This window comes from Alicyclobacillus shizuokensis NBRC 103103, assembly GCF_001552255.1.
GTDB classification, from domain to species: domain Bacteria; phylum Bacillota; class Bacilli; order Alicyclobacillales; family Alicyclobacillaceae; genus Alicyclobacillus_G; species Alicyclobacillus_G shizuokensis.
In genome coordinates, this window is the sequence record NZ_BCQV01000030.1 from 1 (window position 1) to 57,503 (window position 57,503).

Below are 57,503 nucleotides of genomic sequence, written 5' to 3' on the forward strand. Positions count from 1 at the left end.
GGGCTCACGATGGACACTCTTGCTTTTGGCTTGCGGTAGATATGTCTCCAACCCCCGTTCGGGGCTTTCACCCTGTAGAGACCGCTAGAGACCGCCCATGGTGGGCGTACACGAAAAGGCCGATTCGGTGGATCGGCCGTTTTAACGAATTTCTGGTTACTTGCCTAGCGTTGCGACGCCAATTTTTGAATCGGCCATGCCGTAATATAGATACCAGACGTTATTGTGATGAACAAGGCCTTCGGCAAATACCACGTTGTCCACCTGACCCTTCAGCTCGTCTTCAAAACCTGGAAGCATGAAGGGCTCGGCCGTACGCGCCAAGACTCGAGTGGGATCCTCCCGTGAAAAGAGTGCTTGTCCAACGGCATAGCGCAGTCCACCATACCTCAGGGAGTCCGCTGACGATGCTCCGACAGGATCCATGCGTCTAGCTGCATTATATATAAGAAGGATACCATCGCTGGTGAGTATGGGCTGGGGCCCAGGTTCAACAAGCGCACTATCAAAGGCCTCCGGATGATCGGAGGGGCACAAAACCGGATTGGCGTCGGGTGTCCAATGGATAAGGTCTTCCGAATAGGCTATCCAAATGTTTGTATCTCCGAAATACATCACGTATCGCCCTGCAATCGGATCGCTAAGAATGGCACCAGATTTTGACCATACCCGACGCGAGCTACCGCCCGCCCACTCAGGAAACAGGATGCCGTGCTTCGTCCAATTGTACAAATCGGTGGATGTGGCCAGGCACAGTCGGGCACTGCGCCCATCAAACGCCGAATAGGTGAGATAATAGGTATCCCCAATTTGCGTCACCCGCGGATCCTCACAGCCACCCGGAAGCTCGTAGGGCTCCGTGGGAACCAACACGGGATCGGCGTGTCGCTCAAAATGAATTCCATCGTCGCTGATGGCCAGTCCGATGCGGGAAGTGCCATTCCACCGCCCGATACCCGAATGATCTTCTGCTCGATATAACAAGTACACTTTATTATCTTTACACACGGCCGTCGGATTGAATAAGTCTTTGGCCTGCCACGTATCTCCGATTGGGCCAAGTATCGGATTGCCGAGGTGCTTTTCAAAGGGACCCAATGGAAAAGTGACTGTTTGCATGACTGAACTCAATGCGCAGCTCTCCTCATTCTGTCAGATACGAAAAAATCACTTGCACCGGGCAGGCCCAGGCCATATCCGCGCCCTATCGAGACTATCCCTTCAAACCTGTCATTGTGATACCCTCGATAAAGTAACGTTGGGCTGCGAAGAAAATGACCAGCATCGGCAACATGACGACTACAGTTGCTGCCATAATCAGGTTCCATTCAGTGTGATAGGTACCTTGAAATTGAGCAAGCCCCAATTGCAGCGTGAATTTCGTTGGATCATTCAAATAGATTAAAGGCGAGAGAAAGTCGTTCCAAGCGCCCTGAAAAGAGAAGATGGCGACGGCTGTCAAAGCCGGTTTCACTTGTGGCAACACGATAGTGAGGAATGTGCGGAAGCTCCCGGCTCCATCTATCTTTGCGGCTTCTTCAAGTTCTAACGGCAATGTCATGAAGAACTGACGCAGTAAAAACACGTAAAAAGCTGACCCAAAAAAGGCTGGCACCGTCAGGGGGAGAAACGTATTTGTCCACCCCAACTCGTGAAACAGGACGAACTGCGGGACAAGCAGCACTTGACTGGGTACCATCATGGTCGCCAGCAACACCATGAAGAGGATACGACGCCCTGGAAACCGAAAGCGCGCAAATCCATAAGCAACCAGCGAACAAGACACCACATTGCCGACGACATTCACGACGGCAATCAAGATAGAGTTCAGTGCATACCGTCCAAATGGAAGAGTCGTCAACGCTTGCACGAAGTTCTCCCAGCGCCAGTGCGCCGGCCACCAAATGGGCGGATAGACAAAGATCTCATCACTGGTCTTAAAGGCGCTCACAATCAACCAGGCAAAAGGAATCAGGAAACAGACGGAGGTGCCTACCAGGAGAAGATACGTGACAAGCCGTGACAGGCGACGCGACAGCCGCACGGACGCGCCCGTGGCATACGAGGTATCGGCTGTCAGCGATGTACGAGCACTCATTCTCTCTCACCCCCGTAATACACCCATAAGGCAGAACTCTTAAAGATGAGCAACGTCAAGAGCAGGACAATGAGAAACAGTACCCAGGCGAGAGCGGAGGCATAACCCATGTTCAGATCGGAGAACCCCTGAATATAAATGTTCAGAGCGTAAAACAAGCCAGCATTGTTGACGCCCGCTCCTTGGCCTCCGTATCCGGAACCCATGACGAACGCTTGTGTGAAGAAACTAAATGCACCGATTACACCCATGACCAGGTTGAAAAACAGCACAGGAGAAATCATGGGCAATGTGACGTACCAAAACTTTTTCCACACGGACGCACCATCTATAATGGCGGCCTCATACAGGCTCACAGGCACATCTTGCAAGCCAGCCAAAAACGTGATCATCCAGGTGCCGACTCCCCAAACACTCATGACGATGAAGGACGGGACCGTCCACTGTGGGGTCACCAGCCACTGGGGCTGCGGCAAATGCAATATAGCAAGGAAGCGATTTAGTATCCCATATTTGGGATTTAGTATCCAGTTCCATAAAATTGCTACGGCCACCGGAGGCAACACCGCAGGCAAGTAAAATATGGTGCGAAACCAACGCATGAATCGCACCTTTTGGTTCAGGAGAATCGCCATGCCCAAGGCCACCAACAAATCCAATGGAACCGAGAAGATGGCGTAATAGAAAGTAACATATAGAGACTGCCAGAAGTCTGGATCATATAGAAGGTGTATATAATTCTGTAGTCCAATGAATTTCGGTGCATTCAACAGGTTGTATTGAGTAAACCCAAAATACAGGGACGCAAGCAAAGGTCCCAGCGTCAAGCAGACAAAACCTATCAACCAGGGACTGATGTAAAGATACCCTAATAGCGCCTCACGGTGTTTCGTGTTCAATCCAGCCCCCCCTGTTCCCATAGACCCGCGGCCCCTGGTTTCACCGCCAGGAGCCGCGTGACTTGCACAACGTGCCAGAAGGAATACAACAGACCGCTCCTGGTATGCCTGCGGCTTGTCGTGTCAACGACCACTCATTTGTTCAGCAGATTATTCAAGTCATCTTGAGTCTTCTTTGCGATCTGTTCTGGCGTCTCTTTGCCCAACAGCAACGGCTCATAGACATCGTTGGCCAGCACGTTCCAGAAGTTCTGCTGTGCTGTCGGATTCGGAAGCGCTTGCAAAAGGCGCGCGTGTTCCATCGACGTCAAGATGGGCTGAATCCTGTCCTTGGGCGTGTGTCCCCCCGGAGCATCAGGCACATCCAACTGTTCCAAGTTGGCCGCGTATTGTTTAATGGGCGGAACAACCTTCCAGTGGTCGATCCCGTCGAGCAGTGCCACAAACGCCTTGAATACTGTCTCCTTATCCACCTTCGTGTGGGCATTGATGGCCATGTCATCAATACCCAAGTCCGTCACTTGGACAGCGCCTTTTGGCAGTGGAGCCACCTTGGCCTGAAATCCTTTCGCTGCATAGTTGCCATCGGCAGCTCCTCCCGCGAACATCGCCACCTTCCCTTGTCGGAACAAGTCTTCAATATCCACGTTAGCCAACTCCGCCTGGCTCGGGACGAGCTTTTCCTGTACCAGAGTGTGCAGCATATTTAGAGCGTCCACAGTCTGTGGTGAATCGAAGGTACTCTTGGTCATGTCTTTGTTCCAAAAGTCTCCGCCGTAGGACCAAATAAAGTCGTACACCGGAGGCCAACCGTTAGACAAGAGAAATCCATAAATCCCAGTCTTTTGCTTGATTTGACGGCAGTCATTCAGAAAATCTTGCCACGTCCAACCGTTCTTGGGCTCTTGTAAACCGGCCTGTTTAAAAAGTTTCGGATTGTAATACATCACGGTCGGCTGTCCAATCCACGGCAAAGCGTAGTAGTCTCCATTGTACTTGTCGTTTTTCAGTGTATTCGGATAGTAATTATCTATATTGGCTACTACATACTTGTCTTTGTATTTATCTAGATACGGCTGCAAATCGAGAATGGCGCCGCTCTGCGCATAGGTGGCGGCCTCCCCATCCGACAGATAGAAAATATCCGGAGCCGATCCGGCCGCAATCTCGGTCTTCAACTTTTGATCATAGTTACTTGGTGTATTGATCTCGCGAATCTGGAATTCATTCTTATGTTCCTGGTTGATTTTGTTGATGATCTTGTGCAGTTGGGCATCTTCCTCTGCACCGCCCCACGTTCCAAACGTAATGGTAACCGGCCCTGTCGAGGTGCCTTTGCCGGAACTGTTACCGTTGCCAGTTCCCCCTCCACTACCACAAGCTGTTACAGACAAGAGTACTGTTCCTGCCATGACTACACTTACGGTCCACTTAGTCGCGGCGTTCAACATCATGCATTGTCCCCCTTTACTTATGATCCAAGTGAATCCAATATGGTCTGCAGTGGAATTTCCACGCATGCCATCGAAGTATCCGCCACGCCGTAATAGACTTGTACAGTATCTCCTTGGAGCAGAGCACCACAAGGGAACACAACATTTCCAAAGAATCCGTTTGTCTCGTAGTCAGCCTCTGGTACCAAAATGGGATGCCGGGAGCGAACAAGAACCTGAGAAGGATCCTCAAGATCGAGTAGGACCGCCCCCACACAGTAGCGTGCATCCTCGTCGGCGGCGTGATAAAGTTCCAACCACCCGTGCTCCGTCCTCAGTGGAGGCGCGCCTGCTCCCAGCCTTCTGCTGTCCCAAGCTTCTGGGCGGCAACCCATCAAATGGTGATGATTTCCCCAATGATTGAGGTCTGACGACTCGGCCAACCATATGTCTGGTGAACCGTTGCCGCTCGGCACCGGGCGATGCAGGCAGTAGTATTTCCCCCCTATCGGTTCAGGAAAGAGAACCACGTCCTTGTTCTCGGGTGGCAAGATCATGCCATGGCGCTGTACGTCGTGAAAATTCTTTGTGGAAGCCAATACAACGCCTACTCCGCGCGCAGAGACTGCGCTGTACGTGATGTAATAGGTATCGCCGATTTGCGTAACCCGAGCGTCCTCCACGCCAAATGTCTCCAACTCCGTCTGCGGGTAAAGAAACGGTCGCTCGTCAACGCGAAAGTGGCGTCCATCAACACTCCGGGCAATCCGCAGGTGGGAGATGGACGTCAGGTACGTAAAGTCCCCTTTTCTTCTTTCAACAGGCGCGATACTGCGCGGATCCGAAAAGTCATAACGCTGATCGTTCCGATGGAATGTCTCGATTCGAAGACCTTTAGCGCTTACATCGAAGATGGCAGCCTTCACGATCCGCTCATCTTCCGCAACCGGTCGCTCGGCCACACGCAGTAACAGAATGATTTCATCATGGTATTTGGCCACTCCGGCATTAAACACACCAATAACTTCGAAGTCGTCGCGGTGTGGCGGTACGTCTGCCGGGGTCAATATGGGATTTTCAGGGTAACGGTATACCCCCACTGTCGTCATCCTCTCTGTATCAGCTGTCTACCGCCACAAGTGGCTTGACGTCGTAGATTCCCTGAAGAGCCAAGGTGGCCCCGCCGATAGCCACCGCCTGCAACCCAAACCGGGTCTCGACGATGGTACAGCTACTGCGTATGAGCCTCTGCAGTTCGTGGATCACGGAATCACTGACAAACTTGTCCACCAATAACATAGACCCCCCTAGAATCACCAAGTCAGGATCAAATGTGTACGCCATATTGGCAATCCCCACGCTCAGATACAGAATCGCCGACTGCACTACGGATACGTCCGGCTCCATCCCCCCCTTCGCGCGCCGAATAATTTCTTCAAAGGGTTCATTTTCCTCACGCTCGCGAGAACGTCGCACATTCCACTCGATCGCATGCCGTGAGGCCACACTGTTGACACAGCCACGTCGCCCACAGGTGCACCACTCGCCGTCTATATTGACAGTCATGTGGCTAAACTCCCCTGCCATATTATGTGCCCCAGCATAAACAGAACCGTCAATGACTACGCCGGCACCGACGCCGGCATCGGCTAGCACAAACAATGCATGGCGCACATCTCCTCGGTCACCAAACCAGGTCTCACCGAGCGCGGCTGCATTTGCGTCATTTTCAAGGTACACAGGCACAGAAAACTGCTCCTCAAACAAACTGGCTATGGAGGCTCCGTGCCAAACTTCTGGCATGTCTTCCGGCTGCAAAAGACGGCCGTTTTGTGTATCCAATGGACCGGGCGCAGCGACACCAATGCCCACCAGCAAGTCTTGCGGGCAGCCACAGGTCTCCATGAAATCGCCGAGGTACTCAGCCAATCCCTCAGGGCCCCCCAAGTCGACCAGTCGTAATGTGCTGGTATACTTGGGCTTGGCAAAGAGATCGGTTATCACTGTGGTAACCGTATCTCGGCCCAGATCGACCCCTAAGGCAAACCCACCATCTGGATTGACCTCCACTAACTCCGGTGGACGTCCTCCCGTCGAATCTCCGCTGCCCACTGAGCGAATCCACCCACGCTCTACCAGTCTGTCAACCCCGCGTGAAACCGTGGGCAGTGCCAATCCGAGTTCTCGCTGCAATTCACTTCGAGAAATGGGCCCTTTTAGACGAATTGAGTTTAATATCCGTCGCTCGTTCAACCGTCGCAGTAGTACCGCATCGCCTCGCAATCAAGAATTTCCACCTTTCTAACTAACTGTGTGAAAGTATAGTCTGCCAGAGAATAATAGTCAAGCGCTTTCATGATCTTTTCTTATTGGAAAAACATTCGAATTTTAGGTCTCTGGAAGAGGCTATCGCTCAAGTCCGCTGTACATGCCAGACGTCCAGCTCCCTCCAGGTCATCTGCCGGGAAATCGAGCAGACATGACAGACATCTCCGCGGCCAGCCGAGCATGCAGTTGCATGGCAATTTGTTCAACGGGAAAGGCTCCACTGTCGTCTTTTACGTAGACCAATCGAAGCATGACCGTTGGATACTGTCTTCCCAAACGAATCATGTGAAATGGAAGTTGTTGTTCGAGAAGATGAAACAATTGGCTGACCATGACGAATGAATAACCGGCACCTTGGGCCACGATGTCCAACAGAACTTGGATGTTGTCCACAATGTGATAACGGCTTGGTACCACACCATACATGTTGAGAAACGCCTGGCCAACGACCTCGCGAAAGTTGATGAGTGGTGAGCCGCTTAACAACACAAACGGCCTATCCCTTAGTTCCGCGACATTGCTCAAGTCTTCGCGAATTTGCACGTACCCATGCTTCGGATAGATCAGGGCCATCTCATCGTCCAACAGCGGCAACGCTTCGATTCCGGGGACCAGTTCATTAGAAAAACAGATACAGATCTGGAGCTCCTGGTGTTCTATCAGATCAAGCATGAGGTCGGAATACTCCGTGATGAATGTATAGTCAATGTCAGAATTGAGCTTGTGGATACCGCGAATGATGGTATGGACCAGCGCCGGGCACAGTGTCTTGTCGATGCCAATCTTCAATCCGTTGGATCTTGTCATGGCGTTAAATGGGCGCGTCAGTTCACTGCTCTCCTGCCTGCGGATCAGCGTCGCGGCTTCTTCCATGTTCTGAAGCACCTTGACCGAATACCATAAGAAAAATTGGCCGTGTTTCGTGAGATGGACACCATCCCACTTGCGCTCCAACAGTTTGACTCCGAGCCGGTATTCCAACCTTTGCAGGCGCATACTCAAGGTAGGTTGAGTGACATGCAGAATGCGAGCGGCTTTGGAAATACTCTTCTTCCTGGCAACGACCATGAAAGACTGGAGTTCCTCGAAGTCCAACTGATCTCACCTTCCCCGCGTTCGTGAAACCATGTGCTTTTTGCCCGATGGTAGACTGCATGCCGCAAACGGGTGCTGATGACGTGGCCACTCCGTAAAGCTCAAAACCACGGATACGCATCCGTGGTTTTCGCGAGCAGCTATAAGCGGCGTGCACCCGCCGCCCGCAGGAACTCTGCGCTGTTGTACCGCATTGTTATATGGTCACTGTATTTTCCCAATACTGTACGACATCGGATGTGCGCAAGACCTTGCCAAAGTAAGTCCTGATATTTTCACAGGTTGTATGGTGCAACTCGGTGTTGTAGGCAGCGCAGGCATCTTCGACCAGTGTCACATGGTAATCCATCATAAACCCGTCCCTTGCTGTCGATTCGACACAGACGTTGGTTGCAACCCCAGTGATGACAAGAGACTTTCGCTTCAGGCTGCGTAAAATCATGTCCAGTTCGGTGCCGATAAATGCGCTGTACCGATGTTTCTCCACCACAATGTCTCCGCTCTGAGGGGCAATCTTATAGAACTGGGTGCCCCAGCTACCTTTCGCACAGACTGCGACCGGATCGTCCATTCGGGCGGACCAAGCATCGGAAACGGTGCGCTCGTCCAGCGTCATTTGGACGAAGATAATCGGAACGCTGCGTGTTCTGGCCGCCTCAATCAATGCCTGAAGTGGGGGAATGATGGCCTGGGCCGCCGTGACGTCGTCCCCCCGCTTCGCGCAGGCTCCTTCCTCGTGGCAGAAATCGTTCTGGACATCGACGATAATCAGGGCCGTCTCGGCCGGATCGAGATACTCTCTCATTCTGTCGCCTCCTGAATTATCGAATACGCAAAACAGTATTCAAAGTCTGAACAGAAGATTCACGGTGAATAGGCGCCGTAACTGCCCGGTTCATCGTCGGGGATGACCGCAGCGCGACTCACCTTGCATGCGTCATGGCATGAACTTTCCAGGCTGCAGCACAGGGAACAAATCGGTCCACCATGAAAGGGGCAAAAGGCGATATCGTGAGACTCAAACGGATTTTTGCAGACCGAGCAGGTTACTACGCCCGACCTCTCAAACCAGGATTCCATTGGGCTGGTCCTGGCCAGATAATATTTGCCCTTTGTTATCACGGCAATCGTGGGCGCCAACACCATGGCCAACAGCAGCGACAGGAAAGGCGAATAGGCCTGCAGCACCGGGCCAAAGACACCAAAGTACGCAATGATGGAGGCCACCGAAGCGATGATCATGGAGCCAAATCCCACGGGATTAAAGTTGTAGAGATGCGCGCGTTTAAACTCGATGTACGGAGGACTGAGCTTCAAAATCCGTTTGTTGATGACAATATCAGCCACGATGGCGCCAATCCAGGCGACGGCAACGTTGGAATAGAAGCCGAGAATGCGGTCGATGGTCTCAAATACGCCCAACTCCATAATGAGCACCCCGACCGCGACTTGAAACAACAGCCAGACCACTCGCCCCGGATGTCGGTGAAGCGTCCGTGAGAAGAAATTGGACCAGGATAACGAACCCGAGTAGGCATTCGACACGTTGATTTTCAATTGGGACAGGACCACGAGCAGCGTCGCCATCACCAGACCCAGATACGGATTCCCAAAAATCGCGCGAAAGGCGTAATGGAACATGGTCATGGGAACGTCGGCCTCGGCCGGTCCGGCGACCGACGAAACATAAGATGCTAGAAAGGTCCCGATGAGCATTTGAATAATCCCAATCAGCGCGAATCCCGGTCCTCCGATGACCACAGCCCACGCCCACGTCCGCTGGTTCTTCTCGGTCCGATCCGGCATGAACCGCAGATAATCAGCCTGCTCCCCAATCTGCGCAATCCCGGATAGACATACCCCGCCAACCAGCCCGAACATCAACGGCGAAAATCCCTCACCCGATGACGACTGTCCAGCAAAGTGGGCCCATTGGTGAATGGAACTTGGATTGCGAACGATGAGGCCCACAATCGCCAGAACCAGGAGCGCAATCCAAATCAGTTGGGTGAATTTCTGGAATTTCGTCAGAACCGTCATCCCATAGAGGACGAGAGGAATGATCACAATACCACAGATCAAGTAGCTGACCCAAATCGGGATGTGGAAGAAATCCGTAATGGCCTGGGCCATGATGGCCCCTTCCAAGGCGAAGAAGATCAATGTGAAGGTAGAATAGATGAGAGACGTCAATGTCGACCCCAAGTATCCGAACCCCGCCCCTCGGGTGAGCAGGTCCATATCAATGTTGTACTTGGCGATTTGAAAGGCGATGGGGGTACTGGTCAGAAAGCTGATGAGAGACGTGACCAAAATCCCCAGCAGCGCATTCGTCACACCGTACTCAATGGCTAGCGAGCCACCAATGGCATAGCTGGCCATGGCGGCCACGCCTCCAATCCCCGACAGACACACGGCCCAGGGCGACCATTTCCGATACGAACTTGGAGCGTAGCGCAAAGAGTAGTCTTCCAGGACCGGATTATTAACGAGGTTGTTAAACGTGCGCCTTCTGTTTCCTTGGGTGATTGCCGACATCCCTTCTCCCTCCCAGCGTGTCTGTCAGTGTCAACTTTTGAGTCATCCATTACATCACAGGGTTGGGTGATGATGGTGCCAATCCGTTGCCTGCTCATAGGCGTATCCAAAGCGCAGAACGGCAGATTCATCAAAGGGAGCCCCAATGACCTGTAAACCAATCGGCAAACCATCCGATGAAAATCCGCACGGCAGGGACAGACTGGGCAGTCCGGTCACATCCGTCGGAAAGGTGAACCTTGCGATGCTCAGGGAGGTATCCTTATTGCCGATGCGCGGAGCGACAAACGGTAAGGTGGGCGTGATGAGGACATCCGCCTTCGCCAAGGCAGCCATGAAATCGTCACGGATAAGGTGGCGAACCCTCTGCGCCTGCAAGTAGCGGGTGGCAGGGATGAATTTCCCAGCCTCTATCATCAGGCGAACGTCGTCTGAGTAATCGTCTGGGCGCGATTGAATCCAGGCGTCATGAATGGCGGCTGATTCACTCAGACAGATGGCCCACTCCGCTCCTGGAGCGTAGCGAATCATCGGGATATGGACCTCCGTCACGTCGGCGCCGAGATCGCGGAAGACCTCGATGGCCGACTCCACAGCCACTGCCACCTCACTGTCGAGGCCGTCAAAATAGTACTCGCTCGGTATTCCAACGGTCTTGCCCCGGATACTCTGCTGCAGTTCCTCGGCATAATTCGGAACAGGCAGGTCCACGGTCGAATCGTCTTTCGGATCATAACCGGCCATGACCTGCAGACACAGAGCCGCATCCAAGACGCTGCGTGCGAGGGGGCCGGCGTGATCGAGGGACCATGCCAACGGGAAAATGCCATAGCGGCTGACGCGCCCGTAAGTCGGCTTCATGCCCACCACACCGCAGCATGACGCCGGAATGCGAACGGATCCCCCCGTGTCCGATCCGGTCCCAGCAAAGGCGAGGCCGGCTGCCACACACGCAGCCGTTCCTCCGCTCGATCCGCCCGGGACCCGGTCCACGTCCCAGGGATTGTGACACGGACCAAAGTGCGGGCTGTCCGTTGTGCCCCCGGCGGCAAACTCGTGAGTTTGGACCTTGCCGAGCAAAATGGAGCCCGCGTCGGCCAGTTTCTCTACCACCGTCGCATCATAGTCGGGGATGAAATCTTCCAGGATCTTCGAACTGGCTGTCGTGCGAATCCCCTTGGTATAATAGAGGTCCTTGTGGACAATGGGGATGCCGTGCAACGGACCTCTGTAGTTGCCCTTGAGTATCTCGCCTTCGGCCCGCCGCGCCTGCTCCATGGCAAGTTCCGGTGTCATGGTCACAAACGCGTTCAGTTTCGGATTGATGGCCTCAATCCGCTCCAGCATCTGTTCCGTCACTTCGACCGGGGACACCTCCCGGCTCTGAATCCGTGGCGCCGTCTCACTTATCGTCGCGAACGCCAACGTCTGTGTGCTCGTCATTGGAATCGAGCCTCCTTCCACTCGAATGGCACCGTCTTGAATGGCACCGTCGGTTCCGTGTCGACCGCTTCAATCTCGTCCAACAACCGGATATCCTGCATGTAGGTCTCCAATATGGTGGCCAAGGTCTGAGCGCGTTGGTCGCTCAATGTCAGACCTGTAAACATGGAACCCATGGATTTGAGGACAGGCGGCGCATAATTGTTAGACAACATAACTCATCCTCCCCGAATTCATTACAAAATGATGTTGTCGAAGATTGGCTGTAGCGAAAGCAAAAAAGTGAGTTAACACTGTATGCACAAAGTACCAGGTCGTATTTCAGCACTCAATCGGATATGTAACAATACATTACAAATAAGGTCATAAAGATTCTTAATATCCCCCCGAATCAACGCCCAATAAAAAAGCACCCAAGATCGCTGGAGCGAAATTTGGGTGCCATAGTTGGCGATTCTCAATCGGCGACGGTGGTACAGACGAGCCAAATTAGTCCGCAGGCTTCAAATGCATCAAGACAATCTCCGGCCCTGGCCACTCGTACGGGGCAGGATTGGCATAGGGATTGTCGGCCGTTGGCCATCCCTTGAATTGCTTGTCATTGTACTCCGACCAATGAACCCCATAGAAAAGCGGAATCGCAGGCAATTTTTGAACCATCGTGTGTTCCAAGGAATAAATGTCTGCTTCCTGCCGGTCTTTGTTCGTGGTTGTAGCAAAATCCTGTAATACCTTATCCGTACCGGGATCGTGCCATTGCTCAATGTTCCATCCTCCATTGGAACCCAATAAATTTTCATACAGGTAGTAGGGGCTTGGCCCCGCCACCGTCCACGACAGCGCCAGCTGGTACTTGTGGCTGGTCAGATTCGAGGTGTAGGCAGCTGCCTGTTCACCCTGTACCTGAACGTCAATTCCAATGTTCTTCAGCTGGGATGCAATCAGAGAACAGGCCGTGTTCCAGTCCGACCAACCGGGGACAATCTGCAATGTGAAGGACAGTTCCTGACCGCTTGGCGATACAAAAATCCCCTTGCTGTTCTTCTTGAAGCCGGCCTGCTCCAGGATCTGTACAGCCGTTTTTGGATCATAGGTAAACTTGGTGTTCTTCAGCTTCGGGTCCACCCAGCCCTGATTGTTCGGCAGCACCAATCCAGTCGGACTCGCGACATCCACATACCCGTCCTCCGCTTTTTGCACCAACTCTTTACGGTTGATTCCAAGACTGATGGCCTCACGAACCGGCAATTGTTTCAGCAGCGGATCCTTCAAATTGGCGTACAGCATGACGACATCATTGGGCGGAAACCAGTAGCGATTGTTGGCGTCCTTGGAGGTGTAAACGCTATCAATGTTAGGGATAAAAATCCCGGACCAATCTACTTCATGTTTGACCAACCCCATGGTCTCGGCGTCGTTGCTTGCGTACGCCTGCATTTCCACTGTCTTGACAGGCGGTTTGCCCAGGTAATAATCATCGTTGGCCTGATACTTAATGATTTGCGGACTGAAGCTGGAGAGTTTGTACGGGCCCGTGCCCACCGGGTTCTGAACCACCGCCTTGGTAGGACTGCCGAGACCAGCCCAAATGTGCTCAGGCACAATGATGGTGCTGAGGATGTACCAGGCAAACGGCACGTTCGGTTTCTTGAAGTCAAAAGTGACTTCATAATCTCCCTTCGCGGATATGGATGACAGCTGGTTCCAGATCCCATTGGTATCTGTCGCGGGATATTTCTTCAGCAGGCCAAAGGTAAAAGTCACATCCTTTGCCGTGAAGCGCTTTCCATCTGTCCAGGTGACATTCTTCCTTAACTCGACGGTCAGAGTCTTGTTCCCGTGGCTCCATTTATAGGACGACGCGAGCAGGCCGTACTGCTGCGGCCCAACCGGATTGAAATAAAACAGCGACTCATAGATAAATCCGTTTGTCCCTGGAGCCGCACTGCCACCTTGAAAGGGATTGAACACATGCTGGAAATCTCCACTAACACCCGGTCCGATTTTTAGAACCGACGGAGTCGATGCCGCGCTGCCCTGGGATTGCGGCGTGACGGCCGAGTTCTTGGAACCGTTGGTATTCCCGCCAGAGCCCGACCCGCAGCCAGCGACGGTTATAGCGGTTCCCAATGACACGGCGATGAGCCATTGCCACTTTGACATTTTCACAGACCCCCCACCTTCATTCCGTTTGGCGTACCAGCTGTTCTATCAGCATGGATGCCCGTCCACGGATGGACCAAGTTGCAGCTTTACATATGTGTGCCCATTGGACCGTAAGCGCGACAACATCCCTCTGAGGAGAGCTACGCCCTAGGAGGCGCGCAACTTTCTCGGACCACCAGCCTGGGTGTCAGTCGTATGAATTCGGTTTCCTGGTCGGGCCCGTCTTCCATCAACCGCAACAACCTTTCGGCAGCCCGTTCTCCCTTTTGAACGACATCCTGGTGCACCGTGGTCAACGCCGGGATGGCATAAGGTGATTGACGCAAATCGTCAAATCCGATAACCGAAACATCCCTCGGCACCTGCAGGCTGCATTCGTAAAATCCCCTAAGGAGTCCCAACGCCAAGGCGTCCCCAGTCGTGACGACGGCCGTGTAGTCGCTCCTGTCGGACAAACGATGCGCCAATTGCCGGCCCGCCTCAAACGAAATGTCCGTTTCAATCAGGCAATCTGGTTCCACAATCAGACCGCTTGCCTTCATGGCTTCTTTGTATCCATAAAACCGTTCATTCTCGACGCCACCTGGAATCAGCTTCGATGAAGCAAACAACACTTTGCGATGCCCCAGAGCCAATACGTGCTGGGTGGCCAAATACGTGCCGTACCTATCATCCAGATTGACCAGATTGACAGCCTTGTCCTCCAGGTAGCTGTCCACAAAAACTACCGGTATACCGAGTTCAATAATCGGATCCACGAATTCCATGAAGCCAAACGCACCAATGATCAGGATGCCGTCAATGTTCCGCTCATCAACCAGATGGATGTCGTCCAGTGATGAGATGCCTTTGAGGATGACGTCGAACCCCTTATCGTCAACCACATTGGAGACGCCGCTGACGAACTCCCAATAATACGGGTTGCTGTTGGTTCCCATTACGAACCCGGGAACCAAAATGGCAATTAAACGTGAGGTCTTCTGTCTCAGCGTCCTGGCCGAGGCATTCACCTTGAAATTCGTGTCTTCCACGATGGACAAAACGGTTTCTATGGTGCTCTTGGCGACTCGCCCGGTCCCGTTTAGCACGTTGGATACGGTGGCCGTCGAAACCCCAGCCATCCTCGCGATATCTCTTATTGTTAAGGGACGATCCGCACGACCTTCCGGCACCATGCATCCCTCCAGAGCGAACTGCTTATTCGTTTTATCTACTTCTTTGCTTTATTCAATAGCGTATCCCCCTTCACTATTAGCAAGATTTGATTAAACGTTTAATCACTCACACATTATCATGAATTTTGCGCAGATGCAATCCTGAGATGCTATTAGACTGAAATATCAGCAATAAAGTACCCTCAGAGCTGTCTGCGCCGAAATCCCATGTTGTGTTATCATTCAGGCAAACAACCAACGTACCGTCAAAACCGGGGTGATCCCGTTCCAAGTCACGCAAGCAACGCTTACGTCTTGGGACACCCCGGCCGACAAAATCAAGATTATGAGTGAGATCCGTCCGTATGGATTTGCCAAGTCACCCCGAACTTGTCCGTCAACACGGCGTATGCGGGGCTAAAAAACGTCTCTTGCAGGGGCATGCTGACTTTCCCATCTTCTTTCAGGGCATCAAAGAACCGTTTGGACTGCTCTTTATCGTTGGTCGAAATACAGATGGTAACTTGATTTCCTGATTGATGAGGTTGACCCGGAAACGTATCGGAAAACATGAGGACATCTTCTCCGATTTGTATCGTCGCGTGCGATACGCGGTCCTTAGCATCCGCTGGCAAAGGAAAGTCCGGGTTTTCCGGCATCTCGCCAAAAGTTTGCTTAAAGACAACTTTGGCATCCAACGCCCTTTCGTAAAACGCGATAGCCTCATTTGCATTACCGTTCATGACCAGATAGGGGGTTACTTTTACTGGCACGATGGCACAACTCCTTTGTCAGGATTCATGGCTGAGTGCTCAAATCACCCCCCTATTATGACATATGACTCGGGAGTTTACCCGCAAGAGGAGCGGAAATTAGAATTCTCCAACGGACAAGCTCGGGAGTCGCGTGTTGAACTATCGGAGACGTTCATTCAACAGCGACACCCGCTCAATCCTGCATTTGTTATACCACAACGCGGTCTATCGCACTTCGTGTGTTTCTCTAAATTTTTCTGCTGAAAGGCATCCTCCGACTCATGAACCGTCAGTCGGACTTATGCACGTTGAGGGCGTAGTACTCCACGTACTCGGCCAGGCCGACAGGAGAGTTCTCTCGTCCTATACCACTTTGCTTGATACCGCCGAATGGCATCATTTCGTGCCCCAAAATCGATTGTCCAGCCCCATTGACGAAGGTCATTCCTGCCTCTATCTGCCCTGCCAGCTGTGTGGCCCGCTCTTCGTCTGATGTCCATATCGATGACCCAAGGCCATATTCCGTGGCATTGACCCAGTGTATGACCTCGTCCTCCTTATGGTAGCGCACAATGGGAATCAGCGGACCGAATTGCTCACAGGTGACAACCTCGTGCTCCGGTCGAGCGTCCCGAACCACCATCGGTCTCAGATAATAGCCGTTGTTCCAGTTCTCGGACTGGAGGATTTGCCCTAATTCGACCAGCCTAGCGTTGGTCTGTCGGACCCTCTCCGCAAGCTCCTTCACGAACCGATACTGATTGGCGTTGTTCATCGGCCCAAATGTGGCCCTGTCGTCCAATTGATGACCAATTTGGTATTGATCCACCACGCTGCAGAATTGGTCGTAGAATTGTTCGTAAAGTGAATCCGGGACATATATGCGCTTGATGGCAAAGCACACCTGGCCAGAGCGCCGAAACACCCCAGCGGCTATTTTGGGCACCACCGTGTCTAGTTCAGCGTCATTGAGCACGATGGCTGGATCATTACCCCCGAGTTCGAAGTGCACTCCGGTTAGCGACTCGGCGGCATCCTTCATGATGGACTTTGCGATCCGCCCCCCGCCGGTAAAAGACACCTTCCGTACCAAGGGGTGCTTCACCAATGCCGTGCCCACGTCCCCCTCGCCATGAATAACACTGAGCAATCCAGCAGGAAACAGATCCGCAACCGACATCAGTGCTGTGGTTACCGCCATGGGCGCAAACGGTGACGGCTTGATGACAATCGCGTTTCCTGCTGCCAAGGCCGGCGCCACCTTTTGCATGGTTAAAACCATGGGTGCGTTCCATGGCAATCCCGGCCACGACTCCAATGGGGCGTTTTTCCACCCGAACCCAACTGTCCTTGTCCTCCGCGTAATCTGCCGTCAAGAACCGCTCGGCATGCCGGATGGTCGTCCGTATCGCGCAAACTGCCATAGCCAGCTCGCCGCGGGTGACGGCTAACAACATCCCACTCTCCCGCGACAATTGCACCGCGAGCTGCTCCGCTGTCGGGTTCCTGTGCGTGGATGGTCAATGCGGCATCAACGCACTAGCAGCTGCCCTCTATTCAACATCGGCCCGTTCCACTGGCGTTGGTTGGGCGCTTGGCGCCGGTCGAGTCGGTAGCATCATTGGCCCTCTAATAGGCGGTGTTATCATTGCCAGGCAGTGGACGCTGCAACAAATCTATTTGTTGGCTGCGATACCTGCTCTAATCGCCGCGGTGGTGATTCTGTGCATGCGACTCAAGGGGGTACCTGCGGATGTAACAACGACATATTCCCACACGGAAGTGCAAGGCTGACATCGCGGCGGTAACGAATTGGTGTGGAAAAACAAATGTGCTTGAGGAGAGATTCAAATGCGATATATCGATGCTTTCAATCACTTTTTCCACCCGGATTGTGGCACCGGTTGCTAGAGATTCATCAGTCGGGCAAGGATATCGTGAAGAGAATGAGAAGCATTCCAGCCATTTACGATCTCAATGTGAGGTTAAAGGTCATCGAACAGTTTGATAATTATTCTCAGATTATTTCATTAGGCATGCCACCCTTGGAGGCGATTGGAGAACCCCCACTCTCCGTGGAGTTAGCCCGAATGGCTAATGATGGGATGGCTGAACTGGTAAGTCGGTACCCCCGTCATTTCGCAGGTTTTTTGGCAGCACTCCCCATGAATGCTCCGGCTGCGGCAGAAAAGGAGGCCGAGCGTGCCTTTACAGAGCTCAGGGCGAACGGACTGCAGATCCATACTAACGTAAACGGTAAGCCCTTAGATTCCGAGGAATTTTATCCCATATTCGAAGTGGCCCACAAGTATAACCGTCCAATCCTCTTACATCCAGCCCGTACAGCAGGGATGGCCGACTACGCAACCGAAACCAAATCAAAGTACGAAATTTGGTGGGCCTTGGGTTGGCCTTATGAGACTAACGCGGCGTTGGCGCGCCTAGTGTTTTCGGGAATTCTCGACCGTCTCCCCAATCTGAAAGTTGTGGCCCATCATATGGGTGGTCTGATTCCGTACCTCGAAGGACGTGTGGGTCCGGGATGGGATCAGTTGGGCTCCAGGACATCCGACGAGGATCTGAACTCGGTACTGCAAGGGTTGCGGCGCAGGCCGTTTGAATACTTCAAGGACTTCTACGCGGACACCGCCTTGTTTGGGGCACGTGCGGCTACAGTATGTGGCCTTGAATTTTTCGGAGCTAACAGGTTGGTTTTTGCCAGCGATTGTCCGTTTGACCCGGAGAAAGGACCCGGTTACATCAAGAGCACCATTGAAATTCTGCACTCCTTAGACATTCCGCAAGATGATTTAGAAAAAATTTGCTTTTGGAATGCGGAACAGTTATTTGGGCTGGTGCCTGCTGGCCGATAAGGGGATAGGGACACGCCATTTCCCGCGAGTTCGACAGTTGGTAGTCATACAAAGTCCCACGAACCCAGTTCTGGTGCTGGTTCGTGGGACCTGTGGATAACTCGTGTCGTGTCTACAGCTCGTATACGACTTTGGAGATCTTTGGCTTCGGACTCTGAGTCGATCTTGCATAGTATGCAGCCGATTGTCGATTAGGAGGAAACGTTTGACAAGTGGATGCAGATCAACGCGGTGTTTCCTCGGGTCGAAACATGTGTTGCCAGTCATGATGGAACAAAGACATCTCCGGAATCAAAAACAAATTATACTGAATATAATATATTCATCCAATCGTGCGTAACGTGCAGAGTGCTGGATTTTCACATATGAAGCGAAGGAGATGAGTGGAATGAAGGCAGCGCGTGTCGTTGAATTTCGTAAACCGTTGATCATTGAGCAGCTTCCAGACCCAAGTCCGAGTCCTCAGGATGCCGTCGTCCGTGTGGAGGCAAGCGGCATTTGCCGGAGCGATTGGCATGGATGGATGGGAGATTTGTCCTGGCTGGGGCTGTCGCCCCAATTGCCTATCACGCCAGGGCACGAATTTGGTGGAGAAATTGTAGCACTGGGCAAAGATGTACAAGGATTCAAGCTGGGAGACAAGGTGACGGTTCCCTTTCACTATGCCTGCGGGCACTGCGAGTATTGCCGCAATGGTGTGCCCAACCGATGCGATAACACCGGGGTTTACGGATTCAGTTGGGATGGAAGCTTTGCGGAATACGTCGTTGTCCGCAATGCCGAATTCAATATGATAGGGCTTCCAGACAACGTCGACGCCTTGACGGCGGCTGCCATCGGATGCCGGTACATGACCGGCTACCACGGAGTCATGCGCGGCCTTGTGCAGCCGGGCCAATGGGTGGCCGTCCAAGGAGCGGGTGGCGTTGGTCTCTCCGCCATTCAAACGGCTTATGCGGTAGGTGCTCATGTCATCGCCGTCGACGTGGACGATGAGAAACTGCAAAAAGCCAAACAGGAGGGGGCAACTGCAGTCGTTCATGCGCGCAGGGAGAATGTGCCCGAAGCCATTCGTGAGATCACGAAGGGTGGGGCGCACGTGGGCATTGACGCGCTAGGAATCCAAGAAACCGTGCTCAACTCGGTCTTGTCCCTGCGCAAAGGCGGCCGACATGTTCAGATTGGTCTGACCACCTCCGAAGAGACAGGCCATGTTTCCCTTCCCATGGACTTCATTACCACTTCCGAGATCGAAATCGTCGGCAGCCTTGGGATTCCACATCCCGATTATCGCGGATTATTGTCTCTGGTGGCGGAAGGCCGCCTGAATCCCAAGGCGCTCGTGGAACGGGAAGTCGGTTTGGAAGATGTCAATGAGGTGCTTGACAATATGACCAACTTTCGAACCAAAGGGTTTAATGTCATAACCAGATTCTAACGGCCCGGCATTGTGGCGAATATGGCCCTCACCACACGTACCGGTGAGGGCCGTGTAATCGCGTGATGGTCAGCCGTGTGCCCTTCATGGGACCCTTCACTCGCTGAACGACGACTTCATATCCACCACGACATCCGCGCTGGTTTGCTTCACAAACCGTGATGTCCGAATGCGTTCCTGAATTAACGCTTCGTATTCGTCACCGTCAAACGGGACGCTTACCATCTCGCCCTTCCACGACGACAGCATGATCCCGTTGGCCAACGTCAGGCCGCGGATCCCCTCTGGCCCGTGGGCCACCAACTCGGACGATGCGGTACGTATAGCATCCACAAATCGCTGTGTGACGACGGCGTGCCCGGAGGGCTGCTCGAAGTCAATCGGCACCTCGGTCTCAACGCTTTCGACGTTGGCGAATGCCTCTTTCGTCTCCTTCAGAAACTGAAGCGTGGACACACGATTCTTCTGCAGGATGATTCGAGACCTTTCACACACGATCTTTCCGTTCTCACCGACCACCTCCAGCCGATTGGTTCCGGGAGATTCGGCTGTGCTCACGATGAAATGGCCAATCATGCCGTTGTCATGCTCGAAGTAAGCGGTCACCTCATCTTCCACCTCAATGTTGTGATACTTGCCGATGTTCGCATGGCCGCTGATGCGACTGGGGAGACCAAACAGCCATTGATACATGTCGAGGTTGTGCGGGCATTGGTTGGTCAGGATACCCCCGCCCTCCCCGGCCCAGGTCGCTCGCCAACCACCGCTGTCATAGTACGCCTGGGATCGAAACCAGGCCGTGTTGATCCAGGTCACGCGCATCAGCCGTCCCAGTTCGCCGCTGTCGAGAATCTCCTTCAACTTGCGGTACAGAGGAAGGGTTCTCTCCTGGAACATGATGCCAAAGACCAGATGCGGGTAACGCTGTTTGGCTTGTTCATACGCCGCTATCATTTTCTGAGCCGCGTTCACATGGACCGCCAATGGCTTTTCGCACAGCGTATGAATGCCATTGTGCAAAGCTTCGATGGTGATGGGGGTGTGGTCATAGTGAGGCACGGCCACAATCACGGCGTCGACTCCCGCCTGTTGTATCAGATCCGTATGATTCACGAAATACCTTTTCGCGTGAAACCGATCCGCGTACGCTTTGGCTTTCTCTCCATCCACGTCGCACACGGCCGTCAGTTCGACGTCGGGCATGGATTGCAGGTACTGCACGTGCGTCGTGCCGATGTTGCCCAAGCCAATCACGCCCATTTTCACCTTGTCCGGTGTCGCCATCTACATCGCTCCTCACATGAATGAAATCACGTCGGGGAACGCTAGCCAATTCCTCAACGCGTACGCATCTTTTCGTAAGCTTGAAAATATCCCTCCAGCACTTCCCGGTGTTTAGGCAACGCCACGTGGGCGTCGGCAATTTCGGGATGCCACTTTCGTTCCCACTCCACGCAAAACCAGCCATCATAGCCGTCATTCAGGACTTGATGGACAATCTCTTGCACAGGCACCTCCCCCTCGCCAAACAGGACGAACTCCCAATCGTCCCCTTTTCTTCGCGCATCTTTCAGGTGGACGTGGTGCAACCACTCACGGAGGTTGTTGAGTGTGGTCTCCACTGTTTCCCCCATTCGGTAGGGATGATGGGTATCCCACAACGCTTTCACGTAGGGGCTATCAACCGCGCGCAAAACTTCGGCCACCCGAAATGAGGGCGAAAAGTCATCATGGGTTTCCAGCAGCACATATACCCCCAACTCCTGTGCCCTGCGGCTCACTTGGCGCAGCGACTCCGCCACCCGTTGGTTGACCTCCCGCGTCGAGGACGCATCGGCCGATGCCGGGGCCGTTCCGCCGAACGTGCGGACCATCGGCGCTCCGATTCGATCCGCCAGCTCTAAGTACCGCAGCAGTTCTGCCACGTTCTGCATCCGCTCCTCCTCGTCCTCCATGGCAAAGCGCGTGGACGCGCCGATGCCGACAATCTCAATCCCCCTCGTCCGGGCGGCAGCAGCGATAAGCTTCGTTTGCGCTGGATCGAGAGCCGCCGGAATGACGTCACCGTGCAGGAGCCTCAGTTCCACGCCTTGATACCCGTAACGCACCGCGTTTTCAAAGACTTCGTCCACCGACCATTCCGGGCAGGCCAGATTGGAATACGCCACTTTCATGTCCAACACCTCGTCTTGTGTGGAGTGACCCAAGAGTCTCCCTCAGTTCCATTAAGAATCCATCTCTGCCAGCAGCGATTTGAGGGCCAAAGGCTGAAATCGTAACCATGGCGCCACCTCCCAGGTCAGCCTTCATGACTGACCTGGCCAGGCGCAGTTTACCCCTTTACAGCCCCATTGGCTAATCCACCGATGATATACTTCTGGAATATCAGAAAGATAACCATGATCGGTAACCCACTGGTCAGACTGGCCGCCATGAGCTGTCCCCAATACACATCACCTCCCGACTCTCCAGATGACACATAAGTCTGTAAGCTCACGGCCACCGTGTGTGTCTCGGCAGAGGTCAACACGCTAGCGAACAGGACATCACCCCACGCGAGCAAAAAGGAAAAGACAAATGTGACGACCATCCCCGGCAACAATAGCGGAATGACAACGTATCTCACGACCTGGAGACGAGTGCATCCATCCACAGATCCTGCTTCTTCCAAGTCCACCGGTATCCCCGACATATACGAATACAGCAGCCAACAGGCAAAAGGCAGAGCAAACGTCATGTACGTAAGAATGATTGTGAAGTATCGTCCGACAAGGTGAATGGATATGGCGTCTTGGATGACCACAATGATCACAAACAGCGGCAGCAACAGCATCACGGACGGGATCGTCTGAATGGTAATCAACGATAGCATAAAGGTCTTGCGCCCGCGGAACTGAAACCTGGCGAGAACATAGGCGGAACCGAGCGCGACCAACGTAGCCAGGAGACCAGCCAGGCCTGAGATGATGACGCTGTTGCGGATTCCCTGCGCCAAGTGCACGGTTGACCACATCTTTGCATAGTTTTCAAACGCCCAGTGACTGGGCCACAGAGATCCACCGCCCACTTGGGTATCTGGGGTCAGCGAAATCAGGACGATGTAGGCAAGGGGTATCACGATGAACAAGGCTATGAGGGCGATGCCGACAGCTCTCATCCCGTTCCAAAACCTGTGTTGGGCGGAAATGCTACGGATCATGATGTGGCCTCCCCAAGGCGCAGCATTCGAATGTAGAACACTGCTGGAATCATCATCAGAATCAAGGTCATCAAGGACATCGCCGCCCCAAGGCCGAAGTTGAACGTCTGGAAAGATGTGATATAGACGTTCAATGGCAACACATCCGCCTGCGGTGACGGAGGGGTCCCGAACATGATAAACGGCAGGGTAAAATTGTTGAAGTGATTCAGTGTAGACAGCAACAGGGCGAGTCCGAGCACAGGCCGCAACATCGGCAGGGTGATGGAAAAGAAGCCACGGACTGGCGACGCCCCGTCCATATTGGCGGATTCGTACAAATCGCTGGATATCCCCTGCAGCCCAGCCAAGACCATGAGGTACACAAAGGGCCATGAGGACCACACATCAGCCACCACCATGGCCCAGAAACTCCTGGGGCCGATAAGCCAGAACGTGTCTTTGCTGGCCAGGTGCAACGTGGCCAGGACTTGGTCAATCAGTCCCCAGCCGTTCATGAACAACATTCTCCAGACGATCGCGTTGACAAAGACCGGCATCACATAGGGAACCAGAAACAGAGTTCTGACCCACCGCCGGCCACGAAACGGCTTGTTGACAAGCAGAGCGGCGATGATCCCGATGGGTGTGATGAGAATGGTCGTGACCACGGAGAACGAGACACTCACCCAAACGCTCTGTAGTGCGGAAGCTCCCAGCGCATTCCCCTGGCGAAAAGCGTCCGCGTAATTCTCCAATCCGACGAACGGGGCGCTGGTCCAGTGGGCTATCGTATACTGATTGAGCTTCGTCAGACTTGCGTATACACTCACGGCAAAAGGCGCAACCACGATAATCAGCAGCAGCGCCACACTGGGAAGCATCATCCAGTATGGGGGCCTCTGCCACGAGGACATGCGCTTTCGACGCACGGCACCGGGGGGTGCCGTCGTATACGCCGTACCAACGGTGTCAAGCGGCACCTGTGGACTAGACATGGTCTCCATCCCTCCTCACCCATGACGAAATTCAGCCAAGACAACCGGAGCCTCATTGCTGCAGCGAAGATTGGGCTTGTTGATTAGCAGCTTTCAGGGCAGCCGAAATGTCGCCGTCATGGTACGAATGGGTCGCGATTGCATTGGCGATTTTGTTAGACACGCCGCCGTAAACCACCTCAATGTTGCCCCACGCCGGTGTAAAAGGAATGGGGTACGCGTGGTTCTCCGCTTCAACGAAAGCCTTGATGACCGGGGTGTTGAGTTCAGGGTTGTTTTTGTACGCGTTTACATTCACGGGCATTTGGCCATATACCTTGTACATCTCGTTTTGCTGCGGCACATCGGTGAAGAACTTAATCCATTTCAGCGCAGCCTGATACCGCTCTCCAGTCACGTACTTGGGAATGACGAAATCGTTGCCAGACACGAAAGTCTGGACAGGTACTCCGCCTTGAGGCAACGCATTCATGCCGTAGGGAATCGTCGGCATGGGAGCGAATGCATAATCATCCTTCACGGCGGACGACTCCAAGGATGGGATGAGTGAGGTCCCCTGCATCACGAGCATGGCAGCATGACCATTCTCAAAGGCGCGAAGTTCATCGGTACCCTTGTTGGTCATATCGTTGGGCGAGGCTATCTTGTACTTTTGCACCCAGTCAAACCAAAAAGTTAAACCCTTCACGGCCGCTTCCGAATCGAGTGTCGCCCGTTTCAAATCCGGACTGACAAAGTCGCCACCGAACTGCTTGGTCAAGACCCAGCCGACATGCCAAGGATCGAAGGAATCGGCCGGGTCTATCGCTGTGCCCCATTGATTCTTCGCTGGGTTTGTCAGCTTTTGTGCGTCTTTCACAAACTCCGTCCATGTCTTGGGAGGCGACTGAATGCCCGCCTCCTTGAAGAGCTTCTTATTATAAACAAGCCCAAACGGAACCATTTCCCAGGGAACGGCGATGTAATGACCTGAACCAGGACCCGACATTTTCAACTGAGCAGGAAAGAACTTCTGCAAACCACCAATCTTGTCCCAATCTTGTTTGCTCAATACGTGGAACCCGTTCATTGCGTAAGCCGTGGGCACAAACGTGGTCCCAATGTCGAAGATGTCAGGGCCCTGTTGGGTGGCCAACGAGGTTTGCAGGGTCGTGTTCTCCTGAGAGGCTGAATCGTAATACGTGAATTGAATTTTGATGCCTGGGTTCTTCTGCTCGAATTGACTAGCCAACTTGTTCAGGAATTGTTCCTGGGCCTGCGGATTCGCCGTGTATTTGGACGTAAATATGGTCAGCGTCATGGAAGTTGCATGGCCCGCTGTATTCTCTTGCGTGCTGCTGGTATTGGACTGGGAGCCACATGCCGACACGGTCGTCCCGAGGGTCACTACCGCGAGTGCACCCAAGAGTTTTGTTCTGTTCGATGCTTTGCTCATCTTCCGTCCCCCTTAAACAACAGTTAATTTCAATTATTTAGAATTAAAAGGTTGCAAAAGCAGTCCTGGATCCCTATAGTCGGGTCCATCATCCAAAAGCCTCCCTTCCACAGTCGCAGATTGGTGGGCTATTGCCATGGTGTCTTCCCTGCCCTTTGCACGCCAAAGCTAGCGGGTGATCTGCTCCATGAATCCGTCTATTCCCAGAGATGCAGCTCCTATGACCACGGTATTCTCCCCGTTGTCGGACACAATGAGGTTCAGTTGGTCCACCAGTTTGGCCGAGCATCGAGTCTGCAAAGCTGTCTCCACCATAGGGCGGATCCACTTGGCCAGCGGTGTAATCTTGTTGCCAATGATGATGGCCTCGGGATTGAATATATTTACAATATTTGATATGCCGATTCCCAAGTAGTACGCGATGTAATACAGGCCTTCAAGGGCCCAGGTGTTGTCTGCTTGCGCGGCCTGAACCACCGCATGGAGGACATCCGGGTGGTACTCTGGCATGACGTCTTGTACGTGGTCCGCCACCTGTCTATACAGTGCTTTGAGCGATCCGTACATTTCCCAACACCCTGTCCCTCCACACGAGCACTTGAGTCCACGCGGCTCCACGACCATGTGTCCCAGTTCTCCGGCGAAGCCTGCGGCCCCCCGCTGCAACTGGCCGTTCATGAAGATGCCCACGCCGATGCCAGTGGAAACGCTGACATAGACAAAGTGTCGAAACCGCTTGGCGACGCCGAATAACTTTTCTCCAAATGCGGCCACGTTGGCGGAATTGTCCACGAAGACAGGGATCGAAAACTCCATTTCCAAGTACTGCTTCAGATTGATAGAACTCAGCTGCAGGTTGGGGCTGTGCACGATGGTACCGCTTTCAAAATCGACCAAGGCCGGCACTCCTACCCCGATGGCCACCACGCCCAACGAAGAACCTGCATTATGACCCAGGGCCTCGTGGATACAACCCACCATGCTGGTCAAGACCTCGTCCGTACTGGTGTTATTCAATTCCCGTTTGAGCTCCCAGACGATTTGCCCTTCTAGGTTGGTCAAGGCCACATGGATATAGTCCACGTAAACCACGAGACCAATGACATAGGCGCTGTCGGGCACAAATCCCAGCAGGATTGGGCGCCGCCCCACAGCGGAAGTGGCATTTCCAATCTCCGCCACCACGCCTTTTGATATAAATTCATTTACGATGGTAGAGATCGTCGCCTTGTTTAAGTGTGTGATCTCGGCAATCTGGGTTCTTGAAATCGGGTACCGAGTCCGAATCAAGTCCAGCACAACCCGTTTATTGTATTCTCTGGTCGGTATGACTTCCCAGCCTTGCCTGACGAGCATGGATATCAGTCCTCGGGTCTCTCGATTGGTTTTCGCAAACCGTTGAATTGGTTTACATGGTAATACAAATAGGTTGGCACCCACAATTCCAGTGAGCCCCAACAACGAATGCTGACCAATATGCTTGCGTTATGTTCAGAAAATACGACCTTCCATCTCGATGGGGAGTTTGTTTTCTCAAGTTAGCGCCAAGTGGGGACTTGGTACCGAAAGACCAGACAAGCAGGACATCACCGGATGCCCCGCCGTTCATTCTTCGGCAAGTTGAAAACCCCGCCGTCTGGCGGGGCTTTTAACGTTTCAGGGATTCAGATGGTCTTGAAGACGATTGTTGTAATTATTATTAGAGAATCCCCGTCCAGTCTTGCGCCCCAAAAATCCAGCCTGAACCATCTTTCGGAGTAATGGACATGGCCTGTACTTTGGATCCCCAAAATTCTTATGCAATACTTCCATGACTCCCAAGACCGTATCCAGCCCCGCGAAATCTGCAAGTTCCAACGGACCCATTGGCAGGTTGGCTCCGAGCTTCATGGCGGTATCCACATCTTGAGGATCCTCTCCTTCCATGACCATAAACATCGCCTCGTTCCACATCGGGACAAAAATCCGGTTCACCGTAAATCCGGGCGAGTCAGGAGCCTTTATCGGGGTCTTGTTAAACATCCTCGCGAGCTCGACGACAGTATTGAACGTCGCTTGCGAAGTTCGCAGTCCCTTGATCACCTCCACCAAATTCATAACCGGCGCAGGAATGAAGAAGTGCATCCCTATCACCTGCTCAGGACGCTTCGTCCCACTTGCCAAATTTTGTCCACCATCATTCAATCTTCTCCCGAAAGATGCCTTCATCCATCAATTTCAGACTCGGCGAAATGACAGGTCTAAACTCCATCTGTTCAAGGATGTCCTTCTCCAGGTCAACCCCGGGTGCGATTTCGGTCAGAACCATGCCCTCCTTGCCTAATTCGAAAACAGCCCGCTCTGTTACGTACAAAACTGGTTTTTGAAGCCGAGACGCGTAACTTCCGCTGAACGTAATCTGAGCCACGCGGTTAACAAATTTTTTGTTTCTCCCTTCATGGACTATCTTGAGGTTTCCATTGTCCACAGTCACATGAAGCCCCCCGTTTGTGAAAGTCGTACAAAATACGACCTTTTTTGCGGGTTGGGTCACATCGATGAATCCTCCGCAGCCGACCTTGCGGCCTGCGAATTTGCTTACATTCACATTTCCAACCTGATCGATCTCCGCTGCGCCCATAAATGTGACGTCCACACCGCAGCCATGATAATGATCAAACTGGCTGGCGTGATCCAGGATGGCATCGGCGTTCACGGTGATTCCAAACTCGTTTTTCCCAGCGGGAACACCGCCGACCACTCCCGACTCGACGGTCAAAATCATATCGTCGAGGAGGCCCTCCTCGGCGCTAACCGGACCAATCACGTCCCCAGGAATGCCGATGCCCACATTGACAATTGAGTTCTTTCCCAACTCCTTTACCGCCCGTCGGCCAATAATTTTGCGTATATCGAGTGGAAGCTTAGCTATATCCCCAACCGGAACGCGTATATCTCCAGAATACTTTGGATCATACACTGCATTCGGGACCTGGCGGTGATCCAGTTCGGGATTGTCCGCTATGACGACATAATCTACGAGATATCCAGGAATCACGACGTCCTTCGGATGAATAGTTCCATACTGCACAAGATGCTTTACCTGCACAATGACCTTTCCACCGCCTGCCCTTGCCGCTTGGGCAGCGGACAAGAGCTCAAGTTTGAGCGGTTCTTCCTTCGTGCTCACATTGCCTCTTTCATCAATCGCTGTCCCTCGAATCAAGACGTAATCGAACGAGAGGCCTTTGTAAAAAAGGTACTCTTCCCCGAATATCGAGATGAGTTCCACGGGGCTATAACCACTTTGTTTGGCCCTTTCGTTAAATTTCCCACCCTCAATTCTCGGATCCACAAACGTCCCGATGCCAATTTGCGAAAAGTGCCCAGGGAGTCCGTTGGCAATGGTTCGAAATAAGTGAGTGAGCTGGCCCTGTGGCAGACAGTACGCTTCCACAAGGTTGTTTTCAATCAAGGTCCGAGTCTTGGGCAACAATCCCCAATGGCCGCCGATGATGCGAGAGATTAACCCTTCCAACGCGATATGCTCAAGCCCATTTGTGCTATCCGATTGTCCTGCCGCATGGAAAATAGTCAGGTTGCGTGGATGTCCTGACTGTAAAAACGAGTCACGAATGGCCTTTACAACCGCGTCACATTGCCCCATACCGCCAAACCCTGCGAATGCAATCGTGGCATCGTCTGGGATGATACGCGCCAAATCCATTGGATTCACGAACTCCAATTCAGTCACCCCTTATTGCCGAAGCCGTGGTGCGCGTGAGTAGGCAACCAAAATTAGGAGCAAGGTCAAGCCCTGCACAAGTTCGCGAACGCCCTGCGGGAGGCCGACGGCCACCAGGACGCTTGTCAGCATCGTCAAAACGATTGCCCCCAATGCTGCACCCACCAGCGTCCCCTCGCCGCCGGCCAACTTTGTCCCACCAATCACGACGGCCGCAATCGACAGCAGCGTGTAGTCGCTCGCCATTTGCAATTGGGCGTTTCCCGTGTATCCGACGAGGATCAAGCCAGCCAAGGCACCGATAACCCCGGAAATCATATAGGTCACGGTGACAGTACCGCGCACGGAAATTCCCGAGAGCAAGGCTGCATTTCTATTGCTGCCGATAAGGAACAACCGCTTTCCGTACGACGTTTTGTTCATGATGATCCCGAAAGCGACCAGGATGGCAATTGCCAGGACCAACAGCCAGCGAATCGGCCCCACTATCGGCTGTCCGACGGCCAAAAGAACCTTCGGAATGGCACCCGATGGCTGCCCCTTCGTGTAGGCCACCGTAAACCCATTGACGACCGAGGTCATAATGAGCGTCATGACAAGCGGAGGTATCCCAACCCATTGAATTCCAAATCCATTGATATAACCAATGGCTGCGCCAATCAGGACAAGTAAGACGACAGCGATTGGCAAACGGCTGGCTTCGCCATGAATGAAACTGGCTCCAAGCAGAGCGCCCATGGACATGACCGCACCCACAGAGAGGTCAATTCCCTCGCCGCCCGATACGATGACCATTGTTTGGCCCACCGCAGCAATGGCTAAAATACTCGCTACCGCCAGGATATTGCCGATATTGTTGAAATCGGCGAAACCTGGGCTGATCACTTGACCTAAACCAAGCAACACGAGACTGGCGATGACGGACGGGAGGTATACGTTGTTTCGCACTATCGACCAACGAAGACGCTTGTTGGGAACACTTATGATCCGTTTGACCTGCTGTTCTACCAGTTTGAACACCTCCTAAGAAACCAATTTTGGTTTTCGCGAGAGGGAAACAGATCCTATGACGCCAAGCAGGACGATGACACCCGAAACGAGATCCTGGTAAAACGGCGGTACATGCGCAGCCAACACCGTAGTCGAAACCAGGCCGAGGAATAATGCCCCTAAAATTGCGCCGAAAGAATCGCCACGGCCACCCATGAGAGAAATGCCCCCAATGACACACGCGGCAATCGCGTTGAGTGAAATTGGCAGCCCAACCAACGGATCTCCGCTCCCAACGCTTCCCGTAAGTGCGATAGCGCCGATTCCGGTCGCCAATGCAGCAAACACGTAGGTAAAAAACTGGAGCCATGCAACCGAAATGGCCGAGGCAAATGCCTTTCGCTCGTCGCATCCGAGAGCGTAGAGCCAGATGCCAATGGGCGTCTTGGACAGAAACAGCCAGAGAAGCCACACAACGGCGATGAAGTAGACAGGCGTCGGAATGCCTAGCCAATTTCCGTTGTACCAGGTGACAAAATCCATCGATGCTTGGCCACCGGGGGTTGGCATGATCCACAGTGCGACACCTGCAGCGACCGACGATGTTGAAAATGTCGTCAACAATGGATTCACTCTCAGGAACCCGATTACGAATCCGTTTAATGCACCCACTCCCACGCCAACCAACACGGCGAGCGCCGCTGAAGTTAAGACGTTCCATCCGTACCCCTGCATCGTGATGAATACAACATTTACTAGACAGACGATGGAGCCCAAAGAAATGTCAATTCCCCCGCCGAACAGGACCACGGCTGAGCCAACCGCAGCACACACCAAGGGAGCATAAGATCCAAGAAATCCAGACAATGAGGACATTGTCAGAAATCCCGGTGTAAGGACGGAGTTGATCACGGCCATCACAATCACTAGCACCAATACGGGGAATGTTGTCCATTTTAAAATGTTCATTTAAATCGCGCTCCTCTTGGCACCGAAGCTGATATGATGTTTTCTGTTGTGATATCTAAGCCTGTCAAGACTCGCACGATTTTCCCTTCATACATGACCAGAATTCGCGCCGACGGCGCCATGTGGGCCAGTTGTACAAGTTCTTCATCATCACTGGAGACGAAAACGACGCTCGAACCTTTCTCGATTAAACGGCACAGCATGTGGTGCACGTCCAACCTGGCTTGAACATCGATGCCTTTGGTAGGATCGTCAGCCAATAAAATTTTGGGATTTGTAACCAACCATCGACCAATCACGACCTTTTGTTGGTTGCCCCCACTGAGTGTGCGAATCGGTTGTTTTGCACTCGCGAACTTCACTCCCTGTTCACGCAGGACCGCATCCGCGGCAAGTCCCGTTTGCCCCATCACAAGCTCCTTGACAGCGGCGAGGTTTTCGGAAAGGGAGCGAACTGAAAAGACACCTTCTTTTTCCCGATCCCCTGAAATAAACGCCATGCGTGCGGCAACAGCCTTGCGAGGACTCGACACATGCAAATCCTGTCCCTCAAGTTTCAAGTGCACCGAACCTCTCATGCCGAACAAGGTACGCACCAAGTCGGATTGACCGTGCCCCTGCAACCCTGCTATACCTACAAATTCTCCTGGTTGAACACGGAAATCAAATTGGGTCCCAAACCGGGATAGTCGAAGTTGCGGTGCCATCAACAGTGGAGGGCCATCCGCAGTTGCCACTGAACCCGTATGGGAATGGATGACGTCAGTTACGTCACGACCACTCATCATGGACAGCAGCTCGTTTTCGTTTTTCTCCTGAATCCCCACGGTAGCGACCGTCTCTCCATTGCGCATGATGGTCACCGAGTCACAGATGGAATAAATTTCAGCCATTCTATGCGAAATAAACAAGACTGCCGTGCCGTTTTCTTTCAAACGAAAAAGCATCTGTTTCACCAATTCGACCTCTTCGCGATACAATGCCGAAGTGATTTCATCAACAATTAAAATCTTGGGTTTTTGGATCAACGCCTTTGCAAACTCCACCATGTACTGCTCATTCGCAGCCAATTCGGCGACGGTCTTCCCGATGAGATGTGACAGGTTCAGCTCGTCCATCACTTGACGGCCAACATGTTTGACTCTCGCCCTGTTTGTAAAAACACCTATGCTACGCGGAATGTCGCACATCAACAAATTCGTTTCGACAGTATGATTTGTAAATAAACTTAATTCCTGTGATGTAATGACAATCCCCAGTCGCTTGGAATGGCGAGGTGAACGGATGGAACACGTCTTATCAAACAATTTGATTTCACCTTGGTTGGGTCGAACAACACCGCCAAGGATTTTTGCCAGGGTGCTCTTTCCAGATCCATTGCCTCCCAGAATGGCTCGAATCTCTCCCGGCCGAACGGAGAGGCTCGCATCACAGAGTGCGTTTACGGATCCGAAAGATTTTTGAATGCGTCTACACTCAAGAGCATTCACGCTTGGCCCTCCTGTTCACTGGCTGTGCAGGCTACCCAAGGAGCCTGCACCCGCCATGGTGTCCTATTTATTGGAAGAACGAATCCACCTGCTTCTGCGTGAGGAAAGCATCGAGTGCGGCACCGTCGGATTTGCCTTGGCCAAGCTTCACAGCTTCCTCCAGACTGATCGACTTTGTAAATTTCAAGTTCTTCATCCACGGTGCATTAGGATTCGCATCTTTGGTGACCACATAGGGCGGATCAATCAGAATCGTATTTTTCAGATTCGGATTTAACGGGTTTGCTTGGAGTGAGTCGGACTTCAACTTTTTCCCCTTCAAAAGGTCAATCGTGAATTCAAGAGCGTCCGCACCAACGCCGGGTGCATACGATACAGCGATGGAATTCAGATTTGGCATAGACTTCCATTTGCGCAAGAATCCGAAAGTATAGTCCCCTGTCATCACTGGCGGCGTTGCATTCGCATCCTCATAGGCCCTGAGAACGCCTTCAGCCATAACGTCCTGCTCCAAAATTCCGTCGATATTTTTGTACGTTGACAGCAACGTGGACATGGAGGACTGAGCAGTCGCTTCATCCCACTTGCCGGGCACAGAGGCAAGAACTTTGATATTCGGGTATTTGCTCAAAACGTCTTTGGCAGCATTCTGACGAATGGTGTCCGCAGTGTTCCCAGAGAGTCCCGTAATTTCAACGATTTGTCCTTTCCCCTTCAATTGCTTGGCAATCCATTCGGCTTGAATCCTCCAGAACGCATCATTGTTGCCGACGACGGCATACGTACCGGAATAGGCCGCCGGGTCATTCGTGATGACAACAAGGATTCCTTTCGCCTTCGCCTTCGCAATGATTGGACCGAGAGACGTTGCCGACACCGGATCGATCATCAAAGCGTCGACACCGGAGTTGATCATTGTATTGAGTTGATTGATTTGTTGAGAAACGTCCGCATTGGAGTTGGCAACTTGTAGGCTCTTGATTGTACCATCCGCTTCGAGCGGCTTGGCGGCGTTTTTGACATCCTGCACAAATTGTGATCGCCACGTATTGCCGAAATAACCGTTGGCGAAGCCAATGACGAACCCGCTTTTTTTACCGTGACCCCAGGTCGGCGTAGACCCGGATCCTGCCGTCGAGACATTCTCGGAATTTCCTGCTTGCGACGATGTTCCCTGGTTTGAAGAAGCTCCACAAGCTGACACAGAGAGAGCGGCCAATACAGCGCTTACAGCAGACAGAAAGATTTTCTTTTTCATGCGTGTGTACCCCCTAAATGTTATTTGAGTGATGGAAACCCACAGGTCTGATACTTTTTAATGCTCGGCTCATGACCTGGTAATATGCGATCGGCAAGTTGCCGTACTCGCTGCATGCTGGCAAAGATGTCTTTGGTGCTGGTCAATATTCCGGCCGGAATATTTTCCCTGATATTGACAAGCAGATTGGCTACATCTCCAGAAATGCACAGCCGGCCTTCCTCCGTTTTCACCAGAACGGATTGGTGCCCTTCGGAATGACCAGGAGTGGGAAATACCTTGACGCCTGGAGCCACTTCGGCGGCACCTTGGACAAAATTCCAAGAAAAATAATCTACAGAATCAAAAAGTTCATGCAAGTAGATTCCGGCTTGGCTTGGAATGGGGCTGTGCGCAGCCGCCCACTCCGTTTCTTGCACAATGAAACGGGCTTTTTTAAACAGTTTGTTATTCCCGCAGTGGTCGTAGTGAAGGTGTGTGTTGATCACAATATCGACATCGTCTGGCCCCCATCCCAGGCCTTCCTTCAATGCCGTAACAATCTGTTCGTCATCCTCCTGGCTGCAGGGAGCTACGTGATTCCGCACCCACTGTGCATCGTGAATTCCGGTATCCACGAGGATGTTATAACCACCCCCGTAGATGGCCACTGCCCACATGGGGATGACCATGGATTGTCCGAAATCCTGATTGTACGTGAGCGTGGACTTTTCAACGGTCAATTCCCCCATTTTGAGCGCCATAACCTTCCAAGTTTGCATCATGCATCCCACTCCGTTTCATAGACTAAAGAACCATGCCACCGCCAACATTGAGAACTTCACCCGTGATATACTCGGCTTCGTCGGAAGCCAAGAACGCAACCAGATTGGCCACATCCTCCGGCTTCCCGGCCCGTCCCAATGGAATTTTGCTGATCATGATGTCCCACACTTTGTCCGGAACCCCTCTCGTCATTTCGGTATCAATGAATCCCGGGCAAATCGCATTCACAGTAACGTTGTATTTAGCGAGTTCTCGAGCGGCCGTTTTGGAAAGCCCCACGACACCGGCCTTGGAAGCCGCGTAATTGGCTTGTCCAATATTGCCGAGCCAACTGGCGGACGCGATATTAATAATCCGGCCAGACTGCTTTTCGCGCATGAGCTTGGCAGCAGCCTGGACGCAATGGAAGGTTCCCGTGAGATTCACCGAAATGACTTGCTCCCATTGTTCATGTGTCATCTTGTGAAGCATGGCGTCACGATTAATCCCAGCATTGTTCACCAAGACATCGAGAGTTCCGTATTCCTTTATCACCGTTTGAAATAGCGCATCCACCTCGTCTTGTTTTGCAATGTCGCACGGTACGAAAACAGCTTCTCCCCCGGCCTCCCGGATCAGGGAGACAGTCGCGGTGCCATTTTCTTCGCTGACATCAACGACCGCTACTTTTGCCCCTTCCTTGGCTAACTTCACCGCTATGCCTTGTCCAATTCCCCGGCCAGCACCTGTAACAATCGAAATCTTATCTTGTAAGCGCATAATGATTCCCCTTTTCTATAAAGTCCCTTAAACCAAAAGCCGTGGGCAAATAGATGGATGGATGGGTCTGTTTCAGGTCTTCAGCAATTTTTGGCGTGAAATCCATTTGACCAAGTATGTCCTTGTTCAAATCAACACCCGGCGCAATTTCCACGAGCTCCCAACCCTCGTCCGTCAACTTAAACACAGCCCGCTCAGTTACGACCAGAACATGCTGCCCCCTTTCCAACGCCAATCTCCCGTTGAATGAAATTTGTTCCACTTCGTTGACAAACTTCTTTTCAGACCCTTCGTTGCATATCACGAGTTGTTGCTCCGAGACGTCGACCTTCAAGCCACGAACCGTGAATGTTGTACAGAAGATCACATTTTTGGCGAACTGCGTAATATCGATGAATCCCCCGGCACCCGTTGAACGCCCCGCAAATTTAGTTGAATTCACATTTCCATGGCGGTCCACCTGACCCACACCCATAAAGGTGAAATCAACCCCTGTGCCATTGTAAAAGTCGAACTGGGACGTATGTTCAATCAAGGCCTCCATGTTCTTGGCAATCCCGAAGTCAATTCCACCCAAAGGAACGCCGCCGTAAACCCCCGACTCAACTGTGATGAGGATATCGTCGGACAGTCCCTCTTCAACTATCACGCCGCCAATTTCGTCATTTGGTATACCTGTGCCTAAATTGATGATTGCGTTTCGTTTTAATTCCATGGCGGCACGGCGGGCGATGATCTTTCTCGCACTCAGCGGGGTAGGTTCGATAGTGTCCAGCGGGACACGAATATCACCGCTGTATGCCGGATCAAAGTAGAAACTCGAGGTTTGTCGATGGTCTGCTTCCGGATTGTCAGAGACGACAACCACATCCACGAACACCCCAGGGATCCCAACCTGTTTTGGATGAAGAGTCCCCTTGGCCGCGACACGTTTGACTTGAACGATGACGATGCCGCCAAATCGCTTTGAAGCCAGCACTGCTGGGAGCACTTCCAGTTTCATTGCTTCGTCTTCAAACGTTATGTTTCCGTTCTCATCTGCGGTAGTGCCGCGAATCAAGCAGACGTCAATGGGCACCTGGTGATAAAAGAGATATTCTTCGCCTTGAAACTGGACGACATCGATTAAATCCGGCAGTTCGCGCGTACGCGCGTTCATTTTCCCTCCCTCAATGCGTGGATCGATAAAGGTTCCGAGGCCCACCTTGGACAGATGTCCTTTAAGACCACTCCCCATGTCTCTCAAGAGGTGCGTCACCTGACCCTGGGGCATGCAATACGCTTCCACCTGATTTCTGGATATTAATTCCATCCATTTGGGAGCCAATCCCCAGTGAGATCCAATGACTCGTTTGGTCATGCCGACATGCGCGAAGTGTTGAATACCCCGATCTCGATCAGACTGACCCGCAGCATGAAAAAGTATCAAATCGCGGGGATGTCCGGTCTTCAAAAATCTTTCTTCCAGTGGCTTCAGTACACTTTCGGAAGCACCGACCAAAGTCATACCCACCGTCAACACAGTATTTCCGTCTTTGATGAGTTCCGCGGCTTGTGACCCATTTAAAAATTTTGGACGCATGCTGCCTACCCCTACTGACAGTTTTCAAAAATGGTCGTAACCCCTTGACCGCCGCCAACACACATACTGACAGCCCCAAATTGAACATTGCGGCGCTTCATCTCGTAAAGTAATTTGACCGTCAATATCCCTCCCGTTGCCCCAATGGGATGGCCCAGCGCGATGGCGCCCCCATTCACGTTCACCTTGTCGATATCGAGTCCCAGTTCGCGAATGTCGACAATGGTTTGCACCGCGAATGCTTCATTTAATTCGAAGAGATCGATGTCGCCAATCGACAATCCAGCGCGCTTTAGAGCGATTTGTGTAGCTGGAACAGGACCATAGCCCATTGTCGCTGGATCACACCCTGCAACGGCAAAACTTCTTACCTTCAGCAAGGGTTGGAATCCCATCTTCTGTGCTGTGTCCGCCCCCATCAAGACGACAGCGCCAGCCCCGTCGTTGATCCCGGAAGAGTTTCCCGCTGTGACCGTACCACCTTCTATAAAAGCCGGTTTCAGCTTGGCCAGCTGATCCAATGTGACATCTCTTGGGTGTTCATCGACCGCAAACAATGTCGTGGATTTTCCTTTTTTCACTTCAATCGGCAAAATTTCTGATTTAAATTTTCCGGTTTGAATTGCCGCCGCGGCGCGCTGTTGCGTCAAGACCGCCCATTCATCCTGTTCTCGCCGACTGATCCCAAATTTCTTTGCCAAATTCTCGGCAGTCACTCCATTGGGATACGGGCCCATCGGCCACGTTAAAATCGTCAGCAGACCATCTTCGAACTCCCCATGCCCGAAACGGTACCCGAATCGCGCCTTCCGAACATAATACGGAAGCTGATTCATATTCTCTGTCCCGCCCGCGACAATCACATCGGCATAGCCGGATTGAATTTTCAACACAGCGGAATTGATGGCTTCAAGACCGGATCCACACTGACGGTTGACCGCATAGGCGGTGGTCTCTAACGGAAAGCCGGCTTTGAGAGACACCATTCTGCCTAAGAATCCGCTTTCGGCGACCTGGCCAACATTCCCCACAATCACTTCGTCGATGCACTCTGGCGGCAGTCCCGCCCTTTTCACAGCTTCCGCAAAAACCATGCCGCCCAAGTCTGCCTGGTGGACATCTGCAAGACTTCCGCCCATTGTCCCGATTGCACTGCGAACACCGCTGACAATCACAACCTCACGCATAATCATCAACCCCTTTACGATTGGGAACGATTCCAAAATTACCTTTACAGATTCACTGTCTCATTCGCTTGTCCTAACCATGCTACCGGGTATACTGAATTTCAGGGAACAATCAACCCACCGATGATTCGACAGATTTCACAACATACTAGGCACCCCTATTTGGAATCGATCCCAAAATTGTCGAGCTTACCGTGATCCAACATATCAACCGCCAATATTTTTCATCTTCGCGAAAATGATTAACTGGTTGTGCCTTGCATAGCATCTTTTGGCGGCGGGGCTGTCGTTGAGCGAACCACCAACTCTGGCATAAAGGTGATGCGCTGCGTGAACTCAGCTTCGCCACGAATTCGCTGCAATAAAAACTCCATCGCGGTCGCACCCATTTGATAATGCGGTTGTCTCACCGTCGTAAGGTCAATCGGCGCCACTCTCGCGTACGGCAGGTCATCGTACCCGACAATGCTCACATGATCAGGTATCTTCACTCCCTTCCGCAGAAATACGTCAATCACTCCCAAGGCCATAAAGTCATTAGCGACAAATATCCCTGTCGGTCGATTCGATTGCGCAATCCACCGCTCTGCAAATTGCCGACCACTCTCCAGTAATAGATCCCCCTCCACTATATCGCGTTCCATACATTTTATTCCGTGATCTTGGAGGGCCTGTTTGAATCCCGCAATGCGCTCTTGACTGGCCGTGGACAGCGCTGGTCCGGATAAATGCGCAATGTGCGTGTGACCTAGTTCAATCAGATGTTTCGTCGCGAGATAAGCACCTTGAAAATTGTCGACGATGACTACATCCGTTTCAAACGATCTCATATAACGATTGAGCATGACAATTGGACACTTTATGTTACGAAGAACAGGCACCAACTCCTGCCCATCAAGAATTGACATCAAAATCAACCCACTGAAAGCAAATTGCTGGGCCCCCTGGAGGTAAAACAATTCCCGGTCGATGTCGTAGTCTGAATTGAAGAACACGACCATATACCCGGCTTTATGGGCCACATCCTCGACCCCCCGGGCAAGCTCGGCATAAAAAGAGTTACGGATATCCCCAACGAGCAGTCCAATCATCTTGAGACTACCTTTTACCAATCCTTGAGCTATCGGGTTGGGTCGATAGTTTGACTTTCGGATAACTTCCTCCACCAATTTCCGCGTTTGGGGCTTGACATTGGGATGCCCGGTCAACACTCGCGATACAGTCGACCGCGATACCCCTGCTAGTCGGGCAATTTCATTGATAGTCAGTCCTTCTCGATTTTCAGCCATATAGCCTTCACACCTTCAGTTTTGGGAACGCTCCCAAACGCCCGCGCCCCAAATATACATTCTCGAATGTTAATTGTCAATCCACTCTCACAATCTTATTTGTTCCATTCATCTATGAGGGCCCATGCCTCTCCTCGGATCGCGTTCTCAGGCACCATCACAGAGGAACGGATCGTCTCACGTAGGCTCACCTCCAAGAAGTATGCGTTATTGAGGAACCTTATGCGGCGGCCCCGTTGAACCCCGAACCACCAGTTCCGGTATGAAAATGACGCGTTTTCGCGTGTGTTCTTTGTTGCGTATTTGCTCCAACAACAGGTTGACGGCCTGGGCGCCCATATCTGTCATCGGTTGGGATACGGTCGTCAGAGCCGGATTGACAAGGTGAGCCAGAATGGTGTTGTCGAAACCGACCACGGAAACATCTTCTGGAACGTGCAATCCTTTATCACGAATGACCTGGATGGCGGAAATCGCCAGCAAGTCGTTGGTCGTAAACAGTGCGGTGGGCGGGTCCGCTCGGCTAAACAGCTTGTTCGCCGCCTCCCTGCCCGCCTCAATGGACGATTCCGAGCTCACTATCAGGCTTTCGTTCACTGGGATAGACCATTCATGGAGTGCACTCTGATAGCCTCGGACCCGTTCCCATCCGCACTTCAAGGGCTCCGTAATTACGCCGATTCTTTGGTGGCCAAGCTCCAGAAGGTGTTTTGTCGCGATGAGACCGCCGATGAAATCGTCAATGGATACGGTATCTACAAGAATATCCGGGATGTCGCGCGCAATGAGTACCACCGGAATTTCTTCTTCAATCACCATTTTCACGAGATGGGTGTCCTCCTGGAATCCGGAGGCAATGATGATTCCGTCCACCATCTGTCTTTTCAACAATCCCAAGTACTCTTCCTCACGCTGCGGATTGTAATCCGTGCTGCAAATGATCGAACTGTAATTCACCTGACGCGCATTCGATTCCACCGATTTCGAGATGGCGGCAAAAAACGGGTTGTTCAAGTCAGGGATGACGATACCTAACACATACGTCGATTTCCCGGTCAGGGCCATGGCCGCATTGTTGGGTTGGTACTGCAATTCTTTCATCACTTTAAAAATGCGCGCTTTGGTCGCTTCCCCAATTTTGCCGCGACCATTCAGGACCTTCGACACGGTGGAAATCGATACACCAGCCCGCTCCGCCACGTCGTAAATCGTTGGCTTCATCCCAGATACTCCTTGTAGATTCAATGCCCCAGTCGAACTACTTTATCCAGGTGTGCTTCGCATCGCGTTGGAATACCCATGTCCGAACCGGACCTGCCATTACATTCAGATAGTATAGATCATATCCGGGAGGTGCTCCAACCATATGATACCCGCGTGGAACGAGAACCACCTCTCCGTTGCGGGCGACTACGGTCTCATCAAATCCTCTCTCTTCGTCGTAGACTCGTTGGATGCAGAATCCGTGCGCTGGTTTTATCCGGTGATAATAGGTTTCTTCCAGATACGCCTCGTGCGGCAAGTTGTCCTCGTCATGCTTATGGGGCGGATAGCTCGACCAGTTCCCGTTTGGCGTATATACTTCCACCACGAGCAAGCTGTCCGCCGCGTCCGTGTCAGCAAGGATGTTTTGAATGTACCGTTCCATCGGACCGTGGCCACGCGTTTCCGTTTTTACGTCTTCCGGTCGGATCACACGGCTCGGGTAAGTTCCTTTCCCGGGGGCTTTGCAAATGGCCAGCTCCGCATCTTCCACAGCCTCAATCTGGCACGCCTCATCCGTGGTCAGATACAGGGCATAGGGCGGCCTCCGTTCAAACACGGTTTTCCGTTCACCGATCACGGACGTTGTAAAGCCCTTGCTGTACGCGCGCACCTTCCCAGACAGAATGACGATGCACACTTCGAGATCGCCGGTTTCCGTGTGGAACGTCTGCCCGGCAGATAATGACCGGACTTCAAAGTGCACATACTTCCAACCCACGGACTCGGGCGTCAGGGACAGCCATTCGCCCTTGCCATCGGGTGCAGGTTGCGGACGGACGATGAGATTGCTCATGGAAACAACTCCTCCACTCATTGAAATCGCTCCTTCATTCGTAGTGCACGGTGGATCGCCTGCATCATCGCGTCTTCATCCAACTCATACTTTTTGAGCAGGGCATCGCTCGGACCCGACTCCGAATTCTTGTCTTTCACGCCCACGCGGACTATCGGCACCGGCCATGTCTCAGACAACGCTTCAGCCACCGCGCTGCCGAGGCCGCCGATAATGTTGTGTTCCTCCGCCGTGACAATCGCGCCCGTCTTTTGCGCCGCAGAAACGATGGACGGAACATCCAACGGCTTGATACAAGGCACGTGCAACACCCCCACGGACAGCCCCTGATCCCGCGCCAGGTTCGCTACCGCCACCGCCCGGGGCGTCTGAATCCCGGTCGTCACCAGTGTCACGTCGGTTCCCTCACAAAGCCAGACCGCTTTTGCCACGTCATGGGCAGCACTCGACGGAAATACAATGGGCGACGGATCGCGGGCCAGTCGGATGTAGACGGGTCCAGAGTGTTCATTCGCCCACTTCATCACGAGACTTACTTCCACCGCGTCGGCCGGCGCAAAGATGGTCATGTTGGGAAGTGCCCGCATCACGGCGATGTCCTCAAGCCCCTGATGCGATTTTCCGGTCTTCCCATTCAACAATCCGCTATAGGCACCCACGAGCTTGACGTCGAGTCGCGGCTGCGCCACCGAAACGAGCACTTGGTCCAGCGCACGCCTGGAAGTGAACGCCGCAAAACTGGTCACCCACGGCTGCAGCCCGACCGCCGCCAAGCCCGCCGCGACTCCCACCATGTTCTGTTCCGCAATCCCCATCTGCAGAAACTTCTCCGGGTTCTCATGCGCCACCCGATCTACTTTCGTCGAGTTCGCCAAGTCCCCGTCTAACGCATAGACTCTCTCATCCGCTTGCGATAGAGACAGCAGCGACTCCCCAAAAGCGTCCCGCATGGCCACGCGTTCTTCGGTTAGATACAAGGTGTTCCCCCCAATTCCAAGAGTGCGTCATTCAGTTCCTGAAGGGAAGGGACCTTCGCATGCCAGACATAGTCATTTTCCATGAAGCGAACCCCTTTGCCCTTCACCGTGTGGGCAATCCATATCGACGGACGTCCCGGTGCCGCCGGTGTGTGCAGCGCCGCCAACAGCTCGGCGATGTCGTTGCCATCGTTCACGACACCCACGTTCCACCCAAAAGCCGCCCACCGCTCTTTTGGATTGGCAACAGGGCTGGCGCGCAGACTTCCCTTTCCCCAGCCAAACTGCTGAAGTTTGTTGAAGTCCATGATGACAATGAGATTATCCAGGCCATACTTCGCGGCGACATCTGCGGCCTCCCAGACCTGCCCCTCTTGCGATTCCCCGTCACCAATCAAGCAAAACACGCGAAACTCGCGACCTTGGAGCTTCGCGCCGAGAGCCATTCCCACCGCGGCAGACACCCCTTGCCCGAGCGATCCGGTCGACATGTCAATCCCCGGCAACAGCTTCATATCCGGGTGGCCCTGGAGTCTGGAATCCATCGCGTCGAACGTATCCAGCTCGGAAATCGGAAAGAACCCCCGCATCGCCAGGACCGTGTAGAGTGCAATCGCCGAGTGTCCCTTCGACAAGATGAAGCGATCCCGATCTTCCCACGTCGGGTTATCCGGATGGACATTCATGACATCAAAATACAAAGTCGTCAGAATGTCCACCGCAGACAAGGGTCCGCCGAGGTGTCCGGCTCCTGCCTTATGGATGGTGCGCACGATGTGTTGGCGGGCCGTGCGGGCGAGTTCTCTCAATTCTTCGATGTGCTCCACGTCCGTAACTGCCTTAGTCATAAAGGAATTCACCCCCTATGGATTGAATCAAGTCTTCCAAATACCGCTTGGAATGTCCGACAAACTCATACGGATTGTATCGAGCCGGATCCTGTTCTCCCTCAATCATCAGCCAGCCGGTGAAACCCGAATGATAGATGCGCTCCAAAATTGGCTTGAAGTCGATACAGCCGTGGCCGGGTGTCGTGAACACACCTCGCCGAATCCGTTCTTTGAACGGTGAGCCTTTTGCTCGCTCAGCGCGGCATACCTCTTCTCGCACGTCTTTGAGGTGAATGTAACCAATGCGATGTGCGTATTTCTCGAACAAATCGAGCGGATTGATTCCGGCATTATACGCATGCCCCGTGTCATACAACAGGTACACGAGATTCGGATCCGTCGATTCCATCAGCCGGTCAATCTCTTCCATCTTCTCTACCACTGTCCCGGCGTGATGGTGGTAGACCAGCTTCATCCCAAACGATTGACAAATCTCCCCGGCTGCATGAAGCCCCTCGATGAGCCGCGCCCACCCGTCGTCATCCAACGGGGTCACAGTTGCACCAGGCTGGGACGCATCCAGTACGGATCCGCCCAGTTCGGCGGTGCTGATGACTTTCGACCCAAGCTGGCGCAACCTATCCGCATGCCGTTTATACGCTTCCAACTCACGCCGTCGCGACTCTTTGTCGGAGCCATCCGCCCAGCTAAAATACACGGACTTCCACTGACTCACGACGCGAAGTCCTCGGGGGCGTAGAACGGCTTGCAAACCGGTCACGTCTTTGGGGAATTTCCGCACCACTTCGATGCCGCGAAAGCCCAAACTCTGAATCTCGTCCAGCACCTGTTCTGCCGTGTACCAATCCCCGTGTTCCAGTACATCCTCGCCAATCCAGTTGATGGGATGCACGCCAAGCCACAGTTTTCGAGTCCCCATGCTTTGTCCTCATCCCCTTTTTTTGGTACGTGAGGGAGCATTTTGGGCGCTGACGAAGCAATGCACCGGGGAGTTCTGCCCCCTTTCCGGACTCCTTCTAAATCGGGCGCGCGTTTCTCGCCATCTCCTGCATCCTGACCGCCGCCGCCCGCACATCCTCGTCACAGGAGGTTTCCGCCACACCGAGCCGCCACCAGGAATCGTACCCCGCACTCCCGGACCGGGGAACTATCTTGACATCGATGAGCGTGGTCACATCTGTATCTCGGCTTGCCTGCAAGGCCTGCCGCAGCTCTTCGACAGTCTGAACCTGGAACGCGGCTGCCCCGAGGCTCCGTGCATGGGCGGCAAAGTCTATCGGCAGATACTCTCCCGTCAGGCGACGCGTCTGCGCGGCCTTATAGCGGAACTCGTTGCCGAAGCCCTTGCTTCCTTGGCTGCATTGCAGGCTGTGAATGCACTGGAATCCATGGTTATCAAAAAGCACGATGATAATCTTTCTGCCCTCTTGAATGCTGGTCACCAGTTCGGAATGCAGCATTAAATAGCTGCCGTCCCCGACCAATGCATAGACGTCGCGATCCGGTACGGCCAGCTTGATGCCGAACGCACCGCTGACCTCGTAGCCCATACAAGAAAACCCGTATTCCATGTGGTACGTTCCCGGCGATTTCGTATGCCACAGGCGGTGAAGGTCGCCGGGTAGGCTCCCAGCGGCACAGACGATGACGGCGGTCTCGTCGATAAACTGATTCACCTCGCCAATGACTTGGGTTTGCGTAAGTCCCTCCGGTTGTGACCGCGCGACAAGGCGTGTCACTTCGTCTTGCCATTTCTGCTTGAGTTCGGCCAAATCGGAAAGTGAATGTTCCGATTGGTACCCCCGTGCGGCCAGGGCCGTCTGCAGTTCGGTCAAGGCGGCCTTCGCGTCACCAATCAATGGAAACGCCTGCAGTTTGTACGCATCCGCTCTCGAGACGTTGATGGACAGGAACTGAACATCGGGATTGGAAAATGCGGTCTTGGAGGAAGTCGTGAAATCCGTGAACCGAGTCCCCACACCAATGACCAAGTCAGCCTCACGCGCGATCCGGTTGGCTGCCGCCGAACCGTTCACCCCTACGGCGCCGAGATTCAGCGGGAAGTTACTGACGATGGCGCCCTTTCCCGCCTGCGTTTCGGCAACGGGGATATGAAAGGCATTCGCAAAGGCCTCCACAGCCTCCCCGGCTTCGCTGTACCGTACACCCCCGCCGACGATGAGCAATGGCTTGCGCTTCCTGGCAATCATGTCAACGGCGATGGACAGGGAAGACTCGGCGGGGCGCAGGCGGTCAATGACGTGCACGCGCTTCGCCAAAAATTCCACCGGCCAATCGTATGCCTCTGCTTGAACATCCTGTGGCAGTGCCAGGGTTACCGCGCCGGTCTCTGCCGCATCCGTCAGGACGCGCATGGCATTCAGCAGGGCCGGCATCAGTTGTTCCGGCCGATTGATTCGGTCCCAATATTTACTCACCGGACGAAACGCGTCATTCGCCGTGATGGTGTAGTCGTGAGCGTTTTCAATCTGCTGGAGCACCGGATCGGGCTGACGGCAAGCAAACACGTCCCCGGGCAGAAAGAGAACCGGGATGCGGTTGACCGTCGCCGTTCCGGCTGCGGTGACCATGTTCAGCGCACCGGGACCGATAGAGGAGGTGCAGGCGTAAATCGCGCGCCGATTCATCTGCTTGGCAAACGCAATGGCGGCGTGGGCCATGCCCTGTTCATTCTTGCCTTGAATGAATTCGAGAGATCCACGGTGATTTTCGATGGCCTCTCCCAGGCCCGTGACGTTGCCATGGCCAAAGATCCCCATGATGCCGCGGACAAACTTGGATTCCTTCCCATCCACCAAAACGTATTGGTTGTCGAGAAACTGCACAAGGGCTTGTGCGACGGTGAGTCGAACCGTATGCACCAGGCTCCCTCCCATTTCCGAGATGGTTTCATGAGACGGCGGCCGTCTGACGGACTTCCTCCACATAGACCCTGCGCCCTTCGTTCGCCGACAACGTGAAGGCCTCGGCCACGATAGAATCCTTCAGGGCTTCTTGCACGGTTATCATTCCGGGTGTCCCATCCACCACACTCTTCACCCAGGCCTTCACTTCCTCCACAAAGGCTCGGCCAAACACATCCAAATAATCGGTAAATCCTTGCCGAACAATTCCTTGCTTAGAGAGAAGGGCGAGGTCACGACGTTCATCCAGTTCCACGAAGACCGATCCGGTCTCCCCCCACACCTCTGTGCGGATGTCACATCCGTGATGGGCGGTACGGCTCGCCCCGACGTACCCTAAACCACCTGAGGCGAACTGCATCACGCCGAGGACATCTTCGAAGTCCTGCATTTCTTTTAGATACTCCGTGTCCCCATTCGTACCAAGGCCCTCGACCCATTCCACCTCGTCGTTCATGAACCAGCGAATCAGGTTAATGTCGTGGATGACCAAATCACGCCAGATGCCACCCGACGTTCGAATGTACCTTGCGTCTGGACAAACGCGGTCGCGACTGGTGCTAAGGCACACGAATACCCGACCGAGATCGCCGGACCTAACAATCGTATGGGCGCGCACATAATCGGGCAGAAAACGCCGCTGGTACCCGATGTGTACGGGCACTCCCGCTTCCTCAATCAAACGGCACATCTGGATGCAATCCGTCAGATTGCTGGCTAACGGTTTTTCAAGCAGCAGCGGCTTTTTGGCTGCTAACAAGAGTTGCTCCACGACCGGTAGGTGTTGGTCTGTCGATATGGAGACGACCACCGCGTCCGCGTTCCGCACGCCATCCACAAGCGAGGTCGTGAAGGGGACCCCTAACTCTTCGGCTACGGCCGCGCCCCGCCGGGACCTCCCAATCATGGCCGACACACGAACACCTGACAACGACTGAAGGATCTCCGCGCGACGGCGGGCCAGCCCCCCGGCTCCGACAACCGCAACATTCAGCATACGCCTTCCCTTCTCTCTGTGATGTTCACCGCATGGTTGCGCCTCTGGGACTCGGCGGCTGCATACGCGACCCGTTCCGCCTCCAGCACACTCGCCACGTCGACTGGAAACGCGGCCCCTTTGCGCACACAATCCAGGAAAACGGCAATCTCGCTGCGGTAGGCGTCTTCAAACCGATCCGGGAAGGAATGCATTTGCCGTACCATCCCCTCCGCCGTGAATCGGGTCGTCTTGTCCCGTGGCGCCTCCCCGATTTCCAGCGACCCCTCGGTTCCGAAAACCCGCATGCGGATGTCGTATCCGTATCGTACGGATCGGCTGAGGAGAACCTGGGCGATGGCACCCTCGTCAAGGTTGAGCAGAACCGCGCCCTCTTCCGGATCGCCAAGTTCTTGCATGTAAGCGTTCCGCCACAAACCGCCGCTGATGGAACGGACGCGCACGACACGTTGACCGGTCAGCCACTGAATCAGGTCGTAGTCATGTACGCCCATGTCAAAAAACAGACCGCCAGATTGTGGAACAAACTCCGGTGTCGGAGGGGTTTGATCCCTGCCAATCGCGATGACACTGAGGACCCGGCCAATTTTCCCCTCGGAGATGTACTGTTGCGCCGTCCGATACGCGCGGTCGAAGCGCCGCATGTATGCGGGCATAATCAGGTGCAGGTTGTTCATCGCCCGCAACTTTTCGAGATCCCCGGCTGAGAACGTGAGCGGCTTCTCGACCATGGCCGGGACCCCATATTGCAGCGCCATTTCAATGTATTCCAGGTGTGTACTCGTAGGAGTGGTGACGATGACGGCATCCGCTTCTTGAAACACCGATTCTGGGTTTGGACCGACACGGCTCTGTAAACTTTGGGCAATCCGCTCGCTGCGCGTCGCATCTAAATCCCACACGACGGACACCACACACCCAGGTGTTTCTGTGACATTCCGTGCATGGAGTTCTCCCATTCTGCCGGCCCCGATGATGCCTACCTTGAGCAGTTCCACGTTTCTCCTCCTATGCCTTCATAAACATCGCGAACTTTGATGGGCCTCTTTTCCTTGAACGAGCGCATGGCCGCGTGCGCGATGCACTCTGCCTGGAATCCGTCGTGCCCCGTCACGAGAGGAAGCTTACCGTTTCGGATACATTCGATAAAAGATTTCACTTCTTCGGTATAGGCTTCATGGTATCGGTCGAGAAAGAAGGATTTCGGCGCATCGCGATACACACCACCCTCTGTCCAGAACTGGGCTGTATTCTGATAGTCGTTGTCCACCACCATACAGCCCTGGGATCCAAAAACTTCAACGCGCTGGTCATAGCCATAGACCGCCTTGCGACTGTTGTCGATCACGCCAATCGCCCCGTTATCAAACTTCAAAACCGTGACTGCGGTATCGACATCGCCCACCTCGCGGAACGTATCGTCGATAAGGACCTCTCCCTGGGCATACACCTCTTCAACTTCCCCGCCCACGATGTACCGTGCGAGATCAAAATCATGGATGGCCATGTCCAGAAAAATTCCGCCGGAAGTTTTGATGTAGTCGGCTGAAGGAGGATGAGGGTCCCGTGACGTGATTTTCAGGATATGACTTTGGCCGAGAGCCCCCTCCGTCACCGCCCTTCTCAGCCGCTTGAAGTTATGATCAAACCTCCGATTGAAACCGATTTGCAAGCAGATGCCGTTTGCTTGTGCGGTGTCGACGGCACGGCACGTCTTCTCGAGTTCCATACTTACCGGTTTCTCGCAGAATACGTGCTTCCCCACCTGAGCCGCTTCTTCAATGATTTGCGTATGCAGGTCGGTCGGTGCACAGATGAGAATCGCTTCAATCTCTGAATCAGAAAGAATATCTTGATAATCGTCGGTAACATCCTGTATTCCGATATCCTTCGCCCACGTGCGGATCGCATCGACATAGATGTCGGAGACCGCTTTAATCCTCACCCCCTCAAATCGGCGAATGTTTTCTGCGTGCAACTTTCCAATTCGCCCCGCACCGATGATTCCAACTGAGATTTCGCGCACACGCCATGCCTCCTCAGCCCCCGATTCCGGATTGAACCAGCTTCTCCATCTTTGACACGTTGTCCTTCGTCACGAACAACGTCCCCGTATTGACATCCACGGGCGACATTCCATACTTGGCCGTCAAGTAGAGTTCTACGACGGACATGTAAGCCTGGACAAAAGGTTGCTGGTCCACCGTCCCCAGGTCGATGCCCTGCTGAATGGCGTGCAAGGTGTTTGGATCGATGTCGAAGGACGCGATTTTCACCTTGTCCTGGAGGTTATTTTGTTTCAGGAATTGGACGGCAGGTATCGTCTCCTGCGGTCCCAAACTAAAAATGAGATCTACGTTCGGATGTTTGGCAAAGTAGCTCTGCAAGATGGAAATGGCCTGGTTCGCGTCGGTCCCGATGTTGAGCACATCGACCGCAACTCCCTTCGGTTTTAACACCTGCTCAATCCCTCGTTCTCTCCAAGTCAGATTGAGTGCTCCAGGCTGGCTATTGAGGATCACCGTATGGTCGCCTGAGTGCAGTTGGTTGAGTAGATGACTCGCGAGAAAGTCGCCGGATTGTGTTTCGTCCTGGCCGACATACCCTTTCACAGGCACACTCTTCGAGAAATCCTGCGCGTTGAACGAAATGACGGGAATTCCATGGGCTTGCGCCTGCTTGATGGATTCATTGAATGCTTTGGGATCCGGCAGGGTAACCGCTATCCCAGCTGGTTTTGCCGCAATCGCTGCATTGAGCAGGTTCACTTCGTCTGGAATGCTGAAGGTCTGTGGTCCCTCAAAAATCGCCTTCACACCCAGGTCCTTCGCCGCCGCCTGCACCCCTTTCTGCTCCACGGCCCAGAATGGATCTGAGGGTCCGCTATGCGCAATGACGTAGAACGTAAGTTTCGAGTTCCCCGTCTGCTTAACCGTATTCGAGTTGCCCGACGGTTGGTTTGCCCCTGAGGCACCGGAGGATGAGTTTGCCGAGTTTGTGTCGGATGTTGAACACCCGACCGTGAACGTCAATGCCCCAAATGCACAGAACGAGGCCGCAATGGCTTTTCTCCATAATCTCTTCATGAATTTGCCCCCTTACAAAACTTTATCGATATAGTTCCAATCATCCGATAATCATACGAACACTTGTGGTTGTCTGGAGTGTCGAAACCCTTCAATGCACCCCGACTACCATTTGGGTAATGGCGTCCAACGTGGTTTGGTCCCTTGTGAAGTTCCCTATCTGGACGCCCCGTTCCAATACGACGAATCTATCGGCAACTTGATAGACTTGGCCGAGGTTGTGCATGATGAGAATCACCGATACCCCTTTGCGACTCACCTCCTTGACGATTTCAAAAACCCGCTCGGTTTCCTTGACGGATAACGCCGCTGTCGGCTCGTCGAGAATCAGAAGCTTCGCCCCAAAGTAAGCCGCTCGGGCAATGGCGACAGCCTGACGCTCTCCCCCGGACATATGACCGACTTCCTCTCTCGTTGAGCGCAATCGAATCCCCATGTCGGCCAGGGCTTGCATACAGGCCTGTTCCATTTCCCTGCGCCGCAACACGTTCATCCAGCCAGCACCCGTTCGTTCCTTGCCAAGAAAAAAGTTTCGCCAGAGGCTTAAGTTCTCAACCAGAGCGAGATCCTGGTAGACCGTTTCGATGCCTAGTGCTCGCGCCTCGCTGGGAGATTTCAGGCGCACCTCCCGACCATCGAAAACCATCTTCCCTTCAGACGGCGCATGATACCCACTGATAATCTTGATGAGCGTCGACTTCCCGGCTCCGTTGTCGCCAATGAGTGCCACAATTTCGCCGCGGGCGATGTTGACATTCACGTCCCGGAGCGCCTGAACGGTCCCAAACCGTTTCTGGATATTCGAGAGTTGCAAGATATCCTCCAAGTCGTGCACCCCCTTACGCACTTCTAGACTTGCTGATCTTGCTGACACGGACGTTGAACATGACGGCAATGATTAAGATGATCCCAACAAACGAGGTGTACCAATAACTTGGCGCCCCCATGAGGATCAACCCCGACGTAATCATGCCCATCAGAAGGGCACCGAGGCAGGAGCCAACCACACTCCCGATGCCCCCGGCAAGTGCCGTGCCACCAATCACCGCAGCCACGATGACGGTCAGTTCTAAGCCTTGACCCTGTGCCGGGGAGACCGAATTCAGCCTTGCGAGGTCCATACACCCAACTAGGCCGGCCAACAAAGCGCTGATGCAGAAGTTCACGACCTTGACCCGCGTCACCGGAATGCCCATGGCGCGCGCAGCATCCGGTTTGCCACCGGAAGCAAAGCACCAGTTCCCAAATTTCGTCTTGTTGAGTACGAACCATCCGAGCACAGCGGCCACGACAAACCAGACCGCGGTAAAGTGCAGCCCCCCGACAACCTCCCCTCCCATAACGTGCATCAATTTGGAGCTGCCGAAGTACGAAATGGGATATCCTCCAGTCGCCACGAGAACGATGCCGCGCCACCACATCTGTGTGCCCAACGTGACAATGAATGAGTTGACATGGAATCGCGTCACGATGAGTCCATTGGCCAAACCGGTCAGTGCAGCGGGAATGAGGGCGCACACGAGGCTGAGCCAAATGTTCCAGTGTTGTTGGACAAAGAGATACGCCCAGATGGTGGGACACAATGCGTAGATGGAACCGACTGAGAGGTCAAACTCCCCACTTATCATGAGGATGGTGATGCCAATCGCGATGATGCCAATCTCCGCCGCGCTTGTAATAATGGAGGCGGCCTCCGTCATCGATAAAAACTGTGGATTCAAGACGGTAAATATGACTGCGGCTAGAACAATGCCCCCGATTACGCCGAGTTCCTTGACTGAAAAAAGGGTTCGACTCCACCTCAATCCCTTCGGCCCCGATAGAGTTTGTAGCTGAATTTTTCCGGTCATCTCCTTCACATACCTTTCGTCTTAAATTCTATTCTTTCATGTCCAACACGCGCTTGGCATGAAGTCTCATGCAGGTCAAGGTGGCCTTATACGATCCGTACCGGACACGTACATGCGTCAAACATCCGAAGTCGGCCGGATACAAGGAAACCGCTTTCCTCGCCGAAAAACACCGAGCTGTCCCACTGAGATATTTTCTGAAAGAAACCGCTTACAATAAGGGTAGGAGAAACAAAGCTTTTCTTTCAAACAGCCCCAATAACTTCCTTATATTCCCAATTTGCGCCTCATTTGAGCCTAAGGTTTGTCGTATTTTGCTCCTTCTTCCCCCTTTATCAAGTCTTTGTACCCTAGTCGTGTTTATAGATCCGCATGTTCGCGCAACGAAAACCTGAGTTGGTATCCCATACAGCGAACGAGATCTATAAAATATTATTTTTATATTTTTATGTATACATATGAACAAACCTCCATCCGAGAGAGTCTTTCGGTCGACCTCGTCACGGATGATATTAAGGATAGCGCTTTCTTTGCCTCATTATAATTGGGGCAGGCGTCTTTGTAAATACGTTTTCGAAAATTTATTGTTATCAACCTCTGCCCACACAGCCTGTAAGTTGCATAGGGCCTCCCGACGCTCGTAAGTCGTCACCTCAAATACGAATGTAACCGGAGTCGTGCACCGCCACTGAATTATCAAGCCAAATGTGCCATGTTCCCTGAAATTCAACTTCCCTTCAAGGTGCTTCCTCTAACTTAAAGTGTGGGGTGGGCCAATATGGTCAGGAAAATTCTTGGTTCTGTAGTCATCGCGGGAATCCTTGGTATCCTGATTTTTTTGCAGTACGGAATGCGAGCGCGGCAAGCTGCGGCACAACGACCAAGTCAGGTCACGAAACAGGTAGGCCGTACGACGGAACCGACACAACACCGTCTGAATCTATTTGGAACCCAATTTCGCCAATTTATAAAAACACGTGACGACGATGTCTCTGTCGCAATCTACGATAAAAGGACGGGGAAAACATACAGTTTCCATCCGAACTCGGTATATTGTCCCGCAAGCACCATAAAAGTACTTATCCTGGCGGAGACGTTGAAAGAGAATGATGGAAATCTAACAGAGGAGCAGCAAGAACAATTGACGCGAATGATTGAAAATAGCGACAATGATGCCGCCACCGATTTATGGGAGGATGACGGCGGCACTGCGGCCATGCAGAGGTTCATGGACCAACTAGGAATGTCCCACACCACCGCGAATGACCACTGGGGATTGACCACCACGACAGCGTCGGACATGTTAAAAGCCATGAAGCTATTCGCCTGCCCAAATGACATCCTAACCAATGAGGAACGCAAATACGGACTTAATCTGATGGAACACGTGGAAGCGGATCAACAATGGGGAGTGAGTGCGGGAGTCGACACCAACGCGACAGTGGCCATTAAAGATGGATGGTCACCGAAGACCTGGTCTGATTGGCGGATCAACAGTTTAGGTTATGTGGATGGAGATGGACGCAACTACGTCATCGCGGTGTACACCATCAACAACCCGACGGAGCAGTACGGCATCGACACCATAGACGACATCTCCAAAATGATTTGGAATGAACTTCAAACGAAGTGAATGATCCCACGCGAAGCCCACACATCACGCCCAGAGGTTCACAGTCTGTATTCGCTCCTGTCTCCGCACTCCTACACCCTCCAAAAACGGCGAAAGGGCTCGCCAGTATGCAACTCGGTGTACGGCGGGCCCATCCCACATTCCAAGTGGTTGCTTCGCAACATTCCTGCCCCTGTTCGACTCAACCTCTCGGCACCCGCTGCATGAATTTGGTCTCACGCCTGCGCCCTCAGGTTGTCCAACACCGCGCGGGTGACCTCCTCCGTGCTGTGCCTGCCGCCAATATCGCGCGTCTTTACGCCGGACGCCAACGTCTTCTCTATCGCCTTCAGCACGAGATCACCCAGCTCTTCGTACCCGAGAAAGTCGAGCATCATCTTCCCCGTCCAGATTTGACCCAACGGGTTCGCTATGCCCTGCCCAGCGATATCCGGCGCCGAACCATGCACGGGTTCAAACATCGACGGGTATTTCCGTTCGACATTCAAATTCGCGGCGGGCGCGATGCCGATGCTGCCCATGATGGCTCCGCCAAGATCGGTCAGAATGTCCCCAAACAGATTCGAAGCCACGATGACATCCAACGTCTCCGGTTTCATCACGAAGAAGGCGGACAGCGCGTCAATGTGTGTGCGCGAGGTCTGAATGTCGGGAAACTCCCTGCTCACCTCACCAAACACCCGATCCCAAAACGGCATTGTGTGCGTGATGCCATTCGATTTGGTCGCGCATGTCACGTGCCGCTTGCGCTTCGACGCCAACTCAAATGCGTACCGCATCACCCGTTCCGTGGCTTTTCGGGTGAAGACCGAGTTCTGAATCGCCATCTCGTCCTGTCCTTCGTGGATCCGTCCGCCAATCTCGGAGTACTCACCCTCGGAGTTCTCGCGAACCACCAGCAGATCAAAGCCGTTCGGGTGCCGCAGAGGGGATGGCAACCCCGGCAACAGCTTGGCAGGCCGTATGTTGACGGTCTGCTGCAGCTCTCTTCGAATTTTGATGAGCAATCCCCATAGGGACACGTGGTCCGGGACCACGCTCGGCATGCCAACCGCACCCAAGAATATCTGATCAAAGTTTTTCAGCGTCTCAATCCCTGTTTCCGGCATCATTTCGCCGTGCTCCAGATAATAATCGCAACTCCACGGGAACTCTGTCCAAGAGAACGCCAATCCTCCGTGGATCTCAGCAGCAGCATCCAGGACACGAATGGCCGCCGGAACCACTTCCTTACCGATTCCATCGCCCGGTATCACGGCGATGTCAAACTTCTGCACAGGCTACCCCTCCTCAAGTATAAAGTAAAATATTCCAGCATCGCCTTGCCAATACCGACCAATGCGGCCTGGTGGAGTTGCTGACAGCCGTAGTCGGTTCCAGGCAGGCCATACCCACGAGGTTATCTCCGTGTACCCATTGCCCGGCATGTACTCCGCGTGTCCCGCTGGATGCTCAGCGCGTCATATGTATGACGATTCCAATCAATATGGATAAGCAAGATGGAATCGGAGTGCCCCGCCTTCTTCCCTCGACGCGCGTCCGATCCCAACGTCAATGGTGTATCAGAGAATTCTCCGCTTCATAAAGGGGGTATCCGCTTCTGCATTTCTGCGTCCAGACAAGTAATCTCCCTCACTGAGGAACTAACCCATCTACAGAATCCATATCCCACATTCGTCCCGGAAAAAGTCATTTGGCATTCTCATCACGTTGGAATATCCCAAAAATCAGCTTTTCGGGGCCTTGACAATATGCAACATAACCTCTCCCTGGAATCGGCATTTTTGGGTATATCGTCTCACCGCCATTCGCAGTAATTTTCACTAAATATTCGTCCACGTTATCAACCTCAATTGTGTTAATTACACGAGCTTGCCCATCAGGGGAGGGCAAAATTCCACCGGTAATGCCGGTGCCTTCTTCATCCGTGGTAATAAGCCAATAGCCTAAATCACCATGTTTTTCAATCTTCCACCCGAAGATGTTCCTATAAAACTCGACTGTTTGTTCCGTATTCGCTACTTGCATTTCAAAATGGGCTATACGATTCATGACATTTCCCCCTCATCATTCACTTGCATACTTGGTACGACCACATTAGTATCTGAAGCCATTGCATGTTCTGCATTTTTACTCCATAGCGCCAATCTTTCGGCATCTTCCGGACGGAGGTGATTCATTCCTGCCCAATTGCTCTTGAAATCTCCCCCGCTATCGAAGTTAGGGTGGTACCATGGCTACATCCTCCATGTCCGAGTTAACACTAATCTACAGAAAGGCTAATTTTCAATCAAGCCATACCTGCGAGTATGTTGAGCTTCATCATCGATGGTTAGGCCTAACTTCTATGTCAAACATGGGACAGAAACTGCATGACTCCCAAACCGACTGCTACAACAAGAATCAGACCTAGCAATCCGTACAGCCAAAAGAGGGAATGAAGACTTGAGCGGTGACCATGAACGTTGATCTCCGCCCTTTTCTTGAAGTAGTGAACCGTGGCCAACACGGAGGCTAAAGCACCGGATAGCGTCAGGCCTTCAGCTACGATGCGGATTGGATACCATCTGGAGATATGGGTATCGATGGCGAGAGTGATTAACGCAAATCCCACACCGGATACGGATAGAATTGAGCGCAGCCAAGCCAGCACCGTTCGCTCATTGGCCAGGTGTTGCAAAACGCGTTTACTCTCATCAGTATCATTCATCTTCTACGTTGTTCCCTCCGGTACTTTCGGGGGATGCCATATTGTTCCCCAACGGAACGCTAGTAGGCGAGGGCCATATAACACGCCATTGCAATCAAAACTGCGGCGACGGAAGAGCCGACGAAGATGACACAGATCCCGGTTGAATGAAACCCAGAATGATTAATCCCCTCTCGCTTCTGTAGATACGAAACAGCCGCGAAAACGGACGCCACAAAGCCAAATACAATTGTAAATAAGCCTATCAGCTTGATGAGCAGGTCAGCGTTTGAATGTAGTCGATTGCCGAATTCAAAATGAAGTGTGGTTGTTACGAAACCAACGCCTAAAATCGATATGATTGTACGAATCCACGCCAGAAAGGTACGTTCGTTGGCGAGATGCTGCTGGACATATTTAGATTCATCCACGAAGACAGGCGGCCGTTCTAAACCCTGATGAACTTGTGTAGATTTCCTCCTGCTGATCATCATTTCCACCTTCGCCACCGCAGTCTGGTTTCAATCCCCAACAATTGCACATGCCCGGGCAGCGGATGACAACGAGCATCACGCGTCGGCAGCACACCGGAA

General features: G+C 53.0%; 53 protein-coding genes. 4 read left to right on the plus strand and 49 right to left on the minus strand.

What is annotated here, in order from left to right; all coding sequences use genetic code 11:
* Positions 1 to 156: 156 nt before the first annotated feature.
* The 15 genes from ASH01S_RS12170 to ASH01S_RS12240 form a co-directional block, all read right to left on the minus strand.
* Entirely contained in the window at positions 157 to 1,131 is a 975-nt protein-coding gene (locus ASH01S_RS12170; RefSeq protein WP_245629054.1) for a glycoside hydrolase family 130 protein, read from the minus strand.
* 82 nt (positions 1,132 to 1,213) lie between these two features.
* On the minus strand, positions 1,214 to 2,098 hold the full coding sequence (locus ASH01S_RS12175; RefSeq protein WP_067928607.1) for a carbohydrate ABC transporter permease: 885 nt from the start codon (positions 2,096 to 2,098) through the stop codon (positions 1,214 to 1,216).
* Positions 2,095 to 2,997 (minus strand): carbohydrate ABC transporter permease, encoded by a 903-nt coding sequence (locus tag ASH01S_RS12180; protein ID WP_245629055.1) that lies wholly within the window; start codon positions 2,995 to 2,997, stop codon positions 2,095 to 2,097. Before ASH01S_RS12180 ends, ASH01S_RS12175 begins: the two co-directional genes overlap by 4 nt.
* A gap of 134 nt (positions 2,998 to 3,131) precedes the next feature.
* On the minus strand, positions 3,132 to 4,451 hold the full coding sequence (locus tag ASH01S_RS12185; protein WP_067928613.1) for an ABC transporter substrate-binding protein: 1,320 nt from the start codon (positions 4,449 to 4,451) through the stop codon (positions 3,132 to 3,134).
* A 17-nt stretch (positions 4,452 to 4,468) separates the two neighbouring features.
* Positions 4,469 to 5,530: a BtaManbiosPhlase gene (locus ASH01S_RS12190; RefSeq protein WP_067928616.1), complete on the minus strand. Its 1,062-nt coding sequence runs from the start codon at positions 5,528 to 5,530 to the stop codon at positions 4,469 to 4,471.
* A 19-nt stretch (positions 5,531 to 5,549) separates the two neighbouring features.
* The gene (locus ASH01S_RS12195; RefSeq protein ID WP_083517106.1) at positions 5,550 to 6,713 is read right to left on the minus strand and encodes an ROK family transcriptional regulator; all 1,164 of its coding nucleotides are present in this window, start codon (positions 6,711 to 6,713) and stop codon (positions 5,550 to 5,552) included.
* 171 nt (positions 6,714 to 6,884) lie between these two features.
* A complete protein-coding gene (locus tag ASH01S_RS12200) occupies positions 6,885 to 7,853 on the minus strand; it encodes a LysR family transcriptional regulator (RefSeq protein WP_067928622.1) in 969 nt (322 codons plus the stop codon).
* 196 nt (positions 7,854 to 8,049) lie between these two features.
* A complete protein-coding gene (locus ASH01S_RS12205; protein WP_067928626.1) occupies positions 8,050 to 8,658 on the minus strand; it encodes a cysteine hydrolase family protein in 609 nt (202 codons plus the stop codon).
* Positions 8,659 to 8,717: 59 nt separating this feature from the next.
* Complete coding sequence (locus ASH01S_RS12210; protein WP_067928630.1) at positions 8,718 to 10,391, minus strand: purine-cytosine permease family protein; 1,674 nt, start codon at positions 10,389 to 10,391, stop codon at positions 8,718 to 8,720.
* Between the two features lie 54 nt (positions 10,392 to 10,445).
* Positions 10,446 to 11,834, minus strand: coding sequence for an amidase (locus ASH01S_RS12215; protein WP_067928634.1), 1,389 nt, complete (start codon positions 11,832 to 11,834; stop codon positions 10,446 to 10,448).
* Positions 11,831 to 12,049 (minus strand): hypothetical protein, encoded by a 219-nt coding sequence (locus ASH01S_RS12220; RefSeq protein WP_067928636.1) that lies wholly within the window; start codon positions 12,047 to 12,049, stop codon positions 11,831 to 11,833. The genes ASH01S_RS12215 and ASH01S_RS12220 overlap by 4 nt, the downstream gene beginning before the upstream one ends.
* Positions 12,050 to 12,323: 274 nt before the next feature.
* On the minus strand, positions 12,324 to 13,997 hold the full coding sequence (locus ASH01S_RS12225) for an ABC transporter substrate-binding protein (protein WP_083517107.1): 1,674 nt from the start codon (positions 13,995 to 13,997) through the stop codon (positions 12,324 to 12,326).
* Positions 13,998 to 14,140: 143 nt separating this feature from the next.
* Positions 14,141 to 15,175, minus strand: coding sequence for a LacI family DNA-binding transcriptional regulator (locus ASH01S_RS12230; RefSeq protein WP_083517108.1), 1,035 nt, complete (start codon positions 15,173 to 15,175; stop codon positions 14,141 to 14,143).
* Between the two features lie 323 nt (positions 15,176 to 15,498).
* The gene (locus tag ASH01S_RS12235; RefSeq protein ID WP_067928642.1) at positions 15,499 to 15,927 is read right to left on the minus strand and encodes a VOC family protein; all 429 of its coding nucleotides are present in this window, start codon (positions 15,925 to 15,927) and stop codon (positions 15,499 to 15,501) included.
* Positions 15,928 to 16,198: 271 nt separating this feature from the next.
* Entirely contained in the window at positions 16,199 to 17,227 is a 1,029-nt protein-coding gene (locus ASH01S_RS12240) for an aldehyde dehydrogenase family protein (RefSeq protein WP_306302864.1), read from the minus strand.
* A 77-nt stretch (positions 17,228 to 17,304) separates the two neighbouring features.
* On the opposite strand from ASH01S_RS12240, the gene ASH01S_RS19680 reads away from it, so the two are divergent.
* From ASH01S_RS19680 to ASH01S_RS12250, 3 genes are all read left to right on the plus strand, one after another.
* Complete coding sequence (locus ASH01S_RS19680) at positions 17,305 to 17,703, plus strand: MFS transporter (protein ID WP_157067124.1); 399 nt, start codon at positions 17,305 to 17,307, stop codon at positions 17,701 to 17,703.
* A 152-nt stretch (positions 17,704 to 17,855) separates the two neighbouring features.
* Positions 17,856 to 18,782 carry an amidohydrolase family protein gene (locus tag ASH01S_RS12245; protein ID WP_217996325.1) on the plus strand — a complete coding sequence of 309 codons (927 nt, stop codon included), beginning with the start codon at positions 17,856 to 17,858 and terminating at the stop codon, positions 18,780 to 18,782.
* A 388-nt stretch (positions 18,783 to 19,170) separates the two neighbouring features.
* The gene (locus ASH01S_RS12250; RefSeq protein WP_067928645.1) at positions 19,171 to 20,220 is read left to right on the plus strand and encodes a zinc-dependent alcohol dehydrogenase family protein; all 1,050 of its coding nucleotides are present in this window, start codon (positions 19,171 to 19,173) and stop codon (positions 20,218 to 20,220) included.
* 96 nt (positions 20,221 to 20,316) lie between these two features.
* Here ASH01S_RS12250 and ASH01S_RS12255 read toward each other — a convergent pair whose 3' ends face one another.
* The 29 genes from ASH01S_RS12255 to ASH01S_RS12395 form a co-directional block, all read right to left on the minus strand.
* On the minus strand, positions 20,317 to 21,504 hold the full coding sequence (locus ASH01S_RS12255; protein ID WP_067928647.1) for a Gfo/Idh/MocA family protein: 1,188 nt from the start codon (positions 21,502 to 21,504) through the stop codon (positions 20,317 to 20,319).
* Between the two features lie 53 nt (positions 21,505 to 21,557).
* Positions 21,558 to 22,394 (minus strand): sugar phosphate isomerase/epimerase family protein, encoded by an 837-nt coding sequence (locus ASH01S_RS12260; protein ID WP_067928648.1) that lies wholly within the window; start codon positions 22,392 to 22,394, stop codon positions 21,558 to 21,560.
* 158 nt (positions 22,395 to 22,552) lie between these two features.
* Positions 22,553 to 23,419 carry a carbohydrate ABC transporter permease gene (locus ASH01S_RS12265; RefSeq protein ID WP_067928650.1) on the minus strand — a complete coding sequence of 289 codons (867 nt, stop codon included), beginning with the start codon at positions 23,417 to 23,419 and terminating at the stop codon, positions 22,553 to 22,555.
* Positions 23,416 to 24,396 (minus strand): carbohydrate ABC transporter permease, encoded by a 981-nt coding sequence (locus tag ASH01S_RS12270; protein WP_083517109.1) that lies wholly within the window; start codon positions 24,394 to 24,396, stop codon positions 23,416 to 23,418. Before ASH01S_RS12270 ends, ASH01S_RS12265 begins: the two co-directional genes overlap by 4 nt.
* Positions 24,397 to 24,448: 52 nt before the next feature.
* Positions 24,449 to 25,831, minus strand: coding sequence for an ABC transporter substrate-binding protein (locus ASH01S_RS12275; protein WP_067928652.1), 1,383 nt, complete (start codon positions 25,829 to 25,831; stop codon positions 24,449 to 24,451).
* 168 nt (positions 25,832 to 25,999) lie between these two features.
* Positions 26,000 to 27,187 carry an ROK family protein gene (locus tag ASH01S_RS12280; RefSeq protein WP_067928654.1) on the minus strand — a complete coding sequence of 396 codons (1,188 nt, stop codon included), beginning with the start codon at positions 27,185 to 27,187 and terminating at the stop codon, positions 26,000 to 26,002.
* 300 nt (positions 27,188 to 27,487) lie between these two features.
* Positions 27,488 to 27,994 (minus strand): 3-hydroxyacyl-CoA dehydrogenase family protein, encoded by a 507-nt coding sequence (locus ASH01S_RS12285; protein WP_067928656.1) that lies wholly within the window; start codon positions 27,992 to 27,994, stop codon positions 27,488 to 27,490.
* A gap of 13 nt (positions 27,995 to 28,007) precedes the next feature.
* Positions 28,008 to 29,537: an acyl CoA:acetate/3-ketoacid CoA transferase gene (locus ASH01S_RS12290; protein ID WP_067928705.1), complete on the minus strand. Its 1,530-nt coding sequence runs from the start codon at positions 29,535 to 29,537 to the stop codon at positions 28,008 to 28,010.
* A 30-nt stretch (positions 29,538 to 29,567) separates the two neighbouring features.
* The gene (locus ASH01S_RS12295) at positions 29,568 to 30,575 is read right to left on the minus strand and encodes an ABC transporter permease (protein ID WP_067928658.1); all 1,008 of its coding nucleotides are present in this window, start codon (positions 30,573 to 30,575) and stop codon (positions 29,568 to 29,570) included.
* A 3-nt stretch (positions 30,576 to 30,578) separates the two neighbouring features.
* A complete protein-coding gene (locus tag ASH01S_RS12300; protein WP_067928659.1) occupies positions 30,579 to 31,514 on the minus strand; it encodes an ABC transporter permease in 936 nt (311 codons plus the stop codon).
* Complete coding sequence (locus tag ASH01S_RS12305; RefSeq protein WP_083517111.1) at positions 31,511 to 33,004, minus strand: sugar ABC transporter ATP-binding protein; 1,494 nt, start codon at positions 33,002 to 33,004, stop codon at positions 31,511 to 31,513. Before ASH01S_RS12305 ends, ASH01S_RS12300 begins: the two co-directional genes overlap by 4 nt.
* A gap of 67 nt (positions 33,005 to 33,071) precedes the next feature.
* Positions 33,072 to 34,262 carry an ABC transporter substrate-binding protein gene (locus ASH01S_RS12310; protein ID WP_067928663.1) on the minus strand — a complete coding sequence of 397 codons (1,191 nt, stop codon included), beginning with the start codon at positions 34,260 to 34,262 and terminating at the stop codon, positions 33,072 to 33,074.
* Positions 34,263 to 34,282: 20 nt separating this feature from the next.
* Positions 34,283 to 35,026, minus strand: a complete 744-nt coding sequence (locus tag ASH01S_RS12315) for an N-acyl homoserine lactonase family protein (RefSeq protein ID WP_067928665.1) — start codon at positions 35,024 to 35,026, stop codon at positions 34,283 to 34,285.
* A 22-nt stretch (positions 35,027 to 35,048) separates the two neighbouring features.
* A complete protein-coding gene (fabG, locus tag ASH01S_RS12320) occupies positions 35,049 to 35,786 on the minus strand; it encodes a 3-oxoacyl-ACP reductase FabG (RefSeq protein ID WP_067928667.1) in 738 nt (245 codons plus the stop codon).
* Positions 35,770 to 37,368, minus strand: a complete 1,599-nt coding sequence (locus ASH01S_RS12325) for an acyl CoA:acetate/3-ketoacid CoA transferase (protein WP_067928669.1) — start codon at positions 37,366 to 37,368, stop codon at positions 35,770 to 35,772. Before ASH01S_RS12325 ends, fabG begins: the two co-directional genes overlap by 17 nt.
* 11 nt (positions 37,369 to 37,379) lie before the next feature.
* Positions 37,380 to 38,555, minus strand: a complete 1,176-nt coding sequence (locus ASH01S_RS12330; RefSeq protein WP_067928671.1) for a thiolase family protein — start codon at positions 38,553 to 38,555, stop codon at positions 37,380 to 37,382.
* Positions 38,556 to 38,797: 242 nt separating this feature from the next.
* The gene (locus ASH01S_RS12335) at positions 38,798 to 39,844 is read right to left on the minus strand and encodes a LacI family DNA-binding transcriptional regulator (RefSeq protein WP_083517112.1); all 1,047 of its coding nucleotides are present in this window, start codon (positions 39,842 to 39,844) and stop codon (positions 38,798 to 38,800) included.
* Between the two features lie 207 nt (positions 39,845 to 40,051).
* Positions 40,052 to 41,065 carry a LacI family DNA-binding transcriptional regulator gene (locus ASH01S_RS12340; RefSeq protein WP_067928675.1) on the minus strand — a complete coding sequence of 338 codons (1,014 nt, stop codon included), beginning with the start codon at positions 41,063 to 41,065 and terminating at the stop codon, positions 40,052 to 40,054.
* A gap of 37 nt (positions 41,066 to 41,102) precedes the next feature.
* A complete protein-coding gene (iolB, locus tag ASH01S_RS12345; RefSeq protein ID WP_067928677.1) occupies positions 41,103 to 41,903 on the minus strand; it encodes a 5-deoxy-glucuronate isomerase in 801 nt (266 codons plus the stop codon).
* A gap of 17 nt (positions 41,904 to 41,920) precedes the next feature.
* The gene (locus ASH01S_RS12350; RefSeq protein WP_245629057.1) at positions 41,921 to 42,880 is read right to left on the minus strand and encodes a transketolase family protein; all 960 of its coding nucleotides are present in this window, start codon (positions 42,878 to 42,880) and stop codon (positions 41,921 to 41,923) included.
* Positions 42,871 to 43,728, minus strand: coding sequence for a transketolase (locus ASH01S_RS12355; protein WP_067928679.1), 858 nt, complete (start codon positions 43,726 to 43,728; stop codon positions 42,871 to 42,873). The genes ASH01S_RS12350 and ASH01S_RS12355 overlap by 10 nt, the downstream gene beginning before the upstream one ends.
* Complete coding sequence (gene iolE / locus ASH01S_RS12360) at positions 43,721 to 44,650, minus strand: myo-inosose-2 dehydratase (protein ID WP_067928680.1); 930 nt, start codon at positions 44,648 to 44,650, stop codon at positions 43,721 to 43,723. The genes ASH01S_RS12355 and iolE overlap by 8 nt, the downstream gene beginning before the upstream one ends.
* 97 nt (positions 44,651 to 44,747) lie before the next feature.
* Complete coding sequence (gene iolD, locus ASH01S_RS12365; RefSeq protein ID WP_067928682.1) at positions 44,748 to 46,613, minus strand: 3D-(3,5/4)-trihydroxycyclohexane-1,2-dione acylhydrolase (decyclizing); 1,866 nt, start codon at positions 46,611 to 46,613, stop codon at positions 44,748 to 44,750.
* 28 nt (positions 46,614 to 46,641) lie between these two features.
* The gene (locus ASH01S_RS12370; RefSeq protein WP_067928684.1) at positions 46,642 to 47,652 is read right to left on the minus strand and encodes a Gfo/Idh/MocA family protein; all 1,011 of its coding nucleotides are present in this window, start codon (positions 47,650 to 47,652) and stop codon (positions 46,642 to 46,644) included.
* Positions 47,646 to 48,650 (minus strand): Gfo/Idh/MocA family protein, encoded by a 1,005-nt coding sequence (locus tag ASH01S_RS12375; RefSeq protein WP_067928685.1) that lies wholly within the window; start codon positions 48,648 to 48,650, stop codon positions 47,646 to 47,648. The genes ASH01S_RS12370 and ASH01S_RS12375 overlap by 7 nt, the downstream gene beginning before the upstream one ends.
* On the minus strand, positions 48,632 to 49,678 hold the full coding sequence (iolG, locus tag ASH01S_RS12380; protein ID WP_067928687.1) for an inositol 2-dehydrogenase: 1,047 nt from the start codon (positions 49,676 to 49,678) through the stop codon (positions 48,632 to 48,634). The genes ASH01S_RS12375 and iolG overlap by 19 nt, the downstream gene beginning before the upstream one ends.
* Positions 49,679 to 49,691: 13 nt before the next feature.
* Positions 49,692 to 50,738 (minus strand): sugar ABC transporter substrate-binding protein, encoded by a 1,047-nt coding sequence (locus ASH01S_RS12385; protein ID WP_083517113.1) that lies wholly within the window; start codon positions 50,736 to 50,738, stop codon positions 49,692 to 49,694.
* Positions 50,739 to 50,829: 91 nt separating this feature from the next.
* Entirely contained in the window at positions 50,830 to 51,564 is a 735-nt protein-coding gene (locus ASH01S_RS12390) for an ATP-binding cassette domain-containing protein (RefSeq protein WP_067928691.1), read from the minus strand.
* 13 nt (positions 51,565 to 51,577) lie between these two features.
* Positions 51,578 to 52,543 carry an ABC transporter permease gene (locus ASH01S_RS12395; protein WP_067928709.1) on the minus strand — a complete coding sequence of 322 codons (966 nt, stop codon included), beginning with the start codon at positions 52,541 to 52,543 and terminating at the stop codon, positions 51,578 to 51,580.
* Between the two features lie 823 nt (positions 52,544 to 53,366).
* Between ASH01S_RS12395 and ASH01S_RS12400 the strand changes: the two genes are divergently transcribed.
* Entirely contained in the window at positions 53,367 to 54,221 is an 855-nt protein-coding gene (locus ASH01S_RS12400) for a serine hydrolase (protein ID WP_067928692.1), read from the plus strand.
* 215 nt (positions 54,222 to 54,436) lie between these two features.
* Here the strand turns inward: ASH01S_RS12400 and ASH01S_RS12405 are convergent, their stop codons facing one another.
* The 5 genes from ASH01S_RS12405 to ASH01S_RS12420 all read right to left on the minus strand — a co-directional run bounded on the left by ASH01S_RS12405 (position 54,437) and on the right by ASH01S_RS12420 (position 57,419).
* Complete coding sequence (locus tag ASH01S_RS12405) at positions 54,437 to 55,498, minus strand: tartrate dehydrogenase (RefSeq protein WP_067928694.1); 1,062 nt, start codon at positions 55,496 to 55,498, stop codon at positions 54,437 to 54,439.
* Positions 55,499 to 55,620: 122 nt separating this feature from the next.
* Entirely contained in the window at positions 55,621 to 55,776 is a 156-nt protein-coding gene (locus tag ASH01S_RS19890; RefSeq protein ID WP_505578023.1) for an LCP family glycopolymer transferase, read from the minus strand.
* Positions 55,777 to 55,910: 134 nt separating this feature from the next.
* Complete coding sequence (locus tag ASH01S_RS12410) at positions 55,911 to 56,273, minus strand: VOC family protein (protein ID WP_067928696.1); 363 nt, start codon at positions 56,271 to 56,273, stop codon at positions 55,911 to 55,913.
* 298 nt (positions 56,274 to 56,571) lie between these two features.
* A complete protein-coding gene (locus ASH01S_RS12415; RefSeq protein ID WP_067928698.1) occupies positions 56,572 to 56,931 on the minus strand; it encodes a YidH family protein in 360 nt (119 codons plus the stop codon).
* Between the two features lie 59 nt (positions 56,932 to 56,990).
* Entirely contained in the window at positions 56,991 to 57,419 is a 429-nt protein-coding gene (locus ASH01S_RS12420; RefSeq protein WP_083521178.1) for a YidH family protein, read from the minus strand.
* Between the last annotated feature and the right edge of the window lie 84 nt (positions 57,420 to 57,503).

Coding starts and splice junctions, on each gene's coding strand:
- ASH01S_RS12175 (WP_067928607.1), bottom strand. CDS start 2,098: ATGAGTGCTCGTACATCGCTGACAGCCGATACCTCGTATGCCACGGGC.
- ASH01S_RS12185 (WP_067928613.1), bottom strand. CDS start 4,451: ATGATGTTGAACGCCGCGACTAAGTGGACCGTAAGTGTAGTCATGGCA.
- ASH01S_RS12205 (WP_067928626.1), bottom strand. CDS start 8,658: ATGAGAGAGTATCTCGATCCGGCCGAGACGGCCCTGATTATCGTCGAT.
- ASH01S_RS12210 (WP_067928630.1), bottom strand. CDS start 10,391: ATGTCGGCAATCACCCAAGGAAACAGAAGGCGCACGTTTAACAACCTC.
- ASH01S_RS12215 (WP_067928634.1), bottom strand. CDS start 11,834: ATGACGAGCACACAGACGTTGGCGTTCGCGACGATAAGTGAGACGGCG.
- ASH01S_RS12220 (WP_067928636.1), bottom strand. CDS start 12,049: ATGTTGTCTAACAATTATGCGCCGCCTGTCCTCAAATCCATGGGTTCC.
- ASH01S_RS12225 (WP_083517107.1), bottom strand. CDS start 13,997: ATGTCAAAGTGGCAATGGCTCATCGCCGTGTCATTGGGAACCGCTATA.
- ASH01S_RS12230 (WP_083517108.1), bottom strand. CDS start 15,175: ATGGTGCCGGAAGGTCGTGCGGATCGTCCCTTAACAATAAGAGATATC.
- ASH01S_RS19680 (WP_157067124.1), top strand. CDS start 17,305: ATGGTCGTCCGTATCGCGCAAACTGCCATAGCCAGCTCGCCGCGGGTG.
- ASH01S_RS12245 (WP_217996325.1), top strand. CDS start 17,856: ATGAGAAGCATTCCAGCCATTTACGATCTCAATGTGAGGTTAAAGGTC.
- ASH01S_RS12250 (WP_067928645.1), top strand. CDS start 19,171: ATGAAGGCAGCGCGTGTCGTTGAATTTCGTAAACCGTTGATCATTGAG.
- ASH01S_RS12255 (WP_067928647.1), bottom strand. CDS start 21,504: ATGGCGACACCGGACAAGGTGAAAATGGGCGTGATTGGCTTGGGCAAC.
- ASH01S_RS12260 (WP_067928648.1), bottom strand. CDS start 22,394: ATGAAAGTGGCGTATTCCAATCTGGCCTGCCCGGAATGGTCGGTGGAC.
- ASH01S_RS12265 (WP_067928650.1), bottom strand. CDS start 23,419: ATGATCCGTAGCATTTCCGCCCAACACAGGTTTTGGAACGGGATGAGA.
- ASH01S_RS12270 (WP_083517109.1), bottom strand. CDS start 24,396: ATGTCTAGTCCACAGGTGCCGCTTGACACCGTTGGTACGGCGTATACG.
- ASH01S_RS12275 (WP_067928652.1), bottom strand. CDS start 25,831: ATGAGCAAAGCATCGAACAGAACAAAACTCTTGGGTGCACTCGCGGTA.
- ASH01S_RS12280 (WP_067928654.1), bottom strand. CDS start 27,187: ATGCTCGTCAGGCAAGGCTGGGAAGTCATACCGACCAGAGAATACAAT.
- ASH01S_RS12290 (WP_067928705.1), bottom strand. CDS start 29,537: ATGGATTTGGCGCGTATCATCCCAGACGATGCCACGATTGCATTCGCA.
- ASH01S_RS12300 (WP_067928659.1), bottom strand. CDS start 31,514: ATGAACATTTTAAAATGGACAACATTCCCCGTATTGGTGCTAGTGATT.
- ASH01S_RS12310 (WP_067928663.1), bottom strand. CDS start 34,262: ATGAAAAAGAAAATCTTTCTGTCTGCTGTAAGCGCTGTATTGGCCGCT.
- ASH01S_RS12315 (WP_067928665.1), bottom strand. CDS start 35,026: ATGATGCAAACTTGGAAGGTTATGGCGCTCAAAATGGGGGAATTGACC.
- fabG (WP_067928667.1), bottom strand. CDS start 35,786: ATGCGCTTACAAGATAAGATTTCGATTGTTACAGGTGCTGGCCGGGGA.
- ASH01S_RS12325 (WP_067928669.1), bottom strand. CDS start 37,368: ATGCGTCCAAAATTTTTAAATGGGTCACAAGCCGCGGAACTCATCAAA.
- ASH01S_RS12330 (WP_067928671.1), bottom strand. CDS start 38,555: ATGCGTGAGGTTGTGATTGTCAGCGGTGTTCGCAGTGCAATCGGGACA.
- ASH01S_RS12335 (WP_083517112.1), bottom strand. CDS start 39,844: ATGGCTGAAAATCGAGAAGGACTGACTATCAATGAAATTGCCCGACTA.
- ASH01S_RS12340 (WP_067928675.1), bottom strand. CDS start 41,065: ATGAAGCCAACGATTTACGACGTGGCGGAGCGGGCTGGTGTATCGATT.
- iolB (WP_067928677.1), bottom strand. CDS start 41,903: ATGAGCAATCTCATCGTCCGTCCGCAACCTGCACCCGATGGCAAGGGC.
- ASH01S_RS12355 (WP_067928679.1), bottom strand. CDS start 43,728: ATGACTAAGGCAGTTACGGACGTGGAGCACATCGAAGAATTGAGAGAA.
- iolE (WP_067928680.1), bottom strand. CDS start 44,650: ATGGGGACTCGAAAACTGTGGCTTGGCGTGCATCCCATCAACTGGATT.
- ASH01S_RS12370 (WP_067928684.1), bottom strand. CDS start 47,652: ATGCTGAATGTTGCGGTTGTCGGAGCCGGGGGGCTGGCCCGCCGTCGC.
- ASH01S_RS12385 (WP_083517113.1), bottom strand. CDS start 50,738: ATGAAGAGATTATGGAGAAAAGCCATTGCGGCCTCGTTCTGTGCATTT.
- ASH01S_RS12400 (WP_067928692.1), top strand. CDS start 53,367: ATGGTCAGGAAAATTCTTGGTTCTGTAGTCATCGCGGGAATCCTTGGT.
- ASH01S_RS12410 (WP_067928696.1), bottom strand. CDS start 56,273: ATGAATCGTATAGCCCATTTTGAAATGCAAGTAGCGAATACGGAACAA.
- ASH01S_RS12415 (WP_067928698.1), bottom strand. CDS start 56,931: ATGAATGATACTGATGAGAGTAAACGCGTTTTGCAACACCTGGCCAAT.